General features: G+C 65.2%; 45 protein-coding genes and 2 pseudogenes (2 of these 47 cut by a window edge). 14 read left to right on the plus strand and 33 right to left on the minus strand.

Annotation, left to right across the window (positions count from 1 at the left end; genetic code table 11):
- The 23 genes from D3880_RS05500 to yaaA form a co-directional block, all read right to left on the minus strand.
- Positions 1–354, minus strand: partial view of an alginate O-acetyltransferase gene (locus D3880_RS05500; RefSeq protein WP_119892492.1) — the 5' portion only. It extends 795 nt beyond the left edge of the window; 354 of the gene's 1,149 nt are visible here — the first part of the coding sequence; it begins with the start codon at positions 352–354; its stop codon lies off the left edge, out of view.
- Between the two features lie 9 nt (positions 355–363).
- Positions 364–1,884 carry an MBOAT family O-acyltransferase gene (locus tag D3880_RS05505; RefSeq protein WP_119892493.1) on the minus strand — a complete coding sequence of 507 codons (1,521 nt, stop codon included), beginning with the start codon at positions 1,882–1,884 and terminating at the stop codon, positions 364–366.
- A 592-nt stretch (positions 1,885–2,476) separates the two neighbouring features.
- A complete protein-coding gene (locus D3880_RS05510; RefSeq protein ID WP_119892494.1) occupies positions 2,477–3,598 on the minus strand; it encodes a mannuronate-specific alginate lyase in 1,122 nt (373 codons plus the stop codon).
- Positions 3,599–3,608: 10 nt separating this feature from the next.
- A complete protein-coding gene (locus D3880_RS05515) occupies positions 3,609–5,054 on the minus strand; it encodes an alginate O-acetyltransferase (RefSeq protein WP_238474410.1) in 1,446 nt (481 codons plus the stop codon).
- 11 nt (positions 5,055–5,065) lie between these two features.
- Positions 5,066–6,625, minus strand: a complete 1,560-nt coding sequence (gene algG / locus D3880_RS05520; protein ID WP_119892496.1) for a mannuronan 5-epimerase AlgG — start codon at positions 6,623–6,625, stop codon at positions 5,066–5,068.
- Between the two features lie 378 nt (positions 6,626–7,003).
- Positions 7,004–8,446, minus strand: a complete 1,443-nt coding sequence (locus tag D3880_RS05525) for an alginate export family protein (RefSeq protein WP_119892497.1) — start codon at positions 8,444–8,446, stop codon at positions 7,004–7,006.
- Between the two features lie 11 nt (positions 8,447–8,457).
- Positions 8,458–9,870 carry an alginate biosynthesis TPR repeat lipoprotein AlgK gene (gene algK / locus D3880_RS05530; RefSeq protein ID WP_119892498.1) on the minus strand — a complete coding sequence of 471 codons (1,413 nt, stop codon included), beginning with the start codon at positions 9,868–9,870 and terminating at the stop codon, positions 8,458–8,460.
- A 34-nt stretch (positions 9,871–9,904) separates the two neighbouring features.
- Positions 9,905–11,056, minus strand: a complete 1,152-nt coding sequence (locus tag D3880_RS05535) for a PilZ domain-containing protein (RefSeq protein ID WP_119892499.1) — start codon at positions 11,054–11,056, stop codon at positions 9,905–9,907.
- Between the two features lie 33 nt (positions 11,057–11,089).
- On the minus strand, positions 11,090–12,571 hold the full coding sequence (locus D3880_RS05545; RefSeq protein ID WP_119892500.1) for a glycosyltransferase family 2 protein: 1,482 nt from the start codon (positions 12,569–12,571) through the stop codon (positions 11,090–11,092).
- 210 nt (positions 12,572–12,781) lie between these two features.
- Positions 12,782–14,092: a nucleotide sugar dehydrogenase gene (locus D3880_RS05550; protein WP_119892501.1), complete on the minus strand. Its 1,311-nt coding sequence runs from the start codon at positions 14,090–14,092 to the stop codon at positions 12,782–12,784.
- Positions 14,093–14,840: 748 nt separating this feature from the next.
- Positions 14,841–16,289 carry a mannose-1-phosphate guanylyltransferase/mannose-6-phosphate isomerase gene (locus D3880_RS05555; protein WP_119892502.1) on the minus strand — a complete coding sequence of 483 codons (1,449 nt, stop codon included), beginning with the start codon at positions 16,287–16,289 and terminating at the stop codon, positions 14,841–14,843.
- A 292-nt stretch (positions 16,290–16,581) separates the two neighbouring features.
- A complete protein-coding gene (locus D3880_RS05560) occupies positions 16,582–17,247 on the minus strand; it encodes an alginate O-acetyltransferase AlgF (protein ID WP_119892503.1) in 666 nt (221 codons plus the stop codon).
- A 26-nt stretch (positions 17,248–17,273) separates the two neighbouring features.
- Complete coding sequence (locus D3880_RS05565) at positions 17,274–18,422, minus strand: alginate O-acetyltransferase (RefSeq protein WP_119892504.1); 1,149 nt, start codon at positions 18,420–18,422, stop codon at positions 17,274–17,276.
- A gap of 11 nt (positions 18,423–18,433) precedes the next feature.
- Complete coding sequence (locus D3880_RS05570) at positions 18,434–19,936, minus strand: MBOAT family O-acyltransferase (RefSeq protein ID WP_119892505.1); 1,503 nt, start codon at positions 19,934–19,936, stop codon at positions 18,434–18,436.
- 396 nt (positions 19,937–20,332) lie between these two features.
- Positions 20,333–21,436, minus strand: a complete 1,104-nt coding sequence (locus D3880_RS05575) for a mannuronate-specific alginate lyase (protein ID WP_119892506.1) — start codon at positions 21,434–21,436, stop codon at positions 20,333–20,335.
- An 8-nt stretch (positions 21,437–21,444) separates the two neighbouring features.
- Positions 21,445–22,875, minus strand: coding sequence for an alginate O-acetyltransferase (locus D3880_RS05580; protein WP_119895673.1), 1,431 nt, complete (start codon positions 22,873–22,875; stop codon positions 21,445–21,447).
- 11 nt (positions 22,876–22,886) lie between these two features.
- A complete protein-coding gene (algG, locus tag D3880_RS05585; protein ID WP_238474411.1) occupies positions 22,887–24,437 on the minus strand; it encodes a mannuronan 5-epimerase AlgG in 1,551 nt (516 codons plus the stop codon).
- A gap of 206 nt (positions 24,438–24,643) precedes the next feature.
- Positions 24,644–26,086, minus strand: coding sequence for an alginate export family protein (locus tag D3880_RS05590; RefSeq protein WP_119892507.1), 1,443 nt, complete (start codon positions 26,084–26,086; stop codon positions 24,644–24,646).
- Positions 26,083–27,495, minus strand: coding sequence for an alginate biosynthesis TPR repeat lipoprotein AlgK (gene algK / locus D3880_RS05595; RefSeq protein ID WP_218567602.1), 1,413 nt, complete (start codon positions 27,493–27,495; stop codon positions 26,083–26,085). The genes D3880_RS05590 and algK (D3880_RS05595) overlap by 4 nt, the downstream gene beginning before the upstream one ends.
- Before the next feature lie 7 nt (positions 27,496–27,502).
- Entirely contained in the window at positions 27,503–28,669 is a 1,167-nt protein-coding gene (locus tag D3880_RS05600; RefSeq protein ID WP_119892508.1) for an alginate biosynthesis protein Alg44, read from the minus strand.
- Positions 28,670–28,702: 33 nt separating this feature from the next.
- Entirely contained in the window at positions 28,703–30,184 is a 1,482-nt protein-coding gene (alg8, locus tag D3880_RS05605; RefSeq protein ID WP_119892509.1) for a mannuronan synthase, read from the minus strand.
- 211 nt (positions 30,185–30,395) lie between these two features.
- Positions 30,396–31,706 (minus strand): GDP-mannose 6-dehydrogenase, encoded by a 1,311-nt coding sequence (gene algD / locus D3880_RS05610; RefSeq protein WP_119892510.1) that lies wholly within the window; start codon positions 31,704–31,706, stop codon positions 30,396–30,398.
- Between the two features lie 984 nt (positions 31,707–32,690).
- Positions 32,691–33,470 carry a peroxide stress protein YaaA gene (gene yaaA / locus D3880_RS05615; protein WP_119892511.1) on the minus strand — a complete coding sequence of 260 codons (780 nt, stop codon included), beginning with the start codon at positions 33,468–33,470 and terminating at the stop codon, positions 32,691–32,693.
- Between the two features lie 248 nt (positions 33,471–33,718).
- Between yaaA and D3880_RS05620 the strand changes: the two genes are divergently transcribed.
- From D3880_RS05620 to D3880_RS05655, 8 genes are all read left to right on the plus strand, one after another.
- Positions 33,719–35,275 carry a long-chain-fatty-acid--CoA ligase gene (locus D3880_RS05620; protein ID WP_119892512.1) on the plus strand — a complete coding sequence of 519 codons (1,557 nt, stop codon included), beginning with the start codon at positions 33,719–33,721 and terminating at the stop codon, positions 35,273–35,275.
- Positions 35,276–35,437: 162 nt separating this feature from the next.
- Positions 35,438–36,997, plus strand: coding sequence for a long-chain-fatty-acid--CoA ligase (locus tag D3880_RS05625; RefSeq protein ID WP_119892513.1), 1,560 nt, complete (start codon positions 35,438–35,440; stop codon positions 36,995–36,997).
- A gap of 206 nt (positions 36,998–37,203) precedes the next feature.
- The gene (gene dmeF, locus D3880_RS05630; protein WP_119892514.1) at positions 37,204–38,202 is read left to right on the plus strand and encodes a CDF family Co(II)/Ni(II) efflux transporter DmeF; all 999 of its coding nucleotides are present in this window, start codon (positions 37,204–37,206) and stop codon (positions 38,200–38,202) included.
- A 274-nt stretch (positions 38,203–38,476) separates the two neighbouring features.
- Positions 38,477–39,868: a PhoH family protein gene (locus D3880_RS05635; RefSeq protein WP_119892515.1), complete on the plus strand. Its 1,392-nt coding sequence runs from the start codon at positions 38,477–38,479 to the stop codon at positions 39,866–39,868.
- 163 nt (positions 39,869–40,031) lie between these two features.
- Complete coding sequence (moaC, locus tag D3880_RS05640) at positions 40,032–40,508, plus strand: cyclic pyranopterin monophosphate synthase MoaC (RefSeq protein WP_119892516.1); 477 nt, start codon at positions 40,032–40,034, stop codon at positions 40,506–40,508.
- A complete protein-coding gene (locus D3880_RS05645) occupies positions 40,505–40,753 on the plus strand; it encodes a MoaD/ThiS family protein (RefSeq protein ID WP_119892517.1) in 249 nt (82 codons plus the stop codon). The genes moaC and D3880_RS05645 overlap by 4 nt, the downstream gene beginning before the upstream one ends.
- A 1-nt stretch (position 40,754) precedes the next feature.
- Entirely contained in the window at positions 40,755–41,210 is a 456-nt protein-coding gene (gene moaE / locus D3880_RS05650) for a molybdopterin synthase catalytic subunit MoaE (protein ID WP_119892518.1), read from the plus strand.
- A gap of 442 nt (positions 41,211–41,652) precedes the next feature.
- Entirely contained in the window at positions 41,653–42,432 is a 780-nt protein-coding gene (locus D3880_RS05655; protein WP_119892519.1) for an ABC transporter substrate-binding protein, read from the plus strand.
- Positions 42,433–42,488: 56 nt separating this feature from the next.
- Here the strand turns inward: D3880_RS05655 and D3880_RS05660 are convergent, their stop codons facing one another.
- The 4 genes and pseudogenes from D3880_RS05660 to D3880_RS05675 all read right to left on the minus strand — a co-directional run bounded on the left by D3880_RS05660 (position 42,489) and on the right by D3880_RS05675 (position 45,012).
- A complete protein-coding gene (locus D3880_RS05660; RefSeq protein WP_119892520.1) occupies positions 42,489–42,968 on the minus strand; it encodes a hypothetical protein in 480 nt (159 codons plus the stop codon).
- A gap of 182 nt (positions 42,969–43,150) precedes the next feature.
- Positions 43,151–43,780 (minus strand): helix-turn-helix transcriptional regulator, encoded by a 630-nt coding sequence (locus tag D3880_RS05665; protein ID WP_119892521.1) that lies wholly within the window; start codon positions 43,778–43,780, stop codon positions 43,151–43,153.
- A gap of 145 nt (positions 43,781–43,925) precedes the next feature.
- Positions 43,926–44,567, minus strand: a pseudogene (locus tag D3880_RS05670) (LysR family transcriptional regulator); the annotation flags it as partial.
- A 19-nt stretch (positions 44,568–44,586) separates the two neighbouring features.
- A complete protein-coding gene (locus tag D3880_RS05675) occupies positions 44,587–45,012 on the minus strand; it encodes a group II truncated hemoglobin (RefSeq protein ID WP_119892522.1) in 426 nt (141 codons plus the stop codon).
- A gap of 327 nt (positions 45,013–45,339) precedes the next feature.
- Here D3880_RS05675 and D3880_RS05680 point away from each other — a divergent pair, with 327 nt between their 5' ends.
- The 6 genes from D3880_RS05680 (at position 45,340) to D3880_RS05705 (ending at position 50,967) form a co-directional block, all read left to right on the plus strand.
- On the plus strand, positions 45,340–46,131 hold the full coding sequence (locus D3880_RS05680) for an ABC transporter substrate-binding protein (protein ID WP_119892523.1): 792 nt from the start codon (positions 45,340–45,342) through the stop codon (positions 46,129–46,131).
- 41 nt (positions 46,132–46,172) lie between these two features.
- Complete coding sequence (locus tag D3880_RS05685; RefSeq protein ID WP_119892524.1) at positions 46,173–46,898, plus strand: ABC transporter permease; 726 nt, start codon at positions 46,173–46,175, stop codon at positions 46,896–46,898.
- Positions 46,895–47,638, plus strand: coding sequence for an ABC transporter permease (locus D3880_RS05690; protein ID WP_119892525.1), 744 nt, complete (start codon positions 46,895–46,897; stop codon positions 47,636–47,638). The genes D3880_RS05685 and D3880_RS05690 overlap by 4 nt, the downstream gene beginning before the upstream one ends.
- Positions 47,635–48,417 (plus strand): ATP-binding cassette domain-containing protein, encoded by a 783-nt coding sequence (locus D3880_RS05695; RefSeq protein ID WP_119892526.1) that lies wholly within the window; start codon positions 47,635–47,637, stop codon positions 48,415–48,417. The genes D3880_RS05690 and D3880_RS05695 overlap by 4 nt, the downstream gene beginning before the upstream one ends.
- 33 nt (positions 48,418–48,450) lie before the next feature.
- Positions 48,451–49,902: a diaminopimelate decarboxylase gene (gene lysA / locus D3880_RS05700; protein WP_119892527.1), complete on the plus strand. Its 1,452-nt coding sequence runs from the start codon at positions 48,451–48,453 to the stop codon at positions 49,900–49,902.
- Between the two features lie 111 nt (positions 49,903–50,013).
- Positions 50,014–50,967, plus strand: a complete 954-nt coding sequence (locus D3880_RS05705) for a LysR family transcriptional regulator (protein WP_119892528.1) — start codon at positions 50,014–50,016, stop codon at positions 50,965–50,967.
- A 93-nt stretch (positions 50,968–51,060) separates the two neighbouring features.
- Here the strand turns inward: D3880_RS05705 and D3880_RS05710 are convergent.
- From D3880_RS05710 to D3880_RS05730, 6 genes and pseudogenes are all read right to left on the minus strand, one after another.
- Positions 51,061–51,582: pseudogene (locus D3880_RS05710) on the minus strand (NAD(P)/FAD-dependent oxidoreductase); the annotation flags it as partial.
- A gap of 10 nt (positions 51,583–51,592) precedes the next feature.
- Positions 51,593–51,766 carry a hypothetical protein gene (locus D3880_RS22655; protein WP_162934944.1) on the minus strand — a complete coding sequence of 58 codons (174 nt, stop codon included), beginning with the start codon at positions 51,764–51,766 and terminating at the stop codon, positions 51,593–51,595.
- Between the two features lie 123 nt (positions 51,767–51,889).
- Positions 51,890–52,930, minus strand: coding sequence for a DUF2157 domain-containing protein (locus tag D3880_RS05715; RefSeq protein WP_119892529.1), 1,041 nt, complete (start codon positions 52,928–52,930; stop codon positions 51,890–51,892).
- A 654-nt stretch (positions 52,931–53,584) separates the two neighbouring features.
- A complete protein-coding gene (gene rhlB, locus D3880_RS05720) occupies positions 53,585–55,051 on the minus strand; it encodes an ATP-dependent RNA helicase RhlB (RefSeq protein ID WP_119892530.1) in 1,467 nt (488 codons plus the stop codon).
- 272 nt (positions 55,052–55,323) lie between these two features.
- Positions 55,324–56,487 (minus strand): dipeptidase, encoded by a 1,164-nt coding sequence (locus D3880_RS05725; RefSeq protein WP_119892531.1) that lies wholly within the window; start codon positions 56,485–56,487, stop codon positions 55,324–55,326.
- Between the two features lie 254 nt (positions 56,488–56,741).
- On the minus strand, positions 56,742–57,671 hold the 3' portion of the coding sequence (locus D3880_RS05730; RefSeq protein WP_119892532.1) for a GGDEF domain-containing protein. 9 nt of this gene lie beyond the right edge of the window; 930 of the gene's 939 nt are visible here — the last part of the coding sequence; the start codon falls outside the window, past its right edge — the gene reads right to left on this strand; it ends in the stop codon at positions 56,742–56,744.

The raw sequence follows: 57,671 nt of genomic DNA on the forward strand, positions 1-57,671 counted from the left end.
CCGCTGTTGGACGCCCAGGATCAACTTGAGGTTGGCCTCGATGTGCTGCTCGCCGCGGGCCACCGGTTTGAATTCCTCGTCGCTGAACAACCAGTCGTGGCGGCCGAGCACCACGCCGGGGCGGCCCTCGCCGAACAGGCTGTAGTCGAGCGCCGCCCACAAATTGGTGCCCGGGCGCTTGAGCGGGAACTGCGCTTCGTAGTGGGTTTCCACCGCCTTGGCCCACGTGCCGTCGAGCAGCGAGGTGTCGGCGGACGGGCTGAAGCCGATGAAACCCCGCAGTGACCAGGCGCCGAGCCCCAGCAGCGGGGCGAGGAACAGGGCGATGTAGGCAATGCGCAAGGCTCGGGTCATGGCGTCGCCTCAGAACTGGAAGTACAGGAAGGGCGAATAGCTCTGCGCCGAGAGCTTGAGCAGCGAGGCGCAAAACAGCAGGAGCAACAGCGGGCGCTGCAGGTAGGTCGTCCAGGCGAGCGCGATTCGCGCCGGGTTGAGCGCCTTGGGCATGATCCTGCCGGCTGGGTCATTGCCGGGCTCCGGCCCGGCGCTGGCTGGGTCGTCGGCCGCGGCTTTCGGGGCGGAGTGGGCGAGCGGCTGGGTATAGAAGTCGCGCAGGCCAAAGAACGCCAGGCTGGCATAGGCGATCACCAGGGTGGCGACTTGCAGGTCGGTGAGGCCGGCACGGCCGAGTTCCGACAACTGCCAGTCGCCGAGGCTGAACATCGCCTGGTACATGCGCGCGGCGACATCCAGGTTCTCGGCGCGGAACAGCACCCAGCCGAGGATCACCAGCAGGAAGGTCGCGCCCCATTTCAGCGGGTTGAAGCGCCGTGGCGCGGCGTCGCTGCCCAGGGCCCGCTCGATCGCCAGCCACAGGCCGTGCCAGGCGCCCCAGATCACGAAGGTGAAGTTGGCGCCGTGCCACAGGCCGCCGAGCAACATGGTCAGGATCAGGTTGCGGTAGGTGGCGACGCTGCCGCCGCGGTTGCCACCGAGGCTGATGTACAGGTAGTCGCGCAGCCAGGTCGACAGGCTGATGTGCCAGCGCCGCCAGAACTCGGTGATCGACTGGCTGATGTAGGGCTGCTTGAAGTTCTCCAGAAAGCGGAAGCCCATCATCAGGCCGAGACCGATGGCCATGTCGCTGTAGCCGGAGAAGTCGAAATACAGCTGCGCGGTGTAGGCCAGGGTGCCGAGCCAGGCATCGGCGGCGCTGGGGTTCTCCAGGGCGAAGCAATGACGGACCAGCGGCGCCAGGGTGTCGGCGATGAACACCTTCTTGATGAAGCCCTGCATGAAGCGCGTGCAGCCTTCGGCGAATTTGTCGAGGCTGTGGCTGCGCTGGTGGAACTGGCCGGCCAGGTCGCGGAAGCGCAGCACTGGGCCGGCGATCAGGTGCGGGAAGATCGCCACGAAGGCGGCGAAGTCGATCAGGTGATGGGTGGCCGGCGTGTCACCGCGGTAGACGTCGATGATGTAGCTGATCGACTCGAAGATGTAGAAGGAGATACCGATCGGCAGCAGTACATGGGTGAGGATGAAGGGCTCAAGGCCGAATGCGCCGATCAGCGCGTTGAGGCTGTCGACGCCGAAGTTGGCGTACTTGAAGTAGCCGAGGATGGCCAGGTCGAGCGCCACACCGAGCAGCAGCCAACGCTTGGCCGCGGGCGAGCGCACGCTGGCGGCACCGACCTTGAGGCCGATCCAGTAGTTCCACAGGGTCAATACGGCGAACAGGGCGAGGAAGTCCACCCGCCACCAGGCGTAGAACAGGTAGCTGGCGATCAGCAGCAGCAGATTGTGAAAGCGTGGCCCGCTCAGGTAGTACAAGCCGAGGAAGGTCGGCAAGAACAGGAACAGGAACACGTTGGATGAGAAAACCATCCGCGTTCTCCCTTGAAGAACTGTCAGGGCCAAGCGGCCCACCCGTTTCTCCCCGGTATTGCAGCAAGGTCTTGCACCCGCCCACGGCTTTGCGCGGGTCGGGGTGGTGCTTTGCGCCCCTCTCCGATTCATGGGGCGGGGGCGTGCGGACGCTCAGGTCCACGTGCTTTTGCTCCCCTCTCCCCCTGCTTCAGAAAAGAAAAGCGGGAGAGAGGCCGGGGGAGAGGGCGGTGCGTCGGTGAGTGCCGAGGCTCTTTCCCTCTCCCTAGCCCTCTCCCGTAAACGGGAGAGGGGACTGGCTCGTGCGGACGGTCAGGACCCGCGGTGTGCTGCTTTGCTCCCCTCGCCCATTCATGGGATAGGGGCCGGGGGAGAGGGGCTGAGCGTCGAGTTGCGCCTGAGCCTTTTCCCTCTCCCTAACCCTCTCCCGCCTTTCTTTTATGAAGCGGGGGGAGAGGGGACTGGTTCGTAGGATGGGTTGAGCGCAGCGATACCCATCGAAAGCCGCGCGGGTATCGCTGCGCTTAACCCACCCTATGGATTACGAAGCCTCAGCGCGTAGGGTGGAAAACCGCGAAGCGTTTTCCTCCGTTCACCCCTTCTTTTCCGGCGCCTGCGCCTTGGGATCGAACAGCCGGGTCACATCGCCGCCGAGGCGGAAGTTCTTCAGCGGCTGCATCGACTGCTTCCATTTCAGGGTTTCGGCACTGCAGCGGTACAGCGTGCAGTAGGGCTCCAGCCAGGCGAACTTGCCGTCCTCCTTCAGCTCGGACATGTTCTGGCGCTTGCCGGCCTTGTCGGCGAAGGCGTCGGGGTCGTCGACGCCCTGCAGTACCCGCTCGGCCAGGCGCCGCAGCGCGGCGTCGTGGTCGTCACGCAGGTCGACGCCGTTGGCCTGGGCGAACGCGGCGATCATCGCCAGCGGCTGCAGGCTGTAGTTGTGGTAGGCGAGGGCGCGTTGCCGGCGCTTGAGCTCGTTGGGCAGGAAGCCGTCGCCGTCGACCTGGCCGGCGGCGACCTGGAACTGCGCCACCGACCAGTCGAACAGCTCGCGGCGGTCGGTGGCCACGGCGCTGGCCATCACCGCCCAGGCCGCCCAGTAGGAGTGGTTGTTGATCTGCTTGAGCGGCAGGCCGCTCCAGTCCTTGACCGTCTGCTCGGCCAGCTTGGCGAACCAGGCTTCGATCAGCCGGCTCTGCTGGGCGTAGGGCGCCAGCGGTCGTGACTCGCTGAACTTCAGGCGCAGCCAGGCCGAGGCCAGGCTGCCCAGCGCCCATTTGCGCATCGACTTGCCGGTGTGGTTGTAGTCGGTGGACAGCAGCGCGTCGGCCTGCGCCCAGGCGCCGAGCCACTGCAGGGTGCACTGCAGGTCCTGCGGGCGGCCGTCACGCATGTAGCGCATCACCTGCTTGTTGACCCCGCGCTCGAGTTCGTTGATGGCTTTGGTCTTCTCGCGAAAGTCCTTTTCGGCTTCGCGGTTGAGGGTGGCGCGCGCCTGGCCCGAGCCTTCGTACTTGCTGCGGAACACTAGGGCGTCGGTATAGGGCTTCGGCGTCGCCAGCGCACAGGCCTGGGGCTCGGCTTTTTTGTCCTGCTCGATCGCGGCGTAATAGCCGGGCGGCGGCACCAGCCCGGCGGCTTGCACCGTGCCGGCGAGTAAGCCAGCGAGTACGGTGCAAGTCAGGAGGCTGAGCCGCAGGCGTTGGGCACGCATCACGGCGTCCTCATGGCTCGGCCTGGGCGGTGTGCTGCGCCGGGGCGGAGAAGCGGTTGCGCTGACACACCTTGGCCTCGACCGCGAGCGGCTTGCTGCCCGCTGGCGGGCCTTGCAACTCGAGGGAGAGCAGGGTCTGGTCGGCCCAGTCCTGGTCCGCGCGCAGTTCGAAGGCGAAACGGCCGTCGGTTTCGGTGGTTTTCGGCTTCTCGATCTTCAACGTCTCGCGCCGGCCGTTGAGGTACCAGAGGGTGGCCTGCAGGGTCTTCACCGAGGTGTCGGCGAAGCGGATGTCCATCTGGTATTGGCCGTTGCGCACGTCCTTGAGGCCGTTGCTGCCGTTGACCAGCACCTCGTTGCTGCCGGGGCGCAGCTTGGTCTTGGCCGAGAGCACCGCCGTTTTGCCGACGCAGCCGTTGTCGAGCAGGGCGAACAGCTGGCGGTAGTTGCTGTCCTGATCGAGGCGGTAGAGCGGGGAGAACTCCCAGATCAGGATCTTCGGCGGGTTGTCGCGAAATTCCTGGCTGCCCAGGTATTCGATCATCGCGCCTTCCAGGCCACCACCGGGGAAGGCGGCGTTGAACACATCGGCACCGATGTATTCCTGCAGGAAGCCGGCGAAGTTGTAGTTCGGCCCGCTCTGGCTGGTGCCGATCAGGGTGATTTGCGGGTTGCCGGTATCGCCGAACAGCTCGTCGCTGCCGCTCGCGTCCTTCGGTTCGGTGGCGAACTGGTCCATGTATTCGATGGCATAGCTGGTGCCGCACAGCTGGCCGGCGACGTTGTGCAGGGTGCCGCGCTTGCCCATGCGGCCGATCACCTCGCTGACGAACTCGCGCTTGGGGATGTCTTGGTAGACGGGCAGCTGCTTGATCGTCGCGGCCACGCGCTTGGCCGCACGCTGCGCGCCGTAAGGGGTCCAGTGCTGATCGCCGCGGAAGTAGAAGGCGTGTTCTTCCTGCTCGTTGGCCAGCGGCGATAGGTCCGGCACGTGGTAGCCCATCTTCGCGAAGCGGCCGAGCATGGCCTGGTAGTTGGTCAGCGCCCGTTGATAGTTGAAGCTGGCCATCTGTGCCGGGTTGAGCTTGTGGCGATTGACCAGGCCGCGGGTCGGTTGATAGACCAGCACCAGTTCGATGCCCTTGCTCTGGAAGGCGTCGTGCAGCTGTTGCAAGCGGCGGTAGCCGGCCGGGGTGGTGTCGAACTCGGTGCGCAGATCTTCCCGGGTGCGGAACAGCCAGTCGCCCTGGGCCTGCACCAGGGTGATGAAATTCTTCTGGTAGTTGCTGGTGTAGCGGCTGGCATCGTGCGCCGCCGGGCATAGGTTGCAGCAGGGCTTGGCCTGGTAGGCCGGGGCCAGCGGCGGGTTTTCCGCCGGCACTGCGTTGGCGGTGAACAAAGCCAGGGCCAGCGGCGCCAGGCATATCCAGGGGCTCATCCGGTTGTGTGCTTGCATGGCGATTGTCCTCACTGCTGGAGTTCGGCCTGGCTTTCCACCGGGTCGATTCGCACGGCTTTCTGCTGGCGCACCAGCAGGTCGAGAATTTCTTCCTGGCGCTCGCCGAGGATGCCGCTGAGGCTGATGCCCGAGGTCTTGCTCGGCATCAGCATGTCCACCCGGTACAGCTCGACGCTCAGCGGCGAGTCGATGGCCAAGGGGCTTGAGCCGTTGCCGGCGAGCTTGCCGCCGACCACGATCATCGACACCTTGGCGTCGAAGGGGTCGAGAGCGATGTCGCGGTCGGTGTCGGAGAGGTCCTTGGTGTGCCCGTAGATGCCGCTCAGCCCATTGCCGGCGGCGAGGTTCTCGTACAGGCGGATGTTCACGCTGTTGCGCAGGCGGATGCCGTGTCGCGCGTTGTCGACGACGCGATTGCCCCACAGCAGGTTGTTTGAGCTTTCGTAGAGGGTGATGCCGTCGGCACGGTTCTGGTACACCTCGTTGTCGGCCACCAGGTTGTTGCTGCTGTTGCGGTCGAGAACGATGCCGGAGAGCTGGTTGTCATAGCTCTGGTTGTTGAAGATCCAGCTGTCGTTGACCTCGCGAGAGACGATGATGCCGTGCTTCTTCTTGGTCCCGTGCACGCGGTTGCCGGCGATGATCAGGCGCTGCGAGCGGTCGTGCGGGTCGATGCCGTAGATCAGGTTGTCGCGGTAGGTGTTGCCCTTGACCACGATGTCCTGCGCTTCGTAGCAATAGAAGCCGTACCACAGGTCGACGAACTCCGAGTCGATCAGCCAGCCGCGTGGCGCGGCGCGGCGCATGCGCATGTGCATGTCCGGCGAGTACTGCGAGATATTCAGGCCGTAGGACTTGCTCTCGTCGTAGCCAAGGCTGGTCACCGTGCTGTTGACGATGTAGGTCTCGGTGCCACCCCAGGACAGCAGGAACGGACGGAATTCCTTGGCCGTGCGGAAGCTCGCCGCGGCGTTGGCCGCCTCGCGCCAGCCGATGAGCTGGCTGCCTTCGATGAACAGCTTGCCGTCATTGATCAGGAAGGCGCCGCGCTCCTGCGACAGGCGCAGGGTCTGGCGGTCGATATGCAGGGTCGCGCCCTGCGCCACCACGATCGGCAGGCGCGCCAGATACACACCCTTGGCGGTCTGGCTGAAGTACTGCTTGGGCAATTTCTGCGCCAGCTCGGCGAGGTTGACGTAACCGCCCTCGATGAAGACTGCCTGCGGCATGCCGCGCTGGCGCCTGACCCATTCGGCCAGGCGGTTGTTGCCGCCGACGAACTCCTTCAACGCGTCCTGCCGCAGCATGCGCCGCACCGTCACGCGGCCGGCCGGGCTGTGCTCGATCTTGGCTCGCACCGCCGCGGCGCTGTAGCCGGACAGGTCGGGCAGCTTGGGCTTGTCCAGGTGCAAGGGTTCGATCGGTGCCCTGGTGACGGTATAGGTCTTGGCTGCACTCAGTTCTTGGGTCGTGCTGGGGGCCAGCGGCGCGTCCGGCGGCCTGGCCAGGACGGCGGTGCTGCCGAGCAGCAGCAAGGCGGTGAGCAGAGTCGCCCCTCTCCCGTTCATGGGAGAGGGGCCGGGGGAGAGGGTGGGTTGCCAGACGCCAGCCCTCTCCCCAACCCTCGGCTTTGGCTTCCTGCGTCGCCCTACCTCCTGCATCCATGCAGTCGTCGCCCATAAATGGGCGAGGGGGCGGTCCGCAGCCAGGCTAGCGGCTGAGCCCCTCACCCCAGACATCTCCGGTGGGGGAGGGGGCGATCCGAGGTGCCGGTCCCGTAGGATGGGTCGAGCGCAGCGATACCCATCGAACCGTGCCGCGACGGGTTACGCGGCGCGACAGATTGGCACTGACCAGCGAACTCGTGCCCCTCGCCGCTAACCCATCCTACGGTCGGTGTTTGCCGGGGCTGCGCGCCATACCGCTTCATATCCCGATCCTCCGCATCAGAAGCGCCAGATCGCGTCGACGAAGGCGCGGTGCATCTTCGAGTCGACGCCGCTGCCATAGGCATCGCCCGACAGGAACAGGCCGCCACGAAAGCGCAGCAGCGCCGAAGGTTCGTCGATCGCCTGGCTCATCGAGGCCGGCAGCAAGCCTTCCTTGAAGTACTTGGTGACCACCAGATCGACCTCCTGGCCGATGTCCTTGTCGTCGTTGGCCAGTGCCGCGTTGATGCCGCTGTCACCGACCGGCTGGTCGCCGTCGACGCGCCAGAAGCGGTGGTAGACCAGGCTGGCGTCGTACTCGTCGCGCAGTTGCCAGGAGCCGAACAGGGTCGCCGTTTGCAGATTGCTCAGCTCGCCGCGAAACGCCTCGCCGAAGCGGTGCACGCGCGAGCGGGTGCCGGTGTAGCTGGAGCGGTTGCTCTCCAGGCCGGTCTGCTGGAAGTTCTCGTCGCCGTCATCGCCACCGCCGCTGCCACGGGCATAGGCGGCACCGACCTGCCAGCTCGGGTCGAGGCGCAGGCGCAGACCGAGGTCGGTGCCCCAGGCGCTGACATTGGCGCTCTGCTGGCCACTGGCGATGCGCTGGCCGTCGGGCGCCGCGGTGGTGAGCAATTGGTCGCGGTCGCCGCTCAGCCAGATGGCGCTGGCCCAGTAGTTGAGCTGCTGCTCGTTGCGCGGGTTGAAGGCGTCGCTGTTGGCTTGCAGGCCGGCCCAGGTGAGGTCGCCGGTGGTGGTTTTGTCCAGTTCGTCGACCGGCTCGCCGGGGCTGCGCAGGTCGCCGTCGTCGTGGCTGTAATGCAGGTTGAGGCCGACCCAGTGACCGGGCATCCACTGGCTGGCGACATCGCCATAGACATGCAGGCGGTCCTCGTCTTCCGGCGCCAGTTCGTCGATGTCGGTGCGGTACTCGCTGAAGCGCTCGGCGACGCCCAGGTGAGCGCGCAGCAAGGTGGTGTCGAACGTCCAGTTCAGCGCCTCGATATTGGTGTCGCGCCACAGGCTGTCGTCATTGCGCAGGCGCTGGCGGCCGAGGCGCAGTTCCTCGCCGGGATAGGCGGTGAGGCCGCCGTAGCCGATCCAGAATTCGCGCATGGCCAGGTAGCTATCGTCTGCCTGGCGGTCGTTGTTGTCGCTGGAGTCGCCCTCGAGGTCGGCGGACTGCAGGGTGTCGGTCTCGATGGTGTCGGTGGAAGCCACCGCCTGGGCCATGGCGTAGGCGCTCCAGTCGCCGCGCTGCAGGTAACCCCAGGGCCGCAGGTCGATACCGACGCCGCTGACGTCGCCACCGTCGCGGGTGCCGAGGTCGCGGTCGTCCTCGGACTGGCCGGTGATCTTGACGTCGAGGCCGAACGGCTTGTCGCTCATCGGCGCGGCCCATGCCGGAGCGCCGCACAGCAGTGGCAGGGTCAGGCTAACGCGAATCCATTGGTGTCGTTTCATAGTCTGTTCCATTAGGGACGAAGGTCGGCGGTGTTGCTGGCGGGCTGTTCGACACTCAGAACGTCACCGCTGGCAGCAGCACGGAGCATAGTGCTATCACCGCGAAACTGCCGCTCCGCGCGCAGCCGCTGTTGCGCCTCGGCGCGCTGGGCCGCTGACAATTGTTGCTCGACCTGCGCCGCCAACGCCGGGGCCTCGGGCTTACCGGCTTGCACCGCGAGCTGGCTGAACACATAGGCGTTGACCGGGTCGGGCTGCACGCCGCGGCCCTGACTGAACAGCTGGGCGAGGGCGAAATCGGCGCTGTTCTGGCCGCTGCGCGCGGCGCTGAGCAGGTGGTCGAGGGCCTTGTCCGGGTCGACCTGGCCGAGATAGCCGCGGCGGTAGATCTGTCCCAGGTAGTAGTTGGCGCTCGGCTCGCTGGGCGCGGCCTTGAGCAGGTGCTGCTCGGCCTTGCGCGGGTCGGGCGGGACCAGCTTGCCGTCGTAGTAGAGCTTGCCGAGCAGCAACTCGGCGCGTGGCTGGGCGGCGGCGCGGCCCTTGTCCAGGTAACTCAGCAGCTGGTCGATGTCGCCCTGATCGGGGTTGTCATAGAGCAGGCGCGCGAGGCTGACCCAGGCGGCCGGATAGCTCGGGGCGATCTGTTCCAGCAAGGTCTTGGCGGTCGGCACATCGGGCGTACCCAGCGCCGGATCGGCGAGCACCTGGGCCACCGCGTCAACCCGCTGAGCCGGCACCAGGCCCTGCCGATAGGCGCTCTGCAGTTGTTCGACCAAGGCGTGCTGCTGTTCAGCCTGGCCGCGCTTGCGGTACACGGTGGCCAGCTCGACATAGCAGGCATCCTCGCGCGCCAGCGCCGCCGTGCAGATGCGTTCGATCTCGTCGAGGTGCTGGTCGTAGCTGCCCTGGCTGCGGTACAGCAGCACCTGCGCCAGTTCCGCCTGCGGCTGGCCGGCGGCGCGCCACTGGCTGATCTGCTGCTGGACGTTCACCTGCGGGAAGCTCTGCGGGTAGCGCAGATAAAGCAGCGTCAGCGGCAACAGGGTGTTCTGCTCGCCGGCGGCCATGGCGTCTTTCAGCAGGGCCTCGGCCTCGTGGCGCTCGGCGTCGCTGGTGCCCGGTTTGCTCGCCAGCAGCCGGCCCAGGCGCGCGGCGGCGCGCGGCGAGTGGGTCGCGGCCTGGCGGTAGGTGGCTTCGGCCTGGCGCAGTTGCTCGGGGTCGCCGCTTTCCAGCTGGATGTCGGCCAGGCCGACTTGGGCATCGGCGTAGCCGAGGTCGGCGAGCTGGCGGTAGTTCTGCGCGGCGGTGGCGGTGTCGCCGCGGGTCATGGCCTCCTGGGCCAGGCGCTGGTCGGGCAGACCGGCGCAGCCGGCCAGGCTCAGCGCGGTCAGCAGCAGGAGCAGTTGCGCTTGGATCTTAGCCATTGCTACACCCTCCGAAGTGGCCCATCGCCCTGGGTTAATTGCTCAGCCAGGCGAGCGACGGACCGCGATTGACGCTGACTTCCACCGGGCGCCCGGCCAGGGCGTTGTCCAGCGGCTGGTCCGGCTGGATCTGCACGCGGATATCGGTGGACAAGTCGTTATTGTTACTGGGGGGCAGGTTGCTGCTGACGATCGTGCCGCTATGCGCCTCTTGTTCGCCGGCGACCACGAAACTGACCCGGGTGCCCGGGCCGATCGCGTTGAGCTTGGTGTAGGGAAAGCTCGCCTCGATGCTGGCCTGGCTGCCGCGCGGGGCGAGTTGGAAGATCACCTCGCCCCGGCTCGCGTATTGACCGTCGGCCACCAGTTGGCGCACCAGGGTGCAGTCGCAGGGGCTGGTCAGGGTGCCCTTCATCTGCTTGCCGAACAGTTCCTCGATCTTCGCCGGCTTGAGGTCGCTGTCGTTCAGGTGACCCTTGAGCATTTCCAGCATCGAGGCGCTGAAGGTGCCGATCGGTGCGCCCTTGTCGACCAGGCCGTCGGCGCCGATCAGGCTCTGCACCGTGCCTTCGCGCGGCATGGTCACCTGCAGGCCGGGCACGCTGACCAGGGCGGCCTTGGCGTGGGTGACGAAATACAGCTCGTACAGCGACTTGCCGATGAAGACGAACGCCGCCACCCCGATGACCAGCACGGCGAGGCTGAGGATCATCGCGCGCAGGCGGCCGAACACGCCTAGGCCGGCCTGGCTCTTGTCCTTGCGCGGTTTGCTGAAGTTGTCGCGCTGCAGGGTGCTGAGCAGTTCGCCGACGCTGACCAGTTCGCCGGAGAGATGGGCGGTGATCAGGTGGCGCAGGGTGACGATGTCGCGCGGCTTGAGGTTGTGGAACTGGCAGCCGACCCGGCCGCTGGCGAAGTCCACCGAGCGCACCTGGAACTCCATGGGCATGGTCAGACCGAGGTGGTCGATGGCGAACAGCAATTCGCCTTGGTGGTAGTCGCCGACCTGCACCGGGTGTTTGCCGGCCGCGTAGCTGAAGCCGCCGGCCGACAGTTCCTGCAGCTGTTGTTCGACGACCTTATGGCTCTTGCCGGCGAAACGTATCTTCGCCGGAATCCGCACGCGGGCGTGCTGGCGCTGGGTTTCCGATTCATGCACGACGTTGACGTTGACGGCGGTATTCATGGAGGTTTTCCTACTCAATTCCATTGGGTGGGCTCACACCAGCAGCAGCAGCGTGGCGATGAACAGACTGGCGGCAGAAAAAGTCATGGAACGGGACGACCAGGTGTTGAACCAGCGCTGGAAGCTGGCGAGGTCGCGGTTGAGCTTGGTCGACTGGCGCGTCCAGGATTGCTGGTCGAGGCGGAAGAACACATAGACCTTCACCAGCGCGCCGACGATCTGGTTGTAATAAAGAATCAAGGGGTAGGCCGGGCCGATGTGGTGGCCGGTGACCGACAGCAGCAGGGTCAGGATCAGGCGGGTGATGCCGATCCACAGCAGGTAGATCAGCAGGTAGGCGATGCTGTACTTGAGGCTGGCGATCAGCGCCACGGTCAGGCCGAGCAGGCAGGTCCACATCGATATGCGCTGGTCGAACAGCACCAGGCTGGTGAAGGCGCCGAGGCGCAGCGGGCCGAGCTTCAGCGCCCGCGAGTTCTGCCGCAGGCTGTTGCCGTACCAGCGGAACATCAACTTGCGGCTGGCCTTGAAGAAACTCTTCTCCGGCGGGTGCTCGACCGTATTGATCGCCGCATCCGGCACGTAGAAGGTGTCATAGCCCAGGCGCATCAGGCTGAACCAGCTGGACTTGTCGTCGCCGGTGAGGAAACGGAAGCGGCCCAGGCGCCAGTGCTCGAGATAGTCGCTCTCGACGTCGGCGATGAACTCCGGGTTGGTCACCACTTCGGCGCGGAACATCGACATGCGCCCGGTCATGGTCAGCACCCGCTTGCTCAGCGCCATCGAGCACATATTCAGGTGGCGCTGGGCGAAGCGCAGCTTGTGCCACTCGCTCATGATGTAGCCGCCGCGCACCTCGCAGAATTCGTTGGTGGTCAGCCCGCCGACCTTGGGGAATAGCTGGAAATACGGCACGGTTTTGCCGATCACACCCGGCTCGAGGAGGCTGTCGCCGTCGATCACCGCGACCACCGCATGCTCGTGCGGCAGGAGTCGGGAGATGGCGCGAAAGCCATTGGCCAGGCCGTCGCGCTTGCCGGTGCCGGCGATGCGCACGAAGTTCAGCTTGACCCGCGCCGGCGGGTTGTACTTGGCCCACAAGCTCTTCACCAGCTGCTCGTCGGACAGCTCGACGATGGAGCAGACCACGGTGGTCGGGTAACCGCAGGCGATGGCTTCCTCGATCACCGAGCGGTAGACCATGGCGGTGGTCAGCGCGTCGATGCGGAAGCTGGTGACCAGCAGGCACACGTGCGGCGGGGCGGCCGCCTCACCGAGCCGGTGCGCCTGGCGCCGGTAGTGCGGGTAGACGATGTAGAGGAACAGCAGGCCGCGCATGAAGTGCATGACGCCCATCGAATAGCGCCAGATGCTGACCGCGCCGATCAGCAAGAGGAAGTCCTTCGACAGCGGGTCGAAAAGGGTCTGCGGCAGCGCCAGGGCGATCACCATCAGCAGGCTGAGATAGAGCAGCCATCCGGCGGTATCGATGAAACCCTGCGTAAGTCTCTCCATGGTCTGTGTCCGTCATAGGTTTCGGACAGGACGAAGTACCGCTTCGCCCATTCGGTTACGGCAATCCGCAGGGTTCCCACAGGAAATCAAGTTCTGCGGCCACGCGCCTGGGCGTTGCGGTCCGCCACGGGGCGGCCGGCAGAACTGAGCTTTTCGGCGGTCGTGGCGCGCCGGCGGTTAACCGGGCGCGACCGCCACGTTCTTAGTGGCTTACCAGCAGATGCCTTCGCGGCCGGCGCCGCTGGTGTGCGCCATGAAGCCCACCAGGTCGACGATCTGCTTGCCCTCCGGCACCTGCTGGGCGAGGGCACGGAAGCGCTCGTCGCCATTGCCGAGGACGATGATCTCGGCGCGCGCAATGACGCTGTCGAGATCGCTGTCGAGCAGTGAGGACACATGCGGAATCTTCGATTCGATGTAGTCCTTGTTCGCCCCGTGGACCCGCGCGTATTCGACGTTGCGGTCGTAGATGCTGAGGTCATAGCCCTTGCCGATGAGCATCTCGGCCAGTTCCACCAGCGGGCTTTCGCGCAGGTCGTCGGTGCCGGCCTTGAAGGAGAGGCCAAGCAGGGCGATGCGGCGCTTGTCATAGCTGGTGATGATGTCGAAGGCGTTCTGCACCTGCGCCTCGTTGCTGCGCATCAGCGAGCCGAGCAGCGGTGCCTCGACGTCCAGCTGGCCGGCGCGGTAGGTGAGGGCGCGCACGTCCTTGGGCAGGCACGAGCCACCGAAGGCGAAGCCGGGCTTCATGTAGTACTTGGACAGGTTGAGCTTGTGGTCCTGGCAGACCACGTCCATCACCTCGCGGCCGTCGACGCCGGCGGCCTTGGCGATGTTGCCGATCTCGTTGGCGAAAGTCACCTTGGTGGCGTGCCAGACGTTGCAGCTGTACTTGATCATTTCCGCCACTTCGATGCTTTTCCGCACGATGGGCGCATCGAGTTCCTGGTAGATGTCCTGCAGTAAATCGCCGGAGCGGCTGTCCAGCTCGCCGATCACCGTCATAGGCGGGAAGTTGTAATCCTTGATCGCCGTGCTCTCGCGGAGGAACTCGGGATTCACCGCGACGCCGAAATCGATCCCGGCGCGCTTGCCGGAACACTCTTCAAGAATGGGGATGATGAAGTTCTTGACCGTGCCCGGCAGCACCGTGCTGCGCACCACCACGCTATGCCACTCGGACTTGCTGCGCAGCGCTTCACCTACCTGCGCGCAGACCGACTCGATAAAGTGCAGGGCCAGATCACCGTTCTTCTTGCTCGGGGTGCCGACGCAGAGCATCGACAGTTCGCTGGCGGCAATCGCCGCGGCCACATCGGTGGTGCCCCGCAGGCGGCCGGACTGAATGCCTTGTTGCAGAAGTTGTTGCAAACCGGGTTCGACGATGGGTGATTTGCCCTGGTTGATCAGGTCGATCTTGGTGGCGGATATATCCACGCCGACTACTTCATGACCCCGGGAAGAGAGGCAACCGGCACACACTGCACCGACGTAGCCGAGTCCAAAAATGCTGATGCGCATTCTTATGCTCCTTAGTTCCATGTATCACGCCGTTAAAAAATACCGCTGATATAAGGCGGCCCATTTTCGGCACTCGGCGTAATAACTTAATGGCCGGGCGCAGGCATAATAAGTCCTGAGTGCCGATTATGTTTGGCACTCAAATAGCATGTTGTTCAAGTTTCCATTGGATATGGCGGGACGCTTCGCTATGGCCCGCTGCGCCTGGCTTAGGTTGTTTTTGCTCTCATTGCGGAGGGGCTCCCGTTTGAATTCTTGTCAGGTGTTTAACAGGCATTGACGAGTGGGTTGCCAATGTAGGGATGTGAGTTGCATTCGTAAACAATAGTTCTGCCCGTGCGTCGTTATTTTAGAAAGAATTCGATATTAACTTTATCGCGAATGGTAATTTCTGCTGGCGCAGGCGAGTTTTTAGGTTTTTTGTTTATATGAAGGCAGGCGGCTAGGCGCTTTCTTGGCAGTAATGAAAACTAAGGGTCGAAATTTCAGGGCAGCCAGGGACGCTGAAGGAAGGGCTTGGTAATGGCTATGTGCCAATGAGCTATTGAGACGTGTAGGCCACTAGGTGGTACCCGGGACGCGTAGCCGTAGGCTTAACCCGCCAACCCTGCCGGACGCCGCTGTCCATGACGGGACCGCTGGTGGGTTACGCCGCTGCGCGGCTAACCCACAAAAAAGTGGTGCTGGTGTGCAGCGGTAGGATGGGGGAGGTCCCTCTCCCGCGGCGGGAGAGGGAGGTGGGGAGGGCTCAGCGGGCGATGCCGATGCTGCGCTCTTGCGCGGGTTCGGCGCTGCGGCCGTAGAGGTCCTCGAAGCGCTCGATGTCGTCCTCGCCGAGGTAGCTGCCGGACTGCACCTCGATGAGCTCCAGGGGGATCCTGCCGGGGTTGGCCAGGCGGTGCACCGAGGCGATGGGGATGTAGGTGGACTGGTTCTCGGTGAGCAGGAAGGTCTTGTCGTCACAGGTCACCTGCGCCGTGCCGGACACCACGATCCAGTGCTCGGCACGGTGGTGGTGCATCTGCAGCGACAGCTGGGCGCCGGGTTTCACCGAGATGCGCTTGACCTGGAAGCGCCCGCCCATGTCCACCGAGTCATAGGAGCCCCACGGCCGGTACACCTCGCAGTGGGTTTCGGTCTCGCTGCGGCCTTGCTCCTTGAGGGTGTTGACCAGCTGCTTGACCTCCTGCACGCGGTCCTTGTGGGCGATCATCATGGCGTCCTTGGTTTCCACCACCACGATGTTATCCAGACCGATCACTGAGACCAGCTTGCCGTTGCCGTGCACCAGGCAGTTGTGGCTGTCCTGCACCACCACGTCGCCCTTGGTGACGTTGCCGGCGGCGTCCTTGGCGTGCACGTCCCAGATCGACGACCAGCTGCCGACGTCGTTCCAGCCGGCGGCCAGCGGCACCACGCAGGCGCGCGTGGTCTTCTCCATCACCGCGTAGTCGATGGAGTTGTCCGGGCAGCAGGCGAAGGTGGCTTCGTCGATCTCCACGCTGTCGCCGTCGCGCTTGCTGCGTTCCAGGGCCAGCAGGCAGGTGTCGTAGATATCGGCGTCGTGCTGCTTGAGTTCGTCGAGGAAGCGGCTGGCGCGGAACAGGAACATGCCGCTGTTCCAGAAGTAGTCGCCGGCGGCGACGAACTGCGCGGCGCGCTGCTCGTCGGGCTTCTCGACGAACTGGGCGACGCGGATCACCCCTTCCGGCAGGCGCGGGTCGGCGCTGGTCTTGATGTAGCCGTAGCCGGTCTCCGGCTTGCTCGCCGGCACGCCGAACAGCACCATCTCGCCGTTTTCGGCGGCGATGGTGGCCAGTGCCAGGGCGCGCTGGAAGGCCTTCTGGTCTTCGATCACATGGTCGGCGGGAAGCACCAGCAGCAACTCGTCACGGCCCTCGTTGACCAGTTGCATGGCGGCGATCGCCACCGCCGGCGCGGTATTGCGGCCGAAGGGCTCGAGCAGGGTCGTCTGGGTGGCCAGCTTCAGGGCGGCGAGTTGTTCCTGAACGATGAAGCGGTGGTCCTTGTTGCACACCACCACCGGCGCCTGCATGCCGTCGAACACCAGGCGCTCGAGGGTCTGCTGGAACAGGGTGTGCTCGCCGGTGAGGGCGAGGAATTGCTTGGGAAACTGCTTGCGCGAAAGAGGCCAGAGTCGCGAACCGCTACCACCTGAGAGAATGACGGGGATCATGGTGTTTCTCCTGAATTTATCCATAAGGTTTTTCGCTGCGTTTCTCCCGCCCCGCACTGCGTTCCAGCGGGGCGGCTTTGTTGTCGCTTTGCTCCCCTCGCCCATTGATGGGAGAGGGGCCGGGGGAGAGGGGCGAGGCTTCGACGTATGCCGAGGCCTTTTTCCCTCTCCCTAACCCTCTCCCATGAATGGGAGAGGGGACTGGTACGTGCGGACGGTCAGGCCCGCGTTGTTTGTTCCCTCTCCCGGAGGGAGAGGGGGTTGTTTGTGCGGACGGTCGCGTCCGCGTTCCTCAGTTCGCGCTGGCCGGGCGCTTGACCCACACCGGTGCGAGCTTGCCGGCGCTGCCGGTGACGTACAGGCACACCGCCTCGCCGCGGGCCAGGGCCACCGGCTTGAGGTCGCTGACCTTCTGGTCGCCGGCGAACAACGCCAGGTCGACCTTGACCGGGTTGATCTCGCGGTCGCCGTGGCCCTGCGGAGCGACGTTCTCCACCACCGGGGTCTTGCCGTCGGCGGTCTTCAGGGTCAGCGGCGTGTCGCTGAGGTTCTGCACCCGCAGCAGGGCCTTCTGCTTGTTCTTGAACGGCGGCTCTTCGACCAGCTGCGGCTGGGCGCCGGGCAGGTTGACCAGGGTGTAGTAGCGGTCCGGGCCGAGCTTGACCGGCACGCGCTGGCTGCCGACCTGGGCGCTGTAGCTGCCGCCGGGGAGGAAGCTGAAGTCGCTGCTGCCCAGCGGGCCGACGTCGTCGAGCTTGGTGTTGCCGACGTTGGCGCTGACCTCCTGGTTGCTGGCGTTGTACAGGCGCACGAAGGCCGAGCCCTTGGGCGCGGTGGGGCCGTAGAGCGCGGCGTCGCTGGCGGCCTGGGCCTGCCAGGTGAACAGGCCGGCGAGCAGCAGGGCGCCGGTGGCGGCGAGGGCGGTGGGGCGCAGTGAGCGGGTGGTAGTCGATTTCATGGTCAGGTTCTCCTGGTGGTGCATGATCAGTTGGCCGTGGCGGCCAGGCGTTCGCCGGCGGGGGCGGCGGATTTGAGCTGGGCGATCCAGGCCGGATCGAACTGGCTGAGGTCGGCGGCCATCGGCAGGTAGCGTTCGGGGAATTCCCAGATCACCAACTGCGGCGAGCTGTTCTTGAGCGCGTCGCTTTGCAGGTACTTGAGCATCGGTTGCAGCGGCCCGTGACCGTCCTCGGCGTAGTTGAGGATGTCGCTGCCGAGGGCCTGGCGCAGGGCGCCGAGGAAGTTCCAGTTAGGGTTGGCGCTGTAGCTGGTGCCGATCAGCGCCACCGGCACCTGGGTGTCGGCGAACAGCGCATCGGCAGCGTTCTGCTCGGCGCCGACGGCATGGGTGCTGCGCGCCTGCAGCTCGTCCGGCGGCGGCAGCAGTTCGCTGAACAGCGGGTCGAGCGGCAGGAAGCGGGTCAGGTCGCCCTGGTAGGGCTTGGCCGCGTCGATCTGGGTGACGAAGCGCTGCGGTTCGCCGGCCAGCGGCGCATGGCGCTGCACGATCTGGCCGAGACGCTGGGCCACCAGTTCGGCGCCGTGCGGGGTCCAGTGGGTGTCGGTGCGCAGGAACAGCGCCGCGCCCTTGGCCTTCTCCTGCTCCAGGCTGGCGAGTAGGTCGGGGGCGATGATCCCGCTGCGCCGCACGTGGGCCAGGAAGCGCTGGTACAGGTCGTGGCGCAGGCTGGCCGGCTGCTGCTTGCCGAGGTGTTCAGGGTACAGGCGCGCCTTGGCCGGGACTATCGCCAGGAGCAATTGCACGTCGTGCTGGGCGAGGGTCTGGCGCACGCCTTCGATCAACTTGAGGTTGTCCTCGATGTGCTGCTCGGCGTTGGCCACCGGCTTGAGTTCCTCGTCGCTGAACAGCCAGTGGTCGCGGCCGAGCACCACGCCCGGACGGCCTTCGCCGAACAGGCTGTAGTCGAGCGCCGCCCAAATATTGGTGCCCAGACGCTTGAGCGGGAATTCCTCGTCGTAGCGGGTTTCCACCGCCTTGGCCCACTTGCCGTTGAGCAGCGGGGTATCCGCCGCCACGCTGAAGCCGCTGAAGCCACGTAGCGACCAGGCGCCGAGGGCCAGCAGCAGGGCGAGGAACAGGGCGATGTAGAGGAGGCGCAGGGATCGGGTCATGTCGGCGGTCCTCAGAACTGGAAGTACAGGAAGGGCGAGTAGCTCTGCGCCGAGAGCTTCAGCAGCGAGGCGCAGAACAGCAGCAGGACCAGGGCGCGCAGCAGGGTGCGGCTCCAATCGAGGCTGGCCGTGGTCGACTGCACCATTACCTCGCTCGGCACCGCCTCGATCAGCCCCGGCTGGGCACTGGCGGCCTTGGCCTGCGGCGCGCGGCCGTCGAGCGGCTGGCGGTAGAAGTCGTACAGGCCGCAGATGGCCAGGGTCGCGTAGGCGATCAGCAGGGTGGCGATCTGCAGGGCGCTGAGGTTGGCGGCGCCGAGCTCGGACAGCTGCCAGTCGCCGAAGCTGAACATCGCCTGGTACATGCGCATGGCCACGTGCAGGTTCTCGGCGCGGAAGATCACCCAGCCGATCACCACCAGCAGGAAGGTCGCCGCCCATTTCAGCGGGTTGAAGCGGCGCGGCGCGGCGTCGATGCCCAGCGCCCGCTCGATCGCCAGCCACAGGCCGTGCCAGGCGCCCCAGATCACGTAGGTGAAGTTGGCGCCGTGCCACAGGCCGCCGAGCAGCATGGTCAGGAACAGGTTGCGGTAGGTCATCAGGGTGCCGCCGCGGTTGCCGCCGAGGCTGATGTACAGGTAGTCGCGCAGCCAGGTGGACAGGCTGATGTGCCAGCGCCGCCAGAACTCAGTGATCGACTGGCTGATGTAGGGCTGCTTGAAGTTCTCCATGAAGCGGAAACCCATCATCAGGCCGAGGCCGATGGCCATGTCGCTGTAGCCGGAGAAGTCGAAGTACAGCTGCGCGGTGTAGGCCAGCGCGCCGAGCCAGGCATCGCCGGTGCTCGGGTTGTCGAGGGCGAAGCAGTGGTCGGCGACCACCGCCAGGGTGTCGGCGATGAACACCTTCTTGATGAAGCCCTGCATGAAGCGGGTGCAGCCCTCGGAGAACTTGTCGAGGGTATGGGTGCGATGGTTGAACTGGTCGGCCAGGTCCTTGAAGCGCAGCACCGGGCCGGCGATCAGGTGCGGGAAGATCGCCACGAAGGCGGCGAAGTCGATCAGGTTGTGGGTTGCCGGGGTGTCGCCACGGTACACATCGATGATGTAGCTGATCGACTCGAAGACGTAGAAGGAGATGCCGATCGGCAGCAGGATGTGGGTGAGGATGAACGGCTCAAGGCCGAACGAGGCGATGATCGCGTTGAGGCTGTCGACGCCGAAGTTGGCGTACTTGAAGTAGCCGAGGATGGCCAGGTCGACCACCACGCCGAGCAGCAGCCAGCGCTTGGCCGCGGGCGTGCGCACACCGGCGGCACCGACCTTGAGGCCGATCCAGTAGTTGAACAGCGTGACCCCGGCGAACAGGGCGAGAAAATCGATCCGCCACCAGGCATAGAAGACATAGCTGGCGACCAGCAACAGCAGGTTGCGGTAGCGGTTTCCGCTCAAGTAATACAGGCCGAGGAAGATCGGCAGGAACAAGAACAGGAACACGTTGGATGAGAACACCATCCGCGTTTCTCCATCGAAGAATTGTCAGGGCCACCTGGCCCACCCATTCCTCCCCGGTATTGCAAGGTCTTGCGCTCCGCCCGCGTCTGATGTGCGGGTCGGGGTGTTTCCAGGCGGGGAAAGGACTTGGCATCGGCGTTGTTCGATGCCGCGTTGCCCTCTCCCTAACCCTCTCCCATGAATGGGAGAGGGGACTTGCCCGTGCTGGCGGTAGAGGCCTGCGCTGTGCTGCTTTGCTCCCCTCTCCCGTTTACGGGAGAGGGGCCGGGGGAGAGGGGCTTGGCCTCGGCGTTCCTCCAAGCCTTGCTGCCCTCTCCCTAACCCTCTCCCGCCTTTCTGTTATGAAGCGGGGGGAGAGGGGACTGGTTCGTGCGGACGTTCAGCTCTGTAGCCGAATCAACCCTTCTTCGCCTCCGCCTTGGGATCGAACAAGCGGGTCACATCGCCGCCGAGGCGGAAGGTCTTGAACGGTTGCATCGATTGCTTCCACTCCAGGGTTTCGGCGCTGCAGCGGTAGAGCGTGCAGTAGGGCTCCAGCCAGGCGAACTTGGATTCCTTCTTCAGATCGGTCATGTCCTGGTTCTTGCCGGCCTTGTCGGCGAAGGCGTCGGGATCGTCGACGCCCACGATCACCCGCTCGGCCAGACGCCGCAGGGCGGCGTCGTGGTCGTCACGCAGGTCGACGCCGTTGGCCTCGGCGAACGCGGCGATCATCGCCAGCGGCGGCAGGGCGTAGTTGTGGTAGGCGAGGGCGCGTTGCTGGCGCTTCAGCTCGTTGGGCAGGAAGCCCTCGCCATCGACCTGGCCGGCGGCGACCTGGAACTGCTGCACCGACCAGTCGAACAGGTCGCGGCGGTCGGTGGCGATGGCGCTGGCCATCACCGCCCAGGCCGCCCAGTAGGAGTGGTTGTTGATCTGCTTGAGCGGCAGGCCGCTCCAGTCCTTGACCGTCTGCTCGGCCAGCTTGGCGAACCAGGCTTCGATCAGCCGGCTCTGCTGGGCGTAGGGCGCCAGCGGCTGCGATTCGCTGAACTGCAGGCGCAGCCAGGCCGAGGACAGGCTGCCCAGCGCCCATTTGCGCATCGACTTGCCGGTGTGGTTGTAGTCGGTGGACAGCAGCGCGTCGGCCTGCGCCCAGGCTCCGAGCCACTGCAGGGTGCACTGCAGGTCCTGCGGGCGGCCGTCACGCATGTAGCGCATCACCTGCTGGTTGACCCCGCGTTCGAGGCTGGTGATGGCCGCGGTCTTCTCGCGGAATTCCTGCTCCGACTCGCGGTTGAGCGTCGCGCGCGCGCTGTCGGAGCCCTCGTACTTGCTGCGGAACTGCAGGGCGCCGGTGTAGGGCATGGGCGTCGCCGGACAGCGCGGCGGTTCGCCGGACTTCACCTTCTCGATCGGCGCGTAGTAGCCCGCCGGCGGCACCAGGCCGGCGGCCTGCGCGGCGCCGGCGCAGAGCGCCAGGCCGAGCAGGGTGGGGGTGAAGAAGCGGGAGATGTTCATGGCAGACCTCACAGCCCGGCTTGGGCGTTCTGCGACATGGCTTGGCGCTGGCACAGCTTGGCCTCGACCTCGAGCGGCTCGCCGCTTTCCGGGCCTTCCAGCTCCATGGACAGCAGGGTCTGGCCGGCCCAGTCCTTGTCTTCGCGCAGGTTGAAGACGAACTTGCCGTTGGTGTCGGCGGTCGTCGGTTTTTCCAGCTTGATCGACTCGTGGCGGCCGTTCATGTACCAGAGGCTGGCCTTGACGGTTTTCACCGAGGTGTCCGGGAAGTCCAGCTCGATGCGTCCGTTGCGGTTGGCCAGCGTTTTCGCGCCGCTGTTGACCAGCACCTCGGTCTTGCTCCCGGGGCGCAGCTGGGTCTGGTTGGCGAGCACCGTGGACTTGCCGTCGCAGCCGTCGTCGAGCAGGGCGAGCAGCTGGCGGTAGATGCTGTCCTGGTCCAGGCGGTAGAGCGGCGAGAACTCCCAGATCAGGATCTTCGGCGGGTTGTCGCGAAACTCCTGGCTGCCTAGGTATTCGATCATCGCGCCTTCCAGGCCGCCGCCGGGGAAGGCGGCGTTGAACACCTCGGCACCGATGGCTTCCTGCAGGAAGCCGGCGAAGTTGTAGTTCTGCCCGCTGTGGCTGGTGCCGACCAGGGTGATCTGCGGATTGCCGCCGTCGCCGAACAGGTCGTCGCCGCCGCTGGCGCCCTTGGGTTCGGTGGCGAACTGGTCCATGTATTCGATGGCGTAACTGCTGCCGCACAGCTGACCGGCGACGTTGTGCAGGGTGCCACGCTTGCCCATGCGGCCGATCACCTTGCTGACGAACTCGCGCTTGGGGATGCCCGCGAAGGCCGGCATCTGCTGCACCTTGTCGGCGACTATCTTCGCCGTGCGTTGCGCGCCGTAGGGCGTCCAGTGCTGGTCGCCGCGGAAGTAGAAGGCCTGTTCGGCGTGCTCGTCGGTCAGCGGCGAGAGATCCGGCACCTGATAGCCCATCTTCGCGAAGCGGCCGAGCATGGCCTGGTAGTTGGCCCGCGCGCGGTCGTAGTCGAAGCGCGCCTTTTCCGCCGGGTTGAGCTTGTCGCGATTGACCAGGCCGCGGGTCGGTTGGTAGACCAGCACCAACTCGATGCCGCGGCGCTTGAAGGCGTCGTGTAACTGCTGCATGCGCTGGTAGCCGAGGGCGCTGGTGTCGAACTCGGTGCGCAGGTCTTCCTGGCTGCGGAACAGCCAGTCGCCCTGGGCCTGCACCAGGGTGATGAAGTTCTTCTGGTAGTCGGTGGTGTAGCGGCTGGCGTCGTGCGCCGCCGGGCACAGGTTGCAGCAGGGCGCGGCCTGGTAGCTCGGCGCGCCGGGCAGGTCTTCGGCGCGCAGCTGGCCGACCGCGCCGAGGGCGAGGGCCAGGGGCGACAGGGCGATCCAGCGGCTGAGTTTCATGTGGCGCAGTTTCATCATCGTGGTCCTCAATCCTGGAGTTCGGCCTGGCGTTCCACCGGGTCGATCAGCACGGCTTTCTGCTGGCGCACCAGCAGGTCGAGAATTTCTTCCTGGCGCTCGCCGAGAATGCCGCTGAGGCTGATGCCCGAGGCCTTGCTCGGCATCAGCATGTCCACCCGGTACAGCTCGACGGACAGCGGCGAGTCGATGGCCAAGGGGCTGGAGCCATTGCCGGCGAGCTGGCCGCCGACCACGATCATCGACACCTTGGCGTCGAAGGGGTCGAGGTCGATGTCGCGGTCGGTGTCGGAAAGGTCTTTGGTGTGCCCGTATACGCCGATCAGGCCGTTGCTGGCGGCGAGGTTCTCGTACAGGCGGATGTTCACGCTGTTGCGCAGGCGGATGCCGTGGCGCGCGTTGTCGAGCACGCGGTTACCCCACAGCAGGTTGTTCGAGCTTTCGTAGATGGTGATGCCGTCGGCGTGGTTGCCGTACACCTCGTTGTAGGCCACCAGGTTGTTGACGCTGTTGCGGTCGATGACCAGGCCGGAGAGCTGGTTGTCGTAGCTCCGGTTGTTGAAGATCCAGCTGTCGTTGACCTCGCGGGAGACGATGATGCCGTGCTTCTTCTTGGTCCCGTGCACCGTGTTGTCGGCGATGATCAGGCGGTGCGAACGGTCGTGCGGGTCGATGCCGTAGATGATGTTGTCGCGGTAGGTGTTGCCCTTGAGCACCACGTCCTGGGCCTCGTAGCAGTAGAAGCCGTACCACATGTCGACGAAGGTGGAGTCGAGCAGCCAGCCGCTCGGTTCGCTGCGGCCCATCTGCTTGCTCATGTTCGGCGTGTACTGCGAGATGCTCACGCCGTAGGACTTACTGGTGTCGTAGCCGAGACTGGTGACGGTGCTGTTGACTATGTAGGTCTCGGTGCCGCCCCAGGACAGCAGGAACGGGCGGAATTCCTTGGCCGTGCGGAAGCTCGCCGGCGCGTTGGCGCTCTCGCGCCAGGCGGTGAGTTTGCTGTCGGTGATGAACAGCTTGCCGTCATTGACCAGGAACGCGCCGCGCTCCTGGGACAGGCGCAGCTCCTGGGTCTTGGCGTCGATGTGCAGGGTCGCGCCCTGCGCCACCACGATCGGCAGGCGCGCCAGGTACACACCCGCGGCGGTCTGGCTGAAGTACTGCTTGGGCAGCTTCTGCGCCAGCTCGGTGAGGTTGACGTAGCCGCCCTCGACGAAGATCGCCTGCGGCATGCTTTGCTGGCGCTTGACCCATTCGGCCAGGCGGTTGTTGCCGCCGATGAACTCCTTCAGCGCGTCCTGCTGCAGCATGCGTCGCACGCTGACCCGGCCGGGCTGGTTGCGCTGGATCTTGGCCTGCACCGCTGCGGCGGTGTAGCCGGAGAGGTCCGGCAGCTTGGGCTTGTCCAGGCGCAGCGGTTCGATCGGCGCACTGCTGACGGTATAGGTCTTGGCCTGGCGCAGCTCCTTGGTCGCCCCGGCGGCCGGCGCCACGCTCGGCTGGTTGGCCAGCGCGGTGGTGCTGCCGAGCAGCAGCAAGGCGGCGAGCAGCGTCACCCCTCGCCAGTTTACGGGAGAGGGGCCGGGGGAGAGGGTGGGTTGTCGAGCGCCGGCCCTCTCCCCAGCTCTCTCCCATGAATGGGAGAGGGGGCGGTCCGAGTGGACGGAGCCTTCCCCGTAGGATGGGTTGAGCGCAGCGATACCCATCGAGTCGCCGTGCGAGGCGCCGAGCGTCAGCCGATTCATATTCCCGATCCTCCGCATCAGTAGCGCCAGATCACGTCGACGAAGGCGCGGTGCATGGTCGAGTCGGCCTGGCTGCCGTAGGCATCGCCGGGCTTGAACACGCCGCCGCGCAGGCGCACCAGCGCCGAGGGTTCGTCGATCGCCTGGCTCATCGCCGTCGGCAGCAGGCCCTGCTTGAAGTACTTGGTGACGACCACATCGACCTCCTGGCCGACGTCCTTGTCGTCGTTGGGCATCGCCGCGGTGATGCCGCTGTCGCCGATCGGCTGATCGCCGTCGACGCGCCAGAAGCGGTGGTAGACCAGGCTGGCGTCGTACTCGTCTTGCAGCTGCCAGGAGCCGAACAGGGTGGCCGCTTGCAGGTTGGACAGTTCGCCGCGGAACGCCTCGCCGAAGCGGTGCACGCGCGAACGGGTGCCGGTGTAGGTGGAGCGGTTGCTCTCCAAGCCGGTCTGCTGGAAATTCTCGCCGCCGTCGTTGCCGCCACCACCGCTGCCACGGGCATAGGCGGCACCGACTTGCCAGCTCGGATCGAGGCGCAGGCGCAGACCGAGGTCGGTGCCCCAGGCGTTGACGTCGCCGCTCTGCTGGCCGGTGGCGATGCGCTGGTTACCGACTGTGGTGCTGGTCAGGCGGTCGCGGTCGCCGCTCAGCCAGGTGGCGCTGGCCCAGTAGTTGAGCGGCTGGGTGTTGCGCGGGTTGTAGGCGTCGCTGTTGGCCTGCAGGCCGAACCAGGTGAGGTCGCCGGTGCTGGTCTTGTCCAGTTCGTCGACCACCTCGCCGGGGTTCTTCAGGTCGCCGTCGTCGCGGCTGTGGTGGGCGTTGAGGCCGACCCAGTGGCCGGGCGTCCACTGGCTGGCGATGTCGCCGAACAGGTGCAGGCGATCCTCGTCTTCCGGGGCCAGCTCGTCGATGTCGGTGCGGTATTCGCTGAAGCGCTCGGCGACGCCCAGGTGGGCACGCAGCAAGGTGGTGTCGAAGCTCCAGTTCAGCGCCTCGATATTGGTGTCGCGCCACATGCCGTCGTCGCTGCGCAGACGCTGGCGGCCGAGGCGCAGTTCCTCGCCGGGGTAGGCGGTGAGGCCGCCGTAGCCGACCCAGAATTCGCGCAGGGCCAGGTAGCTCTTGTCCGGCTCGCGGCTGTCGTCGCTGCTGCCGTCGTCGCCAAGCTCGGCGGACTGCAGGGTGTCGGTCTCGATGATGTCGCTGGCGGTCACCGCCTGGCCCATGGCGAAGGCGCTCCAGTCGCCGCGCTGCACATAGCCCCAGGGCCGCAGGTCGAGACCGACGCCGTTGACGTCGCCACCGTCGCGGGTGCCAAGGTCGCGGTCGTCCTCGGACTGGGCGGTGATCTTCACGTCCAGGCCGAAGTTCTTGTCACTCAGCTGCACCGCCCATACCGGGCTGCTGCACAGCAGTGGCAGGGTCAGGCTGGCGCCAATCCATGGATGTCGTTTCATAGCGGGTTTTGCTCGTGTTGAAGGGCTGCCGATTGCGCGGACAGTGGTCCGCCTGGGGCGCGGGCGTAGGCGCCGCGGAACTGCTGTTCGGCCTGCAGGCGCTGCTGCGCCTGGGCGCGCTGCGCGGGTTGGAGTTGTTGCTCGATCTGCGCCGCCAACTCGGCGGCCTCGGGCTTGCCGGCCTGCACCGCGAGCTGGCTGAACACGTAGGCGTTGAGCGGATCGGGACGGATACCGCGGCCCTGGCTGAACAGCTGGGCGAGGGCGAAATCGGCGCTGTTCTGGCCGCTGCGCGCGGCACTGAGCAGGTGGTCGAGGGCCTTGTCCGGGTAGACCTGGCCGAGGTAGCCGCGGCGGTAGATCTGCCCCAGGTAGTAGTTGGCGCTCGGCTCGCTGGCGGCGGCCTTGAGCAGGTGCTGCTCGGCCTTGAACGGCTCCTGCGGCAGCAGCTTGCCCTCGTAATAGAGCTTGCCGAGCAGCAGTTCGGCGCGCGGCTGCGCGGCCTCACGGCCCTTGTCCAGGTAACCCAGCAGCTGCTCGACGTCGCCCAGCTCGGGGTTGTCATAGAGCAGGCGCGCGAGGCTGACCCAGGCCTGCGGATAAACGGGCGCGATGGGTTCGAGCAGGCTCTGCGCGGTCTTGGGGTCGGCTGTGCCGAGCGTCGGGTCGGCGAGCACCTGGGCCACCGCGTCGACCCGCTGGGCCGGCACCAGGCCTTGTTGATAGGCGCTGGCAAGCTGGGCGAGCAGGGCCTGCTGCTGCTCGGCCTGGCCGCGCTTCTGATACACGGTGGCCAGTTCGACGTAGCAGACATCGTTGTTCGCCAGCGCCGCCTGGCAGATGCGTTCGATCTCGTCGAGATGCTGGTCGTAGCTGCCCTGGCTGCGGTACAGCAGCAGCTGCGCCAGCTCCGCCTGCGGCTGGCCGGCGGCGCGCCATTGGCTGATCTGCTGCTGGGCGTTCACCTGCGGGAAGCTCTGCGGAGCCTGCAGATAGAGCAGTGCCAGCGGCAGCAGGGTGTTTTGCTCGCCGGCGGCCATGGCCTGCTTGAGCAGGGCCTCGGCCTCGCGCTGTTCGGCGGCGCTGGCGCCCGGCTTGCTCGCCAGCAGCCGGCCCAGGCGCGCGGCGGCGCGCGGCGAGTGGGTTGCGGCCTGGCGGTAGGTGGCTTCGGCCTGGCGCAGCTGTTCGGGGTCGCCGCTTTCCAGCTGGAGATCGGCCAGGCCGACCTGGGCATCGGCGTAGCCGAGGTCGGCGAGCTGGCGGTAGTTCTGCGCGGCGGTGGCGGTGTCGCCACGGGCCAGCGCTTCGCGCGCCAGGCGCTGGTCGGGCAGACCGGCGCAGCCGGTCACCCCGAGCGCCACGGCGACGCCGAGCAGGAGCAGCTGGGTTTGGATGCCTGCCATCTGCATGTCCTCCTCAGAGCCCCGCGGCCAGGGCCTTGTCGAGCAGCCAGTCGAACGACGGGCCACGATTGGCGCTGACTTCCACCGGGCGCCCGGCGAGGGCGTTGTCCAGCGGCTGGTCCGGCTGGATCTGCACGCGGATGTCGGTGGACAGGTCGGTGCTGTTGGTCAGGTTGCTGCTGACGATCTTGCCGCTGCGCACCTGGTCTTCGCCGGCGACCTCGAAGCTGACCCGGGTGCCCGGCCGGATCTCGTTGAACTTGGCGTAGGGGAAGCGCGCCTCGATGCTGGCCTGGCTGCCGCGCGGGGCGAGCTGGAAGATCGCTTCGCCCTTGCTGGCGTATTGGCCGTCAGCGACCAACTGGCGCACCAGGGTGCAATCGCAGGGGCTGGTCAGGGTGCCCTTCATCTGCTTGCCGAACAGTTCCTCGATCTTCGCCGGCTTGAGGTCGCTGTCGTCCAGATGGCCCTTGAGCATCTCCAGCATCGAGGCGCTGAAGGTGCCGATCGGTGCGCCCTTGGCGACCAGGCCGTCGGCGCCGATCAGGCTCTGCACCGTGCCTTCGCGCGGCATGGTCACCTGCTGGCCGGGCACGCTGACCAGGGCGGACTGGGCGTGGCTGACGAAGTACAGGCTGTACAGCGACTTGCCAATGAAGGCACAGGCGCCGATGCCGACCAGCAGCACGCCGAAGCTCACCGTCACCGCGCGCAGGCGGCCGATCACGCCCATGCCGCCGGCGGCTTTGTCCTTGCGTGGTTTGGTGAAGTTGTCGCGCTGCAGGGTGCTGAGCAGTTCGCCGACGCTGACCAGCTCGCCGGACAGGTGCGCGGTGATCAGCTGGCGCAGGGTGGCGATGTCGCTCTTCTGCAGGTTGTGGAACTGGCAGCCGACCCGGCCGCTGTCGAAGTCCACCGAGCGCACCTGGAATTCCACATCCATGCTCAGGCTGAGGTTGTCGATGGTGAACAGCAGGCGGCCCTTGTGGTAATCGCCGACCTGCACCGGGATCTTGCTGGCGCCGTAGCCGAAGCCGCCGGCGGAGATGTCCAGCAGGGTCTGTTCGGCCACTTCGCGGTTCTTGCCGACGAAGCGGAGTTTGGCGGGGATCTTCACCCGGGCGTGCTGACGCTGGGTTTCCGATTCATGCACGATGTTGACGTTCACGGCGGTATTCATGGTGGTTTTCCTACTCAAGTCCATTGGGTTGGCTCAGACCACGAGCAGCAGCGTGGCGATGAACAAGCTGGCAGCGGAGAAGGTCATGGAGCGTGACGACCAGGTGTTGAACCAGCGCTGGAAGCTGGCGAGGTCGCGGTTGAGCTTGGTCGGCTGGCGCGTCCAGGACTGCTGGTCGAGGCGGAAGAACACGTAGATCTTCACCAGCGCGCCGACGATCTGGTTGTAATAAAGAATCAAGGGGTAGGCCGGGCCGATGTGGTGGCCGGTGACCGACAGCAGCAGGGTCAGCACCAGCCGGGTGATGCCGATCCACAGCAGGTAAACCAGCAGGTAGGCGATGCTGTACTTGAGGCTGGCGATCAGCGCCACGGCGAGGCCGAGCAGGCAGGTCCACATCGACACGCGCTGGTCGAACAGCACCAGGCTGGTGAACCAACCGAGACGCTTGGGCCCGAGCTTCATCGCCCGCGAGTTCTGCCGCAGGTTGTTGCCGTACCAGCGGAACATCAGCTTGCGGCTGGCCTTGAGGAAGCTCTTCTCCGGCGGGTGCTCGACCGTGTTGATCGCCGCATCCGGCACGTAGAAGGTGTCGTAGCCCAGGCGCATCAGGCTGAACCAGCTGGACTTGTCGTCGCCGGTGAGAAAGCGGAAGCGGCCCAGGCGCCAGTGCTCGAGATAGTCGCTCTCGACGTCGGAGATGAATTCGGGGTTGGTCACCACCGAGGCGCGAAATACCGACATGCGCCCGGTCATGGTCAGCACCCGCTTGCTCAGGGCCATCGAGCACATGTTCAGGTGGCGCTGGGCGAAGCGCAGCTTGTGCCACTCGCTCATGATGTAGCCGCCGCGCACCTCGCAGAACTCGTTGGTGGTCAGCCCGCCGACCTTGGGGAACAGCTTGAACCAGGGCAGGGTGCGCTTGACGGTGTTGGCTTCGAGCACGCTGTCGCCGTCGATCACCGCGACCACTGCATTGTCGTCCGGCAGGTGCCGGGAGATGGCGCGAAAGCCGTTGGCCAGGCCGTCGCGCTTGCCGGTGCCGGCGATGCGTACGAAGTCCAGCTTGACCCGCTCCGGCGGCTGGTACTTGGCCCACAGGGCCTTGACCAGCAGTTCGTCGGAGCGCTCGACGATGGAGCACACCACGGTGGTCGGGTAGCCGCAGGCGATGGCCTCCTCGATCACCGAGCGGTAGACCATGGCGGTGGTCAGTGCGTCGATGCGGAAGCTGGTGACCATCAGGAACACCTGTGAAGGGTCGGCGTCCTTGCCGAGTTTTTTCACCTTGCGGCGGTAGTGCGGGTACACGACATAGAGGAACAGCATGCCGCGCAGGAAGTGCGTGGCACCCATGGAGTAGCGCCAAATGCCGACCGCACCGATCAGCAGGAGGAAGTCCTTCGATTCGGGGTCGAACAGCGTGCGTGGCAGCGCCAGAGCGATCACCATCAGCAGGCTGAGGTAGAACAACCATCCGGCGGCATCGACGAAACCCTGCTTGAGCCTGTCCATTGTCTGTATCCGTCATCAATTCCGGACATGCCTGTGGCGACGGGGCGAAGCATCGGCTCGCCCAGGTGCTATGGCTGTCTGGCAGGAAATAAGGTTCTGCGGGCGCTGGCTGGGCGTTGCGGTGCGCCCCAGGGCACCCGGCAGAACTGAGCTTCTCGGCGGTCGTTGCGCGCCGGCGGTTAGCCGGGCGCGACCGCCACCTTCTAGTGGCTTACCAGCAGATGCCTTCGCGGCCGGCGCCGCTGGGCTGGGCCATGAAGCCGACCAGGTCGACGATCTGCTTGCCTTCCGGCACTTGCTGGGCGAAGGCACGGAAGCGCTCGTCGCCATTGCCGAGGACGATGATGTCGGCGCGCTCGACCACACTGTCGAGGTCACTGTTGAGCAGCGAGGACACATGCGGAATCTTCGATTCGATGTAGTCCTTGTTCGCCCCGTGGACCCGTGCGTATTCGACGTTGCGGTCGTAGATGCTCAGGTCATAGCCCTTGCCGATGAGCATCTCGGCCAGTTCCACCAGCGGGCTTTCGCGCAGGTCGTCGGTGCCGGCCTTGAAGGCGAGGCCGAGCAGGGCGACCCGGCGCTTGTCGTGGCTGGCGATGATGTCGAAGGCGTTCTGCACCTGCGCCTCGTTGCTGCGCATCAGCGAGCCGAGCAGCGGCGCCTCGACGTCCATCTGGCCGGCGCGGTAGGTGAGGGCGCGCACGTCCTTGGGCAGGCACGAGCCGCCGAAGGCGAAGCCGGGCTTCATGTAGTACTTGGACAGGTTGAGCGTGTGGTCCTGGCAGACCACGTCCATCACTTCGCGGCCATCGACGCCGGCGGCCTTGGCGATGTTGCCGATCTCGTTGGCGAAGGTCACCTTGGTGGCGTGCCAGACGTTGCAGGTGTACTTGATCATCTCGGCGACTTCGATGTCCTTGCGGATGATCGGCGCGTCCAGTTCGCGGTAGATGGCTTCCAGAACATCGCCGGAGCGGCTGTCCAGCTCGCCGATCACCGTCATCGGCGGGAAGTCGTAGTCCTTGATCGCCGTGCTTTCGCGCAGGAACTCGGGATTCACCGCGACGCCGAAGTCGACCCCGGCCTTCTTCCCGGAGCAGTCCTCGAGGATCGGGATCACCACGTTCTTCACCGTGCCCGGCAACACCGTGCTGCGCACCACCACGGTGTGGCGCTCGCTCTTGGTACGCAGGACTGCGCCGATCTGCCGGCAGACCGATTCGATGTAATCGAGCTCCAGGTCGCCATTCTTCTTGCTCGGCGTGCCGACGCAGAGCATCGACAGTTCGCTGGCGGCAATCGCCGCGGCCACATCGGTGGTGCCCCGCAGGCGGCCGGACTGGATGCCCTGTTGCAGAAGCTCTTCCAAACCGGGTTCGACGATGGGCGATTTGCCCTTGTTGATCAGGTCGATCTTGGTGGCGGATATATCCACGCCGATCACTTCATGACCACGTGCAGAGAGGCAACCGGCACATACTGCACCGACGTAGCCAAGACCAAAAATGCTGATGCGCATTGTGTTCACCTTGTTCATTTATCACGCCGCTAATATGTCGGATTTATGAATCCGACTCCTTTCTGGCGTCCGGGTTAATAATTAAACGGCCGAACGCAGGCATAATAAGTTCGGAGCGCCGGGTAGTTGGCGCTCAAGTTGGGCATGTTGTTGGAGGTTCTGCCCTGGGAAATATGGCGGGGCGCTCCGCTATGGGGCGCTGCGCCGTGCTTAGGCTGCTGGTGGTCTACTTCTGGTGCATTTTCTCCTGAATTTTAACCAGGGCTTCATAGTTGCCTAAGTGCCATCATTATTGCTCCAGCAACTACGGCTTGAAGTTATTTTGCTGGCACTTTGGCAGTTCATAAATTCTTGTTGCGGGGCTATGAGCGGAATTGCTGAAAGTTAGTTCATGACCGTTCGTCAGGCTTTTTTGAATGGCCATTAATTAACTTGGCTGAAATAAGCAATTGCATATTGCTGGCACTTTATCGTCAGGCCGCTAATTGCCTGGGCTGAACTAATGGAGGTGACTTTTTGCCAGTATGCAAACGTGGCCGAAGTTGCCATGGAAAAAAATGGCGGGACAAGAACTTCTTCGCGAGGTTTGCAGGGAATAACTCGGGGGCCACAGGAGTTCGCCCACTCATGTGGAGGCGACGGGCTGACGGCGGAGGGACGGGACTGGCCCTCGGCGCTGGCGCCACGCTGGTGCGTGGCGGACCTAGGGCTGGAGGCGCGGGGAGAAGGACTCTGCAGTCCGTAGGATGGGTTGAGCGAAGCGATACCCATCGGCATCGGCTCGATGGGTAGCGTCGTTGCACGCCTCAACTCATCCTACGGAAGCATCATCCGCTGCGCTCAGGCCGGCGGCGCGTCGCGCAGTCCGTAGGATGGGTTGAGCGAAGCGATACCCATCGGCATTGGCTCGATGGGTAGCGTCGCTGCGCGCCTCAACCCATCCTACGGGAGCATCATTCGGTGTGCGCAGGATAGGAGCTTGGCTCAGGCCGGTGGGGCGTCGCGCAGAAACACCAGGCTGTCCGCGGTGGAGTCCTTGGCGGAGAAACGATAGCCCTGGTCGTTGAAGTCCTTCAGACCCTCGGGGTCGCTCAGGCGCTGCTTGATCACATAGCGGGCCATCAGGCCGCGGGCCTTCTTGGCGTAGAAACTGATGATCTTGTATTGGCCGTTCTTCAGGTCCTTGAACTCGGTGTCGATGATCCGTGCGTTCAAGGCCTTGCGCTTCACCGCGCCGAAGTATTCGTTGGACGCCAGGTTGAGCAGCACCTCGTCGCCCTGGGCGGCCAGCGCCTCGTTCAGCCAGCCGCTGATGCGTTCGCCCCAGAAGGCGTAGAGGTCCTTGCCGCGGGCGTTGGCCAGCTTGGTGCCCATCTCCAGGCGGTAGGGCTGCATCAGGTCGAGCGGCCGCAGCACGCCGTACAGGCCGGAGAGCATGCGCAGATGCGCCTGGGCGAAGTCGAAGTCGGCGTCGCTGAAGTCCTCGGCGTGCAGGCCGGTGTAGACGTCGCCCTTGAAGGCCAGCAGCGCCTGCTTGGCGTTCTGTGGGGTGAACTGCGGATGCCAGCTGCCGAAGCGCGCGGCATTCAGCCCGGCGAGCTTGTCCGACAGGTGCATCAGCTCGGCGATCTGCAGCGGCGTCAGCTCGCGCAACTGGCCGATCAGCTCCTGGGCGTGGTCGAGAAATTCGGGTTGGGTGAAGCGGGAAGTGACCGGCGGCGTCTCGTAGTCGAGGGTCTTGGCCGGGGAAATCACCATCAGCATGGGGCTACTCCTGAACGCGTCGGCGGATTCTACCGGCTTGAATCCAACGGCGCGCGCCATTCGCCCGACGCAGCATGCCGCCGGGCATCACCCGCATTGGCCCGTGGCGGCCTTGAGCCGCGGGAGCTAGTGGTTCGTTCGGACCACGTCCCGTCCCGGCGAACTATCAGCCCTTTGGGCCATGCCCGCCGGCCGGGGTGGTTCTAGGATGTTCGACTCAGACAAAAACAACAGTTGAGGGTTGATCCATGCACCTGACACAAGGCCTGCATACATCGCTGCAGATGACCCCCGAGAAGGTGGCGACCATCTATCGTGGGCGTTATCGCACCTACCGCGAACTGGGCGAGCGCGTCGCGCGCCTGGCCGGCGGCCTGCGCGAGCTGGGCGTGCAGGCGGGGGACCGGATCGCCATGCTGGCGCTCAACTCCGACCGTTTCCAGGAATACATGCTCGCCGGCTGGTGGGCCGGCGCGGTGCTCAACCCGGTGAATATCCGCTGGAGCGCGCCGGAAATCGTCTACTCGCTGGATGATTGCGACACCGGCGTGCTGATCGTCGACAACGCCCACCTGCCGCTGGTCGAGGCGATCGTCGCCGGGGCGAAGCGCAAGCCGATCCTGATTCACGCCGACGAGGGCGAAGCGCCGGCCGGTATGCTGTCGTTCGAGCGACTGATCCTCGATTCCGCGCCGCTCGAGGACAGCTGGCGCGGCGGCGATGACCTCGCGGTGATCCTCTATACCGGCGGCACCACCGGCCTGCCCAAGGGGGTGATGCTGTCGCACGCCAACCTGTGGACCAGCGCGCTGATGCGCATGGCCGAGCTGGAGCCACTGCACGACACCCTGTGCCTGAACGTCGCCCCGCTGTTCCACACCGCCGGCCTGTCGCGGGTCGCCGCGCGGGTGATCCAGGGCGAGGCGAACGCCTATGTGCCGTTCTTCGAGCCGATCGAGGTGCTGGAGACCATCCAGCGCGAGAAGGTCGCCGAGATCATGCTGGTGCCGACCATGCTCCAGGCCCTGCTGGCCAACCCACGTTTCAAGGAGTTCGACCTCGGTAGCCTCAAGCGCATCGCCTACGGCGCCTCGCCGATCAACGCCGCAGTGCTCGAGCAGGCGCTGGAAGTGCTGCCGCAGGCGAGCTTCTACCACACCTACGGACTCACCGAGAACTCGCCGGTGATCACCATCAACCCGCCGCAGAACCACGGCCCGGAGGCCCGCGCCAGTGGCCTGTACCGTTCCGCCGGCCGGCCGCTCGTCGGGCTCACGGCGAAGATCGTCGACGCCGAGGGCGACGAAGTGCCGCGCGGCACGGTCGGCGAGATCATCTGCAAGGGCCCGACCGTGATGCTGGGCTACTGGAACAAGCCGGAGGAGACCGCCAAGGCGCTCAAGGACGGCTGGCTGTACACCGGCGACGCCGCCTACATGGACGAGCAGGGCTATGTGTTCATCGTCGACCGGGTCAAGGACATGATCGTCAGCGGCGGCGAGAACGTCTATTCGGCGGAAGTCGAGAACGCCCTGGCCAAGCATCCGGCGATCGCCATGTGCGCGGTGATCGGCATCCCCCACGATATCTGGGGCGAGGCGGTGCACGCGGTGGTCACCCTCAAGCCCGGCGCCACGGCCAGCGACGCTGAGCTGCGCCGGCATTGCCACGAGTTAATCGCCAGCTACAAGTGCCCGAAGAGCATCGAGTTTCGTGACAGCCTGCCGCTGTCCGGCGCCGGCAAGATCCTCAAGCGCGACCTGCGCGAGCCCTACTGGAAAGGCAAAGCCAAGGGCGTCAACTGACCCCACCGGCGACCGCCCATGTACCTTGGCGCGTCAGGGCCCTGGTTCGTTTGGACCATGCCGGCGGACCGGTCGCTATCATTCGTTCGGGCCATGCCTCCGATGGGAATATGCTCTTAGGATGCTGACCGTCCATAAGAACAACGCCGTTGAGGTTTCCCCATGCACCTGACCCATGGCCTGCACATTTCCCTGCAGATGACTCCCGAGCGAGTCGCCACCATCTTCCGCGGCCGGCGCCGTACCTATCGCGAGCTGGTCGACCGCGTCGCGCGCCTGGCGGCCGGGCTGCGTGGCCTGGGCCTGCAGGCGGGGGAGCGGGTCGGCATGCTGGCGTTCAACTCCGACCGCTACCAGGAATACATGCTGGCCGGCTGGTGGATGGGCGCGGTGCTCAACCCGGTGAACTTCCGCTGGAGCGTGCCGGAGATCGTCTATTCGCTGGATGACTGTGACACCAAGGTCCTGATCGTCGACGACCACCACCTGCCGCTGGTCGAGAACATTCTCGCCACTGCCCGGCGCAAGCCAATCATCATCCATGCCGGCGACGGTGAAACACCACCCGGCATGCTGTCGTTCGAGCGCCTGATCCTCGACTCCGCGCCGATGGAAGACAGCTGGCACGGCGGCGACGACCTGGCGCTGATCATGTACACCGGCGGTACCACCGGCCTGCCCAAGGGCGTGATGCTGTCGCACCGTGGCCTGTGGTCCTGCGCCATGATGCGCATGACCGCCTGCCCGGTGGCTACTGATTCGTTGGTGCTGGTCACCTCGCCGATGTTCCATGTCGCTGGCATGGGACTGGTCGCCCAGCGAGTGATCGCCGGCGCGGCGAATGCCTATCTGCCCTATTACGAACCGGTCGAGGTGCTGGAAACCATTCAGCGCGAGCGAATCACCGAAGCCCTGCTGGTGCCGACCATGCTCCAGGCCCTGCTAGCGCATCCCAAGTTCGCCGAAACCGACCTGAGCAGCCTCAAGCGCATCAGCTACGGCGCCGCACCGATGAATGCCGCCGTGCTCGAGCGGGCGATAGAACTGCTGCCTGCCGGCGTCGAGTTCACCCACGCCTATGGCATGACCGAGAACGCCGGGGTGGTGACGCTCAATCTGCATGAGAACCATGGCCCCGAAGGGCGTGCCAACGGTCTGTACCTCTCGGCCGGCAAGGCCATCGCCGGTCTGCAGCTGAAGATTGCCGACGAACAGGGCCGGGAGCTGCCGCGCGGTAGTGTCGGCGAGATCCTCATCAAGGGCCCGTCGCTGATGCAGGGCTACTGGAACAAGCCGGAGGAAACCGCCAAGTCCATCCAGAATGGCTGGTTCAGTACCGGCGACGCCGCCTGGATGAACGACGAGGGCTATATCTTCATCGTCGACCGGGTCAAGGACATGATCGTCACCGGCGGCGAGAACGTGTACTCGGCCGAGGTCGAGAACGCCCTGGGCAAGCACCCGGCGGTGGCGCTCTGTGCGGTGATCGGCGTTCCCCACGACACCTGGGGCGAGGCGGTGCACGCGGTGGTCATCCTCAAGCCCGGCGCCACGGCCAGCGAAGAAGACCTGCGCAGCCATTGCCGCGAGTTTATCGCCGGCTACAAGTGCCCGAAGACCGTCGAGTTCCGTGACAGCATGCCGCTGTCCGGCGCCGGCAAGATCCTCAAGAAGGATTTGCGCGCGCCCTACTGGGAAGGCCGGACCCGCGCCGTCAACTAAGCGCAGCCGCGTATCTGTAGGAGCGAATTCATTCGCGATGGGGCAACGTGGCGTGGCCATGTTCGCGAATGAATTCGCTCCTACAGGGCCCGCCTGAGAAGCTTCTCAACGCCGTGACCGATCCGTAGATGGATCGGTCGCGGCGTTTTTTCTGGTGGCTTGCGGCTATACCATCTCATCAGTGCCTGCCTTGATGAGGAGCCGAGATGACGGCCTGCAACCATTCACGCTGGGAGCCTTCCCACGATTACCGCCCGCTGGAGTCCAGCGCCGAGCGCCAGGCCTGGCGGGTGGCCGCGCTGACCAGCGTGACCATGTTGGTGGAGATCGCCGCCGGCTACTGGTTCAACTCCATGGCCCTGCTCGCCGACGGCTGGCACATGGCCTCGCACATGGTCGCCATCGGCCTCACCGCGCTGGCCTATCTGCTGGCCCGGCGCTATGCCGAGGACCGGCGCTTCGCCTTCGGCACCTGGAAGGTCGAGGTGCTCGCCGGCTTCGCCAGTGCGATCCTGCTGGTGGTCGTGGTGGTGATGATGGCGGTGGAGTCGCTCTGGCGCCTGTGGTCGCCGGCGCAGATCGCCTTCGATCTGGCGCTGTGGGTCGCCGGGCTAGGGCTGGCGGTCAATCTGTTGTCGGCCTGGTGGCTGCGCGATCCCCATGCGCACGGCCATGGCCACGGTCATGCTCATCACGATCACGATCACGATCACGATCACGATCACGATCACGAACACGAACAGGTGGCGGATATCGGCCGCGACCTCAACCGGCATGCGGCCTTCCTGCATGTGCTGGCCGATGCCCTGACCTCGGTGGCGGCGATCGTCGCCTTGCTCGGTGGCAAACTGTTCGGCTGGAACTGGCTGGACCCGCTGATGGGCCTGGTCGGTTCGCTGCTCATCGCGCTATGGGTCAAGGGTCTGTTGATCGACACCGGCAAGGTGCTGCTCGACCGTGAGATGGACAGCCCCCTGGTGGGGCGGGTACGCACCGCGGTGGAGCGCGAGGACGATACCGAGGTGACCGATCTGCACCTGTGGCGGGTCGGACGCACGCAATACGCCTGCATTCTCACTCTGGTGACCCACGGCGACACCTCGGCGGACCGCTACAAGGCCTGTCTGGCGGGCTTTTCCGAGCTGGTGCACGTGACGGTGGAGGTGAATCGCTGCGGCGTCGAGGAGCATCGCGCCGGGGGGTAAGACTTCGGACTGTAACGGGGCGGGCGGGCAGCGCCAAGGGTTTTTCGTCGCACCGATAAAAAAGCCCGGTCATGAGAAAAAAGTGCTTTTTACTGTCATCCACATTGGAGTATTAACGAGGTAGACCGTCGATCCCTGCAACCACAGGTGGCGGCCATCGGCCCATACCTTGCTTGCATCTTCCCGCGCCGCGGCCCGAGAAGACGGCGGCCTCTCCGCGGCGGAGCGCCGTTACGGCATTCCGTCGCTTGGCCCTACCAGAAGGTGACCGAGTATGGATGACCACGGACGCTCTAGCCCCACCGCACCGACGCTCTACGCCCTCGATACCAATGTCCTGATCCACGATCCCAACGCATTGCTCAACTTCGAGGAGCACCACGTCGCCATCCCGATGACGGTTCTGGAGGAACTGGACAAGCTGAAAGCCGGCAAGCTGGGTGTCGCCGCCGAATGTCGGCAGGCCATTCGCCTGATCGACAAGATCCTCGGTGGCGCCAATCCCGAGCAGGTCGAGTTCGGTGTGCCCATCCCGCGGGAAACTGGTGGCAGTTGCGGCTTCTTGTCGATCCTGATGAGCAAGCGCGCCGAGCCGATGACCTGGCTGCCGGAAGACCTCAACGACAACAAGATCATCAACCAACTGGTGGAACTGCAATCGCGCAAACCGGGCGTGTCCGTGGTGCTGGTGACCAAGGACATCAACATGCGCCTGAAGGCGCGGGCCTGTGGCATCGAATCCGAGGACTACCACACCGACCAACTGGTCGACGACATTGCCCTGTTGCCGCGCGGCTACCACACCCTCGAAGGCTCCTTCTGGGACCGCGTCAGCAAGGTCGAGACCCGCCAGGATCACGGCCGCACCTGGCATCGCGTGCAGCTGATCGACAACCTGCCGGCGGTGCACATCAACGAGTTCATCGTCGACGCCCAGGGCTTCGTCGGCTGGATCAAGGGCATCAAGGCCGACGAACTGCTGATCCTCGACCTGCACCAGGAACCGCTGCTGCACCAGGAGGCCTGGGGCCTGCGCCCGCGCGACATCTACCAGGCGCTGGCGCTGTACGCCTTGCTCGACCCGGACATCCACCTGGTCAACCTGGCCGGCGCCGCCGGTTCCGGCAAGACCATCCTGGCCCTGGCCGCGGCCATCGAGCAGACCATGGTCAGCAAGCGCTACCGGCGCATCATCGCCACCCGCAGCGTGCAGGGCCTGGACCAGGAAATCGGCTTCCTGCCGGGTACCGAGGCGGAGAAGATGGAACCCTGGCTCGGCGCCATTACCGACAACCTCGAAGCCCTGCACATGGAGGACGAGAGCACCCATGGCAGCGTCGACTACATCCTGCAGAAGGTGCCGCTGCAGTTCAAATCGCTGAACTACATCCGCGGGCGCAGCTTCCAGCAGAGCCTGATCCTCATCGACGAATGCCAGAACCTCACCCCGCACCAGATGAAGACCATCATCACCCGCGCCGGTACCGGCTCGAAGGTGGTCTGCCTCGGCAACCTGGCGCAGATCGACACGCCCTACCTGTCGGCGCCCAGCTCCGGCCTGACCTACCTGACCGAACGCTTCAAGGACTTCCCCCACGGCGTGCACATCACCCTGCAAGGGGTGCCACGCTCGATCCTGGCGGAGTACGCCGAAGCCAACATGTAACGACTCCCCTCGCCCATTTATGGGAGAGGGGCCGGGGGAGAGGGGCGTTTTGCCTCTTCCCCGTATCCTCGCACCGCCGGACGGCACTCGCCGCCCGGCGTCGGTTTTTGTATACAATCTCCTTGCTGCGGGCCGCCCACCGGCCCGCTCGAGGAGACCCGCTGTGTTGACCCATCTCGATTCCCAAGGCCGCGCCAACATGGTCGACGTCACCGACAAGGCGGTGACTTCCCGTGAGGCGGTGGCCGAAGCCCGGGTGCGCATGCGCCCGGAAACCCTGCGGATGATCGTCGACGGCGAACACCCCAAGGGCGACGTGTTCGCCGTGGCCCGTATCGCCGGTATCCAGGCGGCGAAGAAGACTTCCGAGCTGATCCCGCTCTGCCATCCGCTCATGCTCACCAGCGTCAAGGTCGAGCTCGAAGCCTGCGGCGAAGATGCCGTGCGCATCCAGGCGCGCTGCAAGCTGGCCGGGCAGACCGGGGTGGAAATGGAAGCGCTGACCGCCGCCAGCGTCGCCGCCCTGACCATCTACGACATGTGCAAGGCGGTGGATCGCGGCATGCTCATCGAGGGCGTGCGCCTGCTGGAAAAGCTCGGCGGCAAGAGCGGCCACTTCAAGGCCGGAGACGAACAATGATCCGCGTGCAGTATTTCGCCCGTTACCGCGAGGCAGTCGGCATCGACGGCGAGCAGCTTACTTGGGATAAGGCCTTCGCCAGTCTCGACAACCTGCGCCAGCACCTGCTCGCGCGTGGCGGGGTGTGGGCTGTGCTCGGCGAGCAGAACCTGATGTGCGCGCGCAATCAGGAACTGTGCAGCCTCGACGAGTCCCTGGCGGATGGCGACGAGGTGGCGTTCTTCCCCACGGTGACGGGAGGCTGAGATGGCCATACGGGTGCAGCAAGCCGCCTTCGACCCCGGCGTCGAGCTGAATGCCATGCACGCGGCGAACGTCGGCGTCGGCGCGGTGGTCGGCTTCGTCGGCTACGTGCGCGATTTCAACGATGGCCGCGACGTGGCGGGGATGTTCCTCGAGCACTTCCCCGGCATGACCGAGAAATCCCTGGCCAAGATCGCCAGCGAGGCCGAGGCGCGCTGGCCGCTGCTCAAGGTCGAGATCCTCCACCGCATCGGTCGTCTGGAGCCGAGCGAGCCGATCGTCTTCGTCGGCACCGCCAGCGCCCATCGCCAGGCGGCGTTCGACGCCTGCAACTTCATCATGGATTACCTCAAGACCCGCGCGCCGTTCTGGAAGAAGGAAGACACCGCCGAAGGCCCGCGCTGGGTCGAAGGCCGTTGCAGCGACCAGAGCGCCGCCGAGCGCTGGCGGCGCGACTGAGCCACGGCGTCATCGTCTTCAGCGCCGCTTTGGTTAGCCGCGCCGCGGCGTAACCCACCAGCGCTGCCGCCCTGGACCCCAGCGTCCAGCAGGATCGGTACCCTACGAATCATCCTGCCCGGGCATCGCCTGCCAGACCCACGCCTCCCAACAGCCAATTGGGGTATGACCTTGCCTAGCGGTTTGCGCTGCGCCCTGGGTGTCTGCGGCTGTTGGGGGGCGTGCGTGCGATCGCCGGGTTGAAGGTCTGCACACTTAAGTACAGTATGGATTAATAAGTACAAAACAGCGGCCAGCCATGATCACTCAGCGCCAGCTATCCAGCCGTTTTCTCCGCCAGCCCGCCCTGGCTATGCGTTTTTCTGCCATGCCCATCAACGTCCACCGCACCTGTCCGCCTGGCACCGCCAGCGGGTGCCTATCCGTACCTGGGAGTCGCATCATGAAGAAACTCGTTCTGCTGGGCAGCCTTGCCCTGAGCCTGCTGGCCGCCAGCGCCTCATTCGCCGATGAACAGGCCCTGCGCATCGGCATCGAAGCCGCCTACCCACCCTTCGCCTACAAGACCCCGAGCGGGCAGATCGAAGGTTTCGACTACGACATCGGCAACGCGCTGTGCGCTGAGATGAAGGTCAAATGCCAGTGGATCGAGCAGGAGTACGACGGCCTGATCCCGTCGCTGAAAGTGCGCAAGATCGATGCCGCGCTGTCCTCGATCACCATCACCGAGGAGCGTAAGCACTCGGTCGATTTCACCCACAAGTACTACTTCACCCCGGGCCGCCTGGTGATGAAGGAAGGCTTCGTGCTGGATGAGCAGTTCAGCGCCCTCAAGGGCAAGAACATCGGCGTGCAGCGCGGCTCCACCGCCGATCGCTTCGCTTCGGCGGTGCTGGCCAAGGCCGGCGCCACTATCGTGCGCTACACCAGCCAGGACGAGATCTATCTGGATGTGCTCGCCGGGCGCCTGGACGGCACCTTCGCCGACTCCATTCCGCTGGAGATCGGTTTCCTCGATACCCCGCGCGGCAAGGGCTTCGCCTTCGTCGGGCCGGAGTTCAAGGACCCGCAATACTTCGGCGAGGGTGCGGGGATTGCCGTGCGCAAGGGCAATACCGAGCTGGTGGGCAAGCTCAATCAGGCCATCGACAGCATCCGCGCCAATGGCAAGTATCAGGAGATCCAGGGCAAATACTTCAAGTCGGATATCTACGGCGACTGATCGTCGTTACGCAGAAAAAAGCCGTGCATTGCACGGCTTTTTTGCTGTTTGGGGCATCAGGCCGGCCCGCGTCGCACCTCTTCCTCGGCCAGGCGGCGGATGTGCTCGGCGAAATTCGGGTCTTCGCCGCGCAGCAGCTCCGGCAGACGCGCGCGGAAGTCCTCGCGCCGGCTCCACTCACGCATGTAGTCCTCCCAGGAATGCCAGCGGCGGCGTTTCTTGTCGTCCATGTGCTCGTCGTAGACCAGCAGATAGGCGCGCTCGAACAGCGAGATCAGCATGTCGAAGATCACCCACATGCGTTCGCGCTGCTCGTCGCTCAGGTCCGGGGTCGCGTGCTGACTGCGCAGGCGCAGGTCGGGGTTGGCCAGCACCACTTCGAGGAAGTCGATGTAGGCATCGGAAATCTGCTGCCAGGTGGCTTCTTCCTCGTTCTCGCGCTCCTTGCTCTGCTCGAAGAGGAACACGCCGATGGCGAACGGCAGCGCCACCACCGTGACTATGTAGGAGAGCAGTTCCCAGGTTTCCAGTGTCATGACAGTCCCGCGTGCCGGCTGGCGAAAGGTAAGGGGTTTTAACAGGTTGTTGAAAAACGTAACGAGCGAAGGCTAGACAAGGCGAAATCAGCCGAAGAAGCGGAGTTTACGAGGTGTAAATGAGCATTCTGAGGCTGATTTCAACGCCGTATAGCCGAGCGCAGTAGTTATTCAACAGCCTGTCAGGCTTCGCTCTTGATTTCCTTCAGGTGCTTGTACACCGTCGCCCGCCCCATATTCAGCACGTTGGCCACGTAGTTGGCGGCGCTCTTGCCCTTGAACGCGCCTTCGGCGTGCAGCGCTTCCACCAGCTCGCGCTTGTGTTCGCGGGTCAGCAGGTTGAGGCCGAGCTGGCGCTGGCGCAGCCAGTTGTGCAGGAAGGTGTTGATGCGTTCCTGCCAGTCGTCGCGAAACAGCGCGTCCGGCTGCGGCACCAGCTTGCTCGAGGAGAGGAACAGGTCCAGCGCCTGCTTGGCGGTCTCGAACAGCGAGATGTTCAGGTTGATGCACAGCACGGCCACCGGTGTGCCCTGGTCGTCGCGCAGCACGGTGCTGACCGAGCGGATCTTCTGGCCGTCCCAGTTGAGCTTTTCGTAGGGGCCGATGTTGTGTTCGCCGCTCTCGGCGCTGAGCAGGTCTTCCAGCGCCGAGTCGTCGCCGATCTCGCGCTTGGAGATGTTGTTGGCCAGGTAGTCGACCTTCTGTGTGCGCAGGTCGTGCAGCACCACTTCGGCATGGGGGTAGAACAGCGTGGCGATGGCGTCGGCGATGGCCCGGTAGTTGTCGAGGGCGGGATCGGGGCGAGGGGGCATGCGGTCTGACTCCTTGGAACAGGCTCTTGGGCAGCCCGGCGAGTGTGCCGCAAAGCGCCTGGGGCGTCACCTCGGGCGCAGGCGCGTTACTGGCTAAGGCGCGCCGGCGACAGCATCTCGGCGCTCAGAGCGAACTGGCGCAAATGCTCAGGCCGCGGCTGCGCAAGCAGTGGTCGACTGATTGGCGAAAATGCATGCCGCTGGACAGCAGGCCCAGGGGCAGGGCAGCCACCGCCTGCCAGTCCAGTTCGGCCTCGGCGATATCGAAGTGGCGGCTGTCGTGCAGCAGGCCGATGCCGGTGTCGGCCAGTTCCAGGCAATCGAAGCGCTCGCGGTCGATGCGTTCCAGGTAGGCCAGGCCGAGGTCCAGCTGGTTGCTGGCCAGGCGCTCGACAATGGTTTCGCTGCTCAGGGCGAACAGCTGGAAGCGCAGGTTCGGGTGCTGACGGGCGAACAGGCCGAGCAGGCGCATTGGGTCGATCCCGCCCAGCGGCACCAGGCCCAGGCGCAAGGTGCCGACCAGCTGGCCGCGGCAGGCCGAGGCCTCGGCATACAGGCCGTCATGGGCGGCCAGCAGGCTATGGGCTCAGGCCAGAATGCGCTCGCCTTCGGCGGTAAACCCCTCGAAACGCTGACCGCGGCGCACCAGCGGCAGGCCCAGTTCCTCTTCCAGGCCGCGCAAGCGCATGGACAGGGTCGGCTGGGTGACATGGCAGCGCGCCGCGGCCTGGCCGAAGTTATGCGTCTGCTCCAGGGCGATCAGGTATTTCAGTTGCTTGATATCCATACGTCGTCATGCGGGTCTTTTAGTGCGCGCCGTGGCGGTTGGAACTGGCCTGGACGATACGCTGGGCTGGCACCCGCAGCTGGGCCAGCAGGTAGTCGGCGAAGTCCGGCGCGTAGGGTTGCAGGGCAATGGCCCGGGCCATGCAGCTCAGCCAGATCTCGCTAAGGCGCTGGTCTATCGGCCACCGAGTGTGGAAGGCGGGAATGGCGATGCTGCCGTATTTTTCCTGGAACAGTTTCGGACCACCGAGCCAGCCGCTGAGGAAGCAGGTCAGTTTGTCCCGCGCCAGCTCCAGGCTTTCCCCATGCAGGCGACGCAGGTCGGCCGCCTCGGGTTGCTGGTCCATCAGCCGGTAGAAGTCGGCGACCAGGCGCTGCAGGCCGTCGATACCGCCGGCGGCCTGGTAGGAGGCATCGCCGACGCCGTAGGCAGGGGGATGGTTCATGACAGGACCTCTGAGGCAAAGCGCCATTGTAAAGGCTGCATGGGGTGTATTCGCCATGGGCCTGCAGGGGGCTGCGTCATGTGCATCAAGCGCGGCTCGACAGCCCAGTGCCGCCTTGAATGAAGGGTGCCGAGAGCAAGGCTTTTGCGGATAGATACATAGCTGAGGATTATGCATAACATAATAAATATACATTTGATCAATGCGATGGGTGGGCGGATTCTGGTTTCGCGGCGGTGACCAGGCGGTCAGCCAGCGCGATGTGAAGTCGGCTTTCCGGGTGACAGCCGATATCAGAGCGAAATCCGCTTCTCAGAGGAAAACAAGATGAATAAGACTCTCCGCTCCCTGTTGCTCTGCGCCATGCTCGGTGCCCTACCGCTCAGCGCCGCGCAGGCCAGTGAAGGCCCGACCCTGCGCATCGCCACCGAAGGCGCCTACCCGCCGTTCAACTACTACACCGCCGACGGCCAGCTGGCCGGTTTCGATATCGAGATCGGCAAGGCCCTGTGCGAGCGCATGCAGGCCAAGTGCAGCCTGGTGGCTCAGGACTGGGACGGCATCATTCCCGCGCTGCTGGCGCGCAAGTACGATGTGATCATCGCCTCCATGTTTATCACCGAGGAGCGCCGGCAGAAGGTCGCCTTCAGCGATCCCTACCAGAAATCGGCGATGACCTTCGTGGTGCCCAAGGATTCCGAACTCAAGGACTTCAGCCCGGCCGCCATGGCGGGCAAAACCATCGGCGCCCAAGGCGCGACCACCCAGGCCGATTACCTGATGGCCATGTTCCCCGACTCCGACGTGCGCCTGTATCCGACCCAGGATGCGGTGAACCTGGACCTGGTGTCCGGGCGCCTGGATGCCCAGGTCGGCGACATGATCCCGATGCTCGACTGGACCCAGAAATCCACCGATGGCAGCTGCTGCCGTATGGCCGGCGCGCCGATCAGCGACTCGAAATATGTCGGCGAGGGCGTCGGCATGGCGCTGCGCAAGGAAGACGAGCAGCTGCGCCAGCAGCTTAACCAGGCGCTGGCATCGATCATCGCCGATGGCACCTACCAGGCCATCAACGACAAGTTCTTCTCGGTCAATCTGCTGACCCTGGAGCAGTGAGCCAAGCACTGCCCATCTGCTGAACGAGAAGAGGATTTGTTATGGACTGGCTCACCTACCTGAGCTTCGGTGACGCCGGCTGGGGCGACGAGTTGCTGCAGGGCCTTGGGGTAACCCTGGGCCTGGCGCTGGCCACCCTGCCGGTTGGCCTGCTGCTGGGCCTGCTGGTGGCGGCGCTGGCGCTGTTCGGCGGGCGCCTGCCACGCGCCCTGGCCCTGGCTTTCAGCACCACCCTGCGCGGCCTGCCCGAGCTGCTCACCCTGTTTATCATCTACCACGGCGTGGGCATGGGCCTGAACGCCCTGCTGCGTTGGTACAACCCGGCGGCCGGCTATCTCGAACTGAGCCCATTTATCGCCGGAGTGCTGGCCTTGGGCCTGGTCTTCGCCGCCTATTCCAGCGAAGTCTGGCGCGGCGCCTGGCAGGCCCTGGACGGCGGCCAGCGCGAGGCGGGGCAGGCCATGGGCCTGCGCCGGCTGACCATCTTCCGGGTGATCGAGCTGCCGCAACTGCTGCGCCTGGCCCTGCCGGGGCTGGGCAACCTGTGGGTCAATCTGCTCAAGGACACCGCCCTGGTGTCGGTGATCGCCCTCAGCGATCTGATGCGCATGGCCAATATCGCCGTGGGCACCACCAAGAAGCCGTTTCTGTTCTTCCTCGTGGTGTGCCTGGCCTACTGGCTGGTGTGCCTGCTCTGCGAGTGCCTGCTGGCACGCATGGAGCGCCGCGCCAACCGCGGCTACCGCACGGGAGGGCAGGCAGCATGATGGATATCCTTACGCGCTTCTCCGCTCAGCTCTTGGCCGGCGCCGGCCTGACCCTGCAACTCACTGCCATCGCCGCGCTGCTGGCCTGCGCCCTGGCCCTGCCCCTGGCTATTGCCCGCTGCAGCGAACGCGGTCTGCTGCGCTGGCCGATTCGCCTGTTCGTGTCGTTCTTCCGTGGCACGCCGCTGCTGGCCCAGTTGTTTCTGGTGTATTACGGCTCGGGCCAGTTCCGCACCGAGCTGAACCAGCTGGGGCTGTGGTGGTTCTTCCGCGATCCCTACTACTGCGCGCTGCTGACCTTCGTCCTCAACTCCACGGCCTATCAGGTGGAAATCCTCCGGGGCGGCCTGCGGGCGGTGCCCTATGGGCAGATCGAGGCGGGTATCGCCATGGGCCTGTCGCGCTTCAACCAGTACCGCAAGATCATCCTGCCCAATGCCTACCGCATCGCCTTTCCGGCCCTGGGCAACGAGATCATCCTGCTGCTCAAGGGCAGCGCGGTGGTCAGCGTGATCACCCTGTTCGATGTGATGGGCCAGACCCGGCGCATCTTCTCGCAAACCTTCGACCTGTCCGTGTACCTGTGGGCGGCCGTGCTCTACCTGCTGATGACCAGCGTTTTCGTCTGGCTCTGGCGTCGCCTGGAGCTGTGCCTGACCCGCCATCAGCGGGTACGCCAGGCCCCATCCCCCGCTACTTTGCCCGCAGCAAAGCGGGTCTCCGCCGGAGTGTCGCCATGACTGCAAGCAACCCCCAGACCGCTGCCCTGCAGGTGGAAGACCTGCACAAGACCTTCGCCGGTATCGAGGTGCTCAAGGGGATCTCGCTGACCGCCGAGAAGCACGACGTGATCAGCATCATCGGCTCCAGCGGCTCGGGCAAGAGCACCTTGTTGCGCTGCATGAACCTGCTGGAGTTCCCCGACAGTGGCCGCCTGCGGGTGCACGGCGAGGAGCTTGAACTGGGAACCAACCGACGCGGCGTGCGCTCGCGGCGTTTCCAGCGGCAGATCGAGCGGGTGCGCTCGCGTCTGGCCATGGTCTTCCAATCGTTCAACCTGTGGTCGCACATGACCGTACTGGAGAACGTGATGCTTGGCCCCTGCCTGGTGCTCAAACGCAATCGCCACGAGGTAGAGGCCCAGGCGAAGAAGCTGCTGGCCCGGGTCGGCATGCTGGAGAAGTGCCAGATGTACCCCGACTGCCTGTCCGGCGGGCAGAAGCAGCGGGTGGCCATCGCCCGCGCCTTGGCCATGGACCCGGAGGTGATGCTGTTCGACGAGCCCACCTCGGCGCTGGACCCGGAACTGGTGGGTGAGGTGCTGCGGGTGATCCGCGAGCTGGCCGAGGAAGGCCGCACCATGATCATGGTCACCCATGAGATGCGCTTCGCCCGCGAGGTGTCGTCCAAGCTGGTGTACCTGCACCAGGGCCGCATCGAGGAGCAGGGCAGCCCCGAACAGCTGTTCAACGCCCCGCAATCGGACAACCTGCGCCGCCTGCTGGCCAGCCAATACTGATTTTTCAACTGCCTTGTTTAAGTGAGTGATTGCATGAGCCAAGTCGTCTCCCTGTACCCCTGGAAAAGACCGCAGCACCTCGAGAGTGCCCACAACCAGCTGCTGATCGACGGGGTCAACGCTCTGGAACTGGTCGAGCGCTATGGCTCGCCACTGTTCGTCTATTCGGAAAGCAAACTGCGGGATAACTCCCGGGATATTCTCGACAACTTCCGCCGCGTGCATGCCAGGACTCGGGTTTGTTTCGCCAGCAAGGCCTGCGCCAACCTGGCGGTGCTCAAGGTCTTCAAGGACTGCGGTCTGGATCTGGAGGTCAACTCCGGCGGCGAGTTCTACAAGGCGCATATCGCCGGCTTCGTCCCGGCGCAGATGGTGTTCAACGGTGTGGCCAAGCAGGTGGACGAGCTGCGTGAGGTGATAGGTGCCGGGATCAAGGCGATCAACGTGGACTCGCTGTCGGAGCTTGCGCGCATTCTCGCGGTGGCCAGTGAGCTGGGCCAGCAGGCGCGGGTTAGCCTGCGCATCATCCCGGAGATCCAGGGCGGCGCCGCTGCCGGCTGGCAGACCGGCACCTCCACCTCCAAGTTCGGCATGACCGCCGCCGAGCAGGCCGAGGCCATCGAACTGATCCTTGAGCATCCGCAGGCGCTCAAGCTGGTGGGGGTGCATGCCCATATCGGCACCCAGGTCACCGATATCGGTGCCTACCAGGCCGAGGCCAACTTTCTCATCGACTATGTGCGCCAGGTGGCCGAGCGCCTGCCTTACCCGCTGGAGCATGTGAATCTGGGCGGCGGCTTCCCGAAGAACTACAGCAGCTCACGGGAGAACTTCGATTCGGTGGCACCACACTATTGCGCCAACTACCGCACCGAGATCGACTTTACCCTGCTCGCCGAACATCTGATCAAACCCATGGCCCAGGCCCTGGGCGAGCAGATCGAGCTGATCGTCGAGCCGGGGCGCAGCATGGTCAGCGATACCGCGATCCTGCTGACTCGCATCGAGGCCCGCAAGGAGCGCCAGGGTCGCCCGGTGTTTTACCTGGACGCAGGCTACAGCGTGCTGTTCGACCTGTACAACGGCTGGTACTTCCACATGCTCAATGCCTCCCGCGCCGATGACCGGGACACCCGCCATTGCCGTATGGCCGGGCCGCTGTGCGACAGCAGCGACACCTACTACGACATCGAGGGCGAGGGCGCAGTGGCGGACCTGATCGCCGAGGAACCGGCTCTGGCCCAGCATCGTGCGGTGCTGGAGCAGGTGCTGGTGCACCAGCCCAACCTGCGTGAGTTGCCGGCGGCCACTGCCATGGGCGATGTGATCGCCCTGCTGGACGTGGGCGCCTATGCCCTGGAGATGATGAGTCAGTACTGTGGTCGCCAAGCCGCCGCCGCGGTGTTGGTGGATCTGCAGCAGGGCAGCCGGCTGATCCGTCGCCGTGGCGAGTACCGCGATCTGCTGGCCCATGATCTGGACTGAGGTGTGCTCTGCCATGCCCCGTGGGGTCAGGCTTGCGCGCGGAGCGCAGCACGGTGCACTGTTGCCCCCGGAGTGGCCGATATGACGGCCTGTCTGGGAGAGCTACCGATCATGCTGTCGCCCCGTGAGCGCCTGTTGCGCAACCTGGACTGGAACCTGCTGTACACCTTCCTAGTGATAGTCGAGGAAAGCAGCATCACCGGCGCGGCGCGCAAGCTGTCGCTCAGCCAGCCCAGCGTCAGCAATGCCCTGAAGCGCCTGGAGGAGCACCTGGGCATGCGCCTGATCCAGCGCAAGAAGGGCATGTTCTCCCTGACCGAGCAGGGCCTGCGGGTGTACGAGTACATTTCCTCGGCCGGCAGCATCATCGACAAGATGGCCGAGCAGTACGCCGGCGAGGCCGGGGCGGTGCTCGGCGAGCTGCATATCCAGGTCGCCAGCCATGTCAGCTGCCAGCCTTTCGATGACAGCCTGGCGCAGTTCCACCGGCTTTATCCCAATGTGCTGATCAGCCTCAGCTCCCAGCCCAGCGCCGATATAGTCGACGCGGTGGCCCGGGGCAGTCTGCATATCGGCATCAGCAACAAGAAGACCGCCCAGACCGGCCTGCACTTCGACCTGCTCGGCTACGAGCAGATGGCCTTCTACTGCGGCCCGCGCCATTCCCTGTTCGGCCGCGAGGGGCTGACGGCCGCGGACATGCGTGGCCTGGCCTATGTCTCCTTCGAAAGCGACCAGCCCGGCGAGGGCCTCAGCGCGGTCAACTCGGTGCGTACCGAGCAGCAGTTCTGGGGCCGCCTGGTGGCGGTGTCGCCCAACGAGGAGGAGGTGCGTCGGCTGATCCTCGCCGGCCTGGGCTTCGGCGCCCTGACGGTGGAGGGGGCCAAGCCCTTCGTGGCGCAGAAGCTGCTGTTCCAGCTGCCGCCCTACGACAACCTGCCGGTCAACGAGGTGTACCTGGTCACCCCGGAAAACCAGCTGCTTACCGATGTGGAGCAGCTGTTTATCGGCATGCTCCGCGAGGCCACGGTGGCGGCCGTCAGGGAACGCTATTTCAAGCCGTAGGTATTTGGCTGGGGTGCAGATCGTGGGCTGCCAACAAGAAGGCGCTGCATCCACAAAGCCGGTAGGGTGCGTCGTGCGCACCGCCAAGCGAAGGCGGCTGAGGCCGGCGACTTCGCAGGGGCAGTGGATTTCCCCGTGCTGGCGGCGGATGCCGCGCAGGTAGCCCTGGTGCAGGGCATCGGTGTCGATATCGGCGGCACTTGGGTCGTACATCGCGCCGTGCACCTTGTCGCGCCGCAGCACCGGCAGCATGGCGCAGGCCTGGTCGGCGTCGAGCAGTTGCATTTCGGGCACGCTGGCCTTGCCGCTCAGGTATTGGCGCTGCAGTTCCTCCGGGTCGCCGCTAAAGTCCACCACCAGTTCGCCGCGCGGCGAGAGCAGCGGCTGCTCGCTGAACCTGGCCGGCGGCGCCTCGAAGAAGGCCCGGCTGGCGGCCGTCAGCGCGCGTACCTGCGGGTTGCCATAGGCCACGGTATAGAGCGCGGCGGAGCGCCCGGTGGAGTGGTAGCCGGGCTATTCCTCGCGTTCGAGGACCAGTACCTTGCCGTGTGGCGCCAGCCAGTAGCCGGTGGATGCCCCGGCGATGATGATGAAGTCCGCTTGATTGTCGCGCATGCCGGTTCCCTCACTGACCCTGTTGGCGAAGCTTATGAAGCTTATGAAGCTTATGAAGCTTATACAGCGCATGGCCGGAGGCCAGATCGCGGAACATCTGGCGCATGGCCTCGAGCACGTCGACCTGGGCGAGCAGACGCTGGGCATCGGCGTGGTGGATCACATAGGGCGTGGCGCTGGACATGGACGGGCTCCGGGCGTGAGTAAACTTGTTTGTCCGTGTTGGACTTTAAAGTCTATTCCGGCAGCCCAGCGGAGCCCGCGATGCAAGGGTATGACGCCTGCATGACCGGCGCGTCCTGCTGGGTTAGCGCCGTAGCGCCGGCAGGAAGCTCAGCAGGCTGGCCGGCAAACGCGCGCGCAGCCCGGCGGTGAGGGCGTCGCGGCGTTTCTGGTAGGCGATGCCGAGGCCGATCACCGCCAAGCCGATCAGGGTGAGGAGGATCGGGAACAGCAGCGAGTCCTCGAACACCTCATAGGCCAGGTGACCGAGGTAGCCGGCCACGCCGATGGCGCCGAAGACCATGAACAGCGGCCGGCGCAGCAGTACGGCGACGCTCATCAGACCGAGGTTGATCAGGCAGTAAAGCGCCTTGCCTAGCTCGCTGCCGCTGTCCATCAGGCTCAGCCCGCCCCAGAACGCCAGCAGGCCGGCGAAATAGCCCCAGAAGGCGAAGTCCTGGCGGCTGCGGCCGTCCACCAGCAGGCTGACCAGCAGCAAGGCCAGGCCGAACCACAGCGAGATCCAGCGCCGTTGGTCCCAGTCGAAGATGCCGCCGTAGACCAGTTCGGTGAGGTCCATGGACATGAACCACAGGGCCACCGCGATCGGCATGACGATGAAGGGGAAGGGCAGCAGGCGCAGCATCAGCAGGCCGACCAGCAGGGTGGCGGCCTCCATCGCCAGCCAGCCGCCGCGCACATACACGTAGTAGTCGTGGAAGTCGCGCTGGCCGTCGTCCAGCGGCCACAGGCCGGTCAGGCGTTCGACGGCGAACACCGCGAGCGGCGTCAGGCTCACCGCCACGGCGCCGAGCAGTCCGCCGGGAATGCGCTGGCCGCGCTGCCACAGGCTCAGACCGGTAAGGGTGAACAGGCCCATGTAGGCCAGCGCCACCAGCAGCAGGGCCAGTTCGCCGATGCTCATCCAGGCCTCGGTGAGCAGCCAGCCCATGGCGCCCATGATCAGCAGGGCGCCGAAGTAGTAGGCGATGTGCGCGAGCTGGAAGCTGGCGCGGGTTTCCGGTTGCTGGCGGAGGAACTGCAGCAGTGCCTGATCCTGGCCGGGCTGCAGCACCCCGGCGCTGACGGCGCGGGCGAGGTCTTGGCTGTCGAATTTGAAAGTCATGGCTGGGCTCCTTTCCCGGGTTGACGTTGCCGGCGGCGGCATTTGGCACAGTCTAGTGGCCTGTACGGTTGTTGGTTAACTCAAGTTCGGATGACTGAGGTTCTGAGACCAGGCGCTGCGACGAGTCATAGCAGGGCTATGGCGAGGAGCAGCAACGCCGTATCAGGGCCTCAGACGCCGAAATTGACTAATTGAACTAACCACACAGGCCACTAGCTGCGTCGCCCGGATGCAATCCGGGAAAGCACGTAGGATGGGTTGAGCGCAGCGATACCCATCGACCAGCAGCGATGGGTATCGGCGCTACGCGCCTCAGCCCATCCTAGGGTCTGTTGACGTTTCGTCACGGCCGCGACGGAGCCTGTTTTTGCGCGGGGCTAGGCGCGAGACGCGAAGTTTGGTCGTTCCAAATGAGCGTCGAGCAACGACGCGCCGCGCAAAAACAGGCCCGTCCCTGCGGGTTGCGCGGCAAATGGCGCCATGCGTCGTTGCGGGACTTGGCAAGGGAACGACCATTCCCTGCGTCCCGCGCCTAGCCTGGCGCCATTTGCCGCGGCAACGCGGTTCGCGACGAAGCGTCAACAGACCCTAGGCAAAGGCCCAACAAAAAAGGCGAAGCTCGCGCTTCGCCTTTTCGATGCATCCCGCGGGCACTCAGTGCTTGCGCGGTACCGACTTGAGCAGCTCGACCGGCGGGTATTCGCAGTTGATCTTGCGCCCGAGCAGGGCCTCGATCGGCGGCAGGGCGAAGGCGTCGTCCTCGCCGGCGAAGCTGATCGAGGTGCCGCTGGCGCCGGCGCGGCCGGTGCGGCCGATGCGGTGCACGTAGTCGTCCGGCACTTCCGGCAGGGTGAAATTGATCACGTGGCTGATGCCTTCGATGTGGATGCCGCGGCCGGCCACGTCGGTGGCCACCAGCACGCGGATATGCCCGGCGCGGAAGCCTTCGAGGGTCTTGATGCGCTTGTGCTGCGGCACGTCGCCGGACATCTGCGCGGCGCTGACACCGTCCCTGACCAGGCGTTCCTCGATGCGCCGCACCTCATCCTTGCGGTTGGCGAAGACCATTACGCGGGTCCAGTCGTTCTGGGTGATCAGGTTGTACAGCAGCTTGTACTTGTCGCTGCCGGCCACGGCGTAGACGTGCTGCTCGACGGTATCGCTGGCGACGTTTTCCGACTCGATCTCGACGATCGCCGGGTCGGTGGTCCACTGCTTGGCCAGGTTCATCACGTCCTCGGTGAAGGTCGCGGAGAACAGCAGGGTCTGGCGTTCGCCCTTCGGTGGGGTCTGGCGGATGATCTGCCGGACCTGCGGGATGAAACCCATGTCGAGCATGCGGTCGGCTTCGTCGAGGACCATCACCTCGACCATGTCCAGGTGCACTTCGCCGCGCTGGTTGAAGTCCAGCAGGCGGCCGGGGGTGGCGACGAGGATGTCGCAGTGGCGGGCTTCCAGCTGGCGCAGCTGTTTGTCGAAGTCCATGCCGCCGACGAAGCTCATGACGTTGAGGCCGGTGTACTTGGTCAGCGCCGCGGCGTCCTTGGCGATCTGCACCACCAGCTCGCGGGTCGGGGCGATCACAAGCGCGCGCGGTTCGCCCATGTAGCGTTCCTTCGGCGGCGGCGTCTGCAGCAGCTGGGTGATGATCGAGATGAGGAAGGCCGCGGTCTTGCCGGTGCCGGTCTGCGCGCGGCCGATGGCGTCCCGGCCCTTGAGGGTGAAGCCGAGCACGCCGGCCTGGATCGGTGTGCAGTAGGGGAAGCCGAGGTCGTGCAGGGCGTGCATCAGCTCGGGCGCCAGGGCGAAGTCATGGAAGCGGGTCTTGCCTTCCTGCGGTTCGACTGCGAAGTCTTCCAGCTTCCAAGTGCTGACCGACGGCTTGTGCAGTCGCTCGTGGTGCGGCTTGTCGGCCTTGGGCGGCTCGCTGCTGGGCTGTGTCTCGGCCGTGGCGGCGGTTTCGCGCGGTTTCGACTCGCGGGCCGGCTTGTCGGCTTTCGGCTTGCGGGCGCGGGTTTCACCCGCTTTGTCGGGGGTGGGAGCGGAAGAGCCGGTAACCGGGGCGGACGCCGGCTGTTCGCCTTCGCCCTTGCCAAACATTTTCTTGAGTGCTTTGAGCACGGGAATCTCTTCAATTGGTTAAGGAATGAACGGCCGCCAGTGTAAAGCAAGAAGCCGGTGTGGCGAAGTGCCGCGGCGTGTTGCCTGCCCCGCGGCCAGGGCAGGCCTTGGAGAGCGGTCGGAATCGGCTCAGAGGCTGTTCACGATCTCGCGAGCAAAGGTCAGGCAAGGCAAAAATGGCTGAGGACGCGGAGTTTACGAATTGTAAATGAGCAGTCCGAAGCCATTTTTAACGCTGCATCACCGACGCGCAGCAGATCGTGAGCAGCCTCTTAGGCGTCCGGCAGGTTGGCCAGCAGCAGGCGCTGCACGTTGCCGCCCATGATCGCGGCGATCTGCTCGGCGCTGAAGCCGGCCTGCTGCAGGCCCTCGGTCAGCTGGGCCAGGCCGGTGGCATCGAAGGGCGCATGAATGGTGCCGTTGAAGTCTGAGCCCAGGGCCACATGCTCGACGCCGACCTTATCGGCGGTATAGCGGATCGCCTTGACGATGGCGGCGACCGAGGTGGCGCACACCGCGGTGTCCCAGTAGCCGATGCCGATCACCCCGCCGGTGGCGGCGATGCGTTGCAGATGCTGGTCGCTGAGGTTGCGCGGCCCGGGGCAGGTGCCCTCGACGCCGGTGTGGGACACCAATACGGGGCGGCTGGCGATCGCCAACACGTCGTCGATCAGCGCCCGCGAGGCATGGGCGAGGTCGATCAGCATGCGTTTCTGTTCCAGGCGCGCCACCACGCGGCGGCCGAAGGGCGTCAGCCCGCCTTTGTCCAGGCCATGGGCGGAGCCGCCGACTTCGTTGTCGAAGAAGTGGGTCAGGCCGGTGATGCGGAAACCGGCCCCATACAGGCGGTCGACATTGTGCAGGTGGCCTTCCAGCGGGTGCAGGCCCTCGGTGGCGAGCACGCCGGCCAGGCGCCGCGGGTCCCGTTGCCAGGCGCTGATGAAGTCGGCCAGTTCGCGTCGGTTGGTCACCAGCACCAGGCGACCGTCGCTGGCGGCCGCGGCCTGGTGCAGCTTCTCGCTCTGGTACAGCGCGCGTTCGAGCAGGCTGGTCCAGGTCGCGCGCGGCCAGCGCTGGGCCATGATCAGCAGGGTGATGTTGTCGCTGTCGCTGGCGTTGCGGTCGTAGTTCAGGCCGCGCGGGGTCTTGGTGACGGTGGAGAACACCTGCAGGCCGACCCGCCCTTCGAGCATGCGCGGCAGGTCGGAGTGGCCGTAGTCCACGCGCTTGAGCAGGTCGCGCTCCCAGAGCAGGGCGTCGTCATGCAGGTCGGCGATAAACAGGCGCTTGTGCAGCTGCTCGGCGGCCGGGCTGGCCGGGTAGGGCGGCGGCGACTCGACGCTGTTCATCCGCCGGTCGAGCATGGGCGGCAGGCTGAAGAACACGCTCAGGCCGACGATGGCCAGGAGCACGAGGGCAATCAGGAGTTTGCGCATGGAGTCGTCCCTGTTGTTATGCGCCGACTGTAGCAAGGACGAAAAGAAAAATGCGATGGATAGCGAGCGAGCCGCAGCCTGTAGAGTGGGCTGTTTAGGCATTGTCCCGTGATTAAACCTGCGATTGGCAGCGAGCGAGCCGGGTCGAGGCAAGGAGCCTGGAGCGCAGGCGCCGCAGTGAACTGCAGTTCATGAGGACGGCGAGCACCACGCGACGCAGCACCGGCCTGGCGCAGCCGTTGCCAGCGCAGGTTTTAGCCGCAGAGGCAGTTGCGGCCCTGCTGCTTGGCCTGATAGAGGGCGCTGTCGGCGCGGGCGATCAGGCTTTGCAGGCTGTCCTGCGCGCGCATCTGGGCCAGGCCGATGGACACGGTGACGCCAGGCAGGACCCCGACCGGCGAATAGAAGTTGGGGACCAGCTCCAGACTCTGGCGCAGCCGCTCGCCGATGCTGCGGCCTTCGTCGCTGGCGATTTCCGGCAGCAGAGTGACGAACTCCTCGCCGCCATAGCGCACCAGACTGTCCTTCGGCCGCAGTTGCGAGCGCAGCGTGTGGGCGACCAGGCACAGGGCGTAGTCACCGGCCAGGTGGCCGTGCTGGTCGTTGTAGGGTTTGAAGTGGTCGACATCGATCATCAGCATGCTCAGCGGCTGGCCATTGAAGGCGCAGCGAGTGCTTTCCCGCTCGAACACGTGCTCCAGCCAGCGGCGGTTGAAGGAACCGGTGAGGGTGTCGAGATTGGCATGCTGCTCGCTGTCGATAATCAGGCGGTTGCCCTGGCGCACCCGTTTGCAGAGCAGCTCGAGCAGGTTCTGCATCAGCTGTGGCGATTGGCTGAATAGCTTGAGCAGCGATTCCCGATGCAGACGCAGCGCGGTGGATGGCTGGGTCGCCACCACATAGGCGGATGGGTGATCGTTGTCGATGAAGCTGATTTCGCCGGCGCACTCGCCGGGCGTGAGGGTGCTGACTGGCTGGTTGTCCAGCGAGCCGAGATAGACCTTGAACTCGCCCGACAGCAGCAGGTACAGATGCTGGTTGCGGTTGAAGGGGGAAAGCAGGATTTCGCCACTGTCCAGCGTGCAGGCCTGAAACTCCTTGAGCAGCTGCCCGAGGATGCGGCTGGCGACTTTATGGAACAGGTGCAGATGGCGAAGTTGCTGGAGATCTTCCTGCCAAGGGGT

This window comes from Pseudomonas cavernae, from assembly GCF_003595175.1.
Taxonomy (GTDB): Bacteria; Pseudomonadota; Gammaproteobacteria; order Pseudomonadales; family Pseudomonadaceae; genus Aquipseudomonas; species Aquipseudomonas cavernae.

What these genes read in the sequence shown, in the direction of transcription:
- D3880_RS05690 (WP_119892525.1), top strand. Translation starts at nt 46,895, where the DNA reads ATGATGGATATCCTTACGCGCTTCTCCGCTCAGCTCTTGGCCGGCGCC.
- D3880_RS05725 (WP_119892531.1), bottom strand. Translation starts at nt 56,487, where the DNA reads ATGCGCAAACTCCTGATTGCCCTCGTGCTCCTGGCCATCGTCGGCCTG.
- D3880_RS05625 (WP_119892513.1), top strand. Translation starts at nt 35,438, where the DNA reads ATGCACCTGACCCATGGCCTGCACATTTCCCTGCAGATGACTCCCGAG.
- D3880_RS05565 (WP_119892504.1), bottom strand. Translation starts at nt 18,422, where the DNA reads ATGACCCGATCCCTGCGCCTCCTCTACATCGCCCTGTTCCTCGCCCTG.
- D3880_RS05505 (WP_119892493.1), bottom strand. Translation starts at nt 1,884, where the DNA reads ATGGTTTTCTCATCCAACGTGTTCCTGTTCCTGTTCTTGCCGACCTTC.
- D3880_RS05680 (WP_119892523.1), top strand. Translation starts at nt 45,340, where the DNA reads ATGAATAAGACTCTCCGCTCCCTGTTGCTCTGCGCCATGCTCGGTGCC.
- alg8 (WP_119892509.1), bottom strand. Translation starts at nt 30,184, where the DNA reads ATGGACAGGCTCAAGCAGGGTTTCGTCGATGCCGCCGGATGGTTGTTC.
- D3880_RS05620 (WP_119892512.1), top strand. Translation starts at nt 33,719, where the DNA reads ATGCACCTGACACAAGGCCTGCATACATCGCTGCAGATGACCCCCGAG.
- moaE (WP_119892518.1), top strand. Translation starts at nt 40,755, where the DNA reads ATGGCCATACGGGTGCAGCAAGCCGCCTTCGACCCCGGCGTCGAGCTG.
- dmeF (WP_119892514.1), top strand. Translation starts at nt 37,204, where the DNA reads ATGACGGCCTGCAACCATTCACGCTGGGAGCCTTCCCACGATTACCGC.
- lysA (WP_119892527.1), top strand. Translation starts at nt 48,451, where the DNA reads ATGAGCCAAGTCGTCTCCCTGTACCCCTGGAAAAGACCGCAGCACCTC.
- D3880_RS05655 (WP_119892519.1), top strand. Translation starts at nt 41,653, where the DNA reads ATGAAGAAACTCGTTCTGCTGGGCAGCCTTGCCCTGAGCCTGCTGGCC.
- D3880_RS05675 (WP_119892522.1), bottom strand. Translation starts at nt 45,012, where the DNA reads ATGAACCATCCCCCTGCCTACGGCGTCGGCGATGCCTCCTACCAGGCC.
- D3880_RS05525 (WP_119892497.1), bottom strand. Translation starts at nt 8,446, where the DNA reads ATGAAACGACACCAATGGATTCGCGTTAGCCTGACCCTGCCACTGCTG.
- D3880_RS22655 (WP_162934944.1), bottom strand. Translation starts at nt 51,766, where the DNA reads ATGTCCAGCGCCACGCCCTATGTGATCCACCACGCCGATGCCCAGCGT.
- D3880_RS05705 (WP_119892528.1), top strand. Translation starts at nt 50,014, where the DNA reads ATGCTGTCGCCCCGTGAGCGCCTGTTGCGCAACCTGGACTGGAACCTG.
- D3880_RS05545 (WP_119892500.1), bottom strand. Translation starts at nt 12,571, where the DNA reads ATGGAGAGACTTACGCAGGGTTTCATCGATACCGCCGGATGGCTGCTC.
- D3880_RS05510 (WP_119892494.1), bottom strand. Translation starts at nt 3,598, where the DNA reads ATGCGTGCCCAACGCCTGCGGCTCAGCCTCCTGACTTGCACCGTACTC.
- D3880_RS05535 (WP_119892499.1), bottom strand. Translation starts at nt 11,056, where the DNA reads ATGAATACCGCCGTCAACGTCAACGTCGTGCATGAATCGGAAACCCAG.
- D3880_RS05645 (WP_119892517.1), top strand. Translation starts at nt 40,505, where the DNA reads ATGATCCGCGTGCAGTATTTCGCCCGTTACCGCGAGGCAGTCGGCATC.
- D3880_RS05685 (WP_119892524.1), top strand. Translation starts at nt 46,173, where the DNA reads ATGGACTGGCTCACCTACCTGAGCTTCGGTGACGCCGGCTGGGGCGAC.
- D3880_RS05715 (WP_119892529.1), bottom strand. Translation starts at nt 52,930, where the DNA reads ATGACTTTCAAATTCGACAGCCAAGACCTCGCCCGCGCCGTCAGCGCC.
- D3880_RS05560 (WP_119892503.1), bottom strand. Translation starts at nt 17,247, where the DNA reads ATGAAATCGACTACCACCCGCTCACTGCGCCCCACCGCCCTCGCCGCC.
- D3880_RS05515 (WP_238474410.1), bottom strand. Translation starts at nt 5,054, where the DNA reads ATGCAAGCACACAACCGGATGAGCCCCTGGATATGCCTGGCGCCGCTG.
- D3880_RS05665 (WP_119892521.1), bottom strand. Translation starts at nt 43,780, where the DNA reads ATGCCCCCTCGCCCCGATCCCGCCCTCGACAACTACCGGGCCATCGCC.
- D3880_RS05570 (WP_119892505.1), bottom strand. Translation starts at nt 19,936, where the DNA reads ATGGTGTTCTCATCCAACGTGTTCCTGTTCTTGTTCCTGCCGATCTTC.
- D3880_RS05590 (WP_119892507.1), bottom strand. Translation starts at nt 26,086, where the DNA reads ATGAAACGACATCCATGGATTGGCGCCAGCCTGACCCTGCCACTGCTG.
- D3880_RS05660 (WP_119892520.1), bottom strand. Translation starts at nt 42,968, where the DNA reads ATGACACTGGAAACCTGGGAACTGCTCTCCTACATAGTCACGGTGGTG.
- algK (WP_218567602.1), bottom strand. Translation starts at nt 27,495, where the DNA reads ATGCAGATGGCAGGCATCCAAACCCAGCTGCTCCTGCTCGGCGTCGCC.
- D3880_RS05635 (WP_119892515.1), top strand. Translation starts at nt 38,477, where the DNA reads ATGGATGACCACGGACGCTCTAGCCCCACCGCACCGACGCTCTACGCC.
- algK (WP_119892498.1), bottom strand. Translation starts at nt 9,870, where the DNA reads ATGGCTAAGATCCAAGCGCAACTGCTCCTGCTGCTGACCGCGCTGAGC.
- D3880_RS05550 (WP_119892501.1), bottom strand. Translation starts at nt 14,092, where the DNA reads ATGCGCATCAGCATTTTTGGACTCGGCTACGTCGGTGCAGTGTGTGCC.
- algG (WP_119892496.1), bottom strand. Translation starts at nt 6,625, where the DNA reads ATGAACGGGAGAGGGGCGACTCTGCTCACCGCCTTGCTGCTGCTCGGC.
- D3880_RS05580 (WP_119895673.1), bottom strand. Translation starts at nt 22,875, where the DNA reads ATGAAACTGCGCCACATGAAACTCAGCCGCTGGATCGCCCTGTCGCCC.
- algD (WP_119892510.1), bottom strand. Translation starts at nt 31,706, where the DNA reads ATGCGCATCAGCATTTTTGGTCTTGGCTACGTCGGTGCAGTATGTGCC.
- D3880_RS05555 (WP_119892502.1), bottom strand. Translation starts at nt 16,289, where the DNA reads ATGATCCCCGTCATTCTCTCAGGTGGTAGCGGTTCGCGACTCTGGCCT.
- D3880_RS05600 (WP_119892508.1), bottom strand. Translation starts at nt 28,669, where the DNA reads ATGAATACCGCCGTGAACGTCAACATCGTGCATGAATCGGAAACCCAG.
- yaaA (WP_119892511.1), bottom strand. Translation starts at nt 33,470, where the DNA reads ATGCTGATGGTGATTTCCCCGGCCAAGACCCTCGACTACGAGACGCCG.
- D3880_RS05695 (WP_119892526.1), top strand. Translation starts at nt 47,635, where the DNA reads ATGACTGCAAGCAACCCCCAGACCGCTGCCCTGCAGGTGGAAGACCTG.
- D3880_RS05575 (WP_119892506.1), bottom strand. Translation starts at nt 21,436, where the DNA reads ATGAACATCTCCCGCTTCTTCACCCCCACCCTGCTCGGCCTGGCGCTC.